Origin of the sequence: Nonomuraea terrae (genome assembly GCF_004348995.1) — a bacterium.
Taxonomy (GTDB): domain Bacteria; phylum Actinomycetota; class Actinomycetes; order Streptosporangiales; family Streptosporangiaceae; genus Nonomuraea; species Nonomuraea terrae.
Genome location: NZ_SMKQ01000010.1, coordinates 1 through 57,671 on the forward strand (window position 1 = coordinate 1; position 57,671 = coordinate 57,671).

The 57,671-nt window shown below is 71.7% G+C and carries 50 protein-coding genes and 1 pseudogene (1 of these 51 running past the window's edge); 23 read left to right on the plus strand and 28 right to left on the minus strand.

What is annotated here, in order from left to right; genetic code table 11:
- A partial coding sequence (locus E1286_RS05995; protein ID WP_132609519.1) for an ExeM/NucH family extracellular endonuclease occupies positions 1 to 1,681 on the plus strand: 1,681 nt, incomplete at its 5' end.
- 57 nt (positions 1,682 to 1,738) lie between these two features.
- Here E1286_RS05995 and E1286_RS06000 read toward each other — a convergent pair.
- The 3 genes from E1286_RS06000 to E1286_RS06010 are packed head-to-tail and all read right to left on the minus strand — an operon-like array spanning position 1,739 to position 3,832.
- Positions 1,739 to 2,584 carry an ABC transporter permease gene (locus E1286_RS06000; RefSeq protein WP_132609521.1) on the minus strand — a complete coding sequence of 282 codons (846 nt, stop codon included), beginning with the start codon at positions 2,582 to 2,584 and terminating at the stop codon, positions 1,739 to 1,741.
- Positions 2,544 to 3,380 carry an ABC transporter ATP-binding protein gene (locus E1286_RS06005; RefSeq protein ID WP_132609523.1) on the minus strand — a complete coding sequence of 279 codons (837 nt, stop codon included), beginning with the start codon at positions 3,378 to 3,380 and terminating at the stop codon, positions 2,544 to 2,546. The genes E1286_RS06000 and E1286_RS06005 overlap by 41 nt, the downstream gene beginning before the upstream one ends.
- Positions 3,377 to 3,832: a MarR family winged helix-turn-helix transcriptional regulator gene (locus E1286_RS06010; protein WP_132609525.1), complete on the minus strand. Its 456-nt coding sequence runs from the start codon at positions 3,830 to 3,832 to the stop codon at positions 3,377 to 3,379. Before E1286_RS06010 ends, E1286_RS06005 begins: the two co-directional genes overlap by 4 nt.
- A 193-nt stretch (positions 3,833 to 4,025) precedes the next feature.
- Here E1286_RS06010 and E1286_RS06015 point away from each other — a divergent pair, with 193 nt between their 5' ends.
- Positions 4,026 to 6,128, plus strand: a complete 2,103-nt coding sequence (locus tag E1286_RS06015) for a polyprenyl synthetase family protein (protein WP_165969602.1) — start codon at positions 4,026 to 4,028, stop codon at positions 6,126 to 6,128.
- On the opposite strand, the gene E1286_RS06020 is transcribed toward E1286_RS06015, so the two are convergent.
- Entirely contained in the window at positions 6,113 to 8,518 is a 2,406-nt protein-coding gene (locus E1286_RS06020) for an MMPL family transporter (RefSeq protein ID WP_132609529.1), read from the minus strand. The two genes, E1286_RS06015 and E1286_RS06020, sit on opposite strands and share 16 nt — an antisense overlap.
- An 84-nt stretch (positions 8,519 to 8,602) precedes the next feature.
- On the opposite strand from E1286_RS06020, the gene E1286_RS06025 reads away from it, so the two are divergent.
- The gene (locus E1286_RS06025) at positions 8,603 to 9,217 is read left to right on the plus strand and encodes a hypothetical protein (protein WP_132609531.1); all 615 of its coding nucleotides are present in this window, start codon (positions 8,603 to 8,605) and stop codon (positions 9,215 to 9,217) included.
- 128 nt (positions 9,218 to 9,345) lie between these two features.
- Positions 9,346 to 9,978 (plus strand): transmembrane-type terpene cyclase, encoded by a 633-nt coding sequence (locus tag E1286_RS06030; RefSeq protein ID WP_132609533.1) that lies wholly within the window; start codon positions 9,346 to 9,348, stop codon positions 9,976 to 9,978.
- Here E1286_RS06030 and E1286_RS06035 read toward each other — a convergent pair.
- From E1286_RS06035 to E1286_RS06060, 7 genes and pseudogenes are all read right to left on the minus strand, one after another.
- Complete coding sequence (locus E1286_RS06035) at positions 9,960 to 10,547, minus strand: hypothetical protein (protein ID WP_132609535.1); 588 nt, start codon at positions 10,545 to 10,547, stop codon at positions 9,960 to 9,962. The genes E1286_RS06030 and E1286_RS06035 overlap by 19 nt on opposite strands.
- Positions 10,544 to 11,044, minus strand: coding sequence for a hypothetical protein (locus tag E1286_RS06040; protein WP_132609537.1), 501 nt, complete (start codon positions 11,042 to 11,044; stop codon positions 10,544 to 10,546). The genes E1286_RS06035 and E1286_RS06040 overlap by 4 nt, the downstream gene beginning before the upstream one ends.
- A 19-nt stretch (positions 11,045 to 11,063) precedes the next feature.
- On the minus strand, positions 11,064 to 12,218 hold the full coding sequence (locus tag E1286_RS06045; protein ID WP_132609539.1) for an NAD(P)/FAD-dependent oxidoreductase: 1,155 nt from the start codon (positions 12,216 to 12,218) through the stop codon (positions 11,064 to 11,066).
- 31 nt (positions 12,219 to 12,249) lie between these two features.
- Positions 12,250 to 13,038: an amino acid ABC transporter ATP-binding protein gene (locus E1286_RS49040; protein WP_342776159.1), complete on the minus strand. Its 789-nt coding sequence runs from the start codon at positions 13,036 to 13,038 to the stop codon at positions 12,250 to 12,252.
- A 171-nt stretch (positions 13,039 to 13,209) separates the two neighbouring features.
- Positions 13,210 to 13,797: pseudogene (locus tag E1286_RS49930) on the minus strand (amino acid ABC transporter permease); the annotation flags it as partial.
- A 240-nt stretch (positions 13,798 to 14,037) separates the two neighbouring features.
- Positions 14,038 to 14,988, minus strand: coding sequence for an ABC transporter substrate-binding protein (locus E1286_RS06055; protein ID WP_132609543.1), 951 nt, complete (start codon positions 14,986 to 14,988; stop codon positions 14,038 to 14,040).
- On the minus strand, positions 14,985 to 16,421 hold the full coding sequence (locus E1286_RS06060; protein WP_132609545.1) for an MmgE/PrpD family protein: 1,437 nt from the start codon (positions 16,419 to 16,421) through the stop codon (positions 14,985 to 14,987). The genes E1286_RS06055 and E1286_RS06060 overlap by 4 nt, the downstream gene beginning before the upstream one ends.
- Before the next feature lie 153 nt (positions 16,422 to 16,574).
- Between E1286_RS06060 and E1286_RS06065 the strand changes: the two genes are divergently transcribed.
- Complete coding sequence (locus E1286_RS06065; protein WP_132609547.1) at positions 16,575 to 17,681, plus strand: TetR/AcrR family transcriptional regulator; 1,107 nt, start codon at positions 16,575 to 16,577, stop codon at positions 17,679 to 17,681.
- A 68-nt stretch (positions 17,682 to 17,749) separates the two neighbouring features.
- Entirely contained in the window at positions 17,750 to 19,330 is a 1,581-nt protein-coding gene (locus E1286_RS06070) for an N-acyl-D-amino-acid deacylase family protein (protein WP_132609549.1), read from the plus strand.
- Positions 19,331 to 19,337: 7 nt separating this feature from the next.
- Here the strand turns inward: E1286_RS06070 and E1286_RS06075 are convergent, their stop codons facing one another.
- From E1286_RS06075 to E1286_RS06085, 3 genes are read right to left on the minus strand one after another with little or no spacing between them, the layout of a single operon-like run.
- The gene (locus tag E1286_RS06075) at positions 19,338 to 21,290 is read right to left on the minus strand and encodes an ABC transporter ATP-binding protein (RefSeq protein ID WP_132609551.1); all 1,953 of its coding nucleotides are present in this window, start codon (positions 21,288 to 21,290) and stop codon (positions 19,338 to 19,340) included.
- A complete protein-coding gene (locus E1286_RS06080; protein ID WP_165969603.1) occupies positions 21,287 to 23,023 on the minus strand; it encodes an ABC transporter ATP-binding protein in 1,737 nt (578 codons plus the stop codon). Before E1286_RS06080 ends, E1286_RS06075 begins: the two co-directional genes overlap by 4 nt.
- Positions 23,023 to 23,619: a TetR/AcrR family transcriptional regulator gene (locus E1286_RS06085; RefSeq protein ID WP_223189581.1), complete on the minus strand. Its 597-nt coding sequence runs from the start codon at positions 23,617 to 23,619 to the stop codon at positions 23,023 to 23,025. Before E1286_RS06085 ends, E1286_RS06080 begins: the two co-directional genes overlap by 1 nt.
- 160 nt (positions 23,620 to 23,779) lie before the next feature.
- On the opposite strand from E1286_RS06085, the gene E1286_RS06090 reads away from it, so the two are divergent.
- Positions 23,780 to 24,016, plus strand: coding sequence for a hypothetical protein (locus E1286_RS06090; protein WP_132609555.1), 237 nt, complete (start codon positions 23,780 to 23,782; stop codon positions 24,014 to 24,016).
- A gap of 61 nt (positions 24,017 to 24,077) precedes the next feature.
- On the opposite strand, the gene E1286_RS06095 is transcribed toward E1286_RS06090, so the two are convergent.
- Genes E1286_RS06095 through E1286_RS06110 form a run of 4 tightly spaced genes read right to left on the minus strand, consistent with a single transcriptional unit; the run spans position 24,078 to position 29,408 of the window.
- Entirely contained in the window at positions 24,078 to 24,683 is a 606-nt protein-coding gene (locus tag E1286_RS06095; protein WP_223189583.1) for a GNAT family N-acetyltransferase, read from the minus strand.
- Positions 24,680 to 26,386, minus strand: coding sequence for a glycoside hydrolase family 9 protein (locus E1286_RS06100; RefSeq protein ID WP_132609557.1), 1,707 nt, complete (start codon positions 26,384 to 26,386; stop codon positions 24,680 to 24,682). The genes E1286_RS06095 and E1286_RS06100 overlap by 4 nt, the downstream gene beginning before the upstream one ends.
- Entirely contained in the window at positions 26,383 to 27,738 is a 1,356-nt protein-coding gene (locus E1286_RS06105) for a GH1 family beta-glucosidase (protein WP_132609559.1), read from the minus strand. The genes E1286_RS06100 and E1286_RS06105 overlap by 4 nt, the downstream gene beginning before the upstream one ends.
- A gap of 29 nt (positions 27,739 to 27,767) precedes the next feature.
- On the minus strand, positions 27,768 to 29,408 hold the full coding sequence (locus E1286_RS06110; protein WP_132609561.1) for a beta-N-acetylhexosaminidase: 1,641 nt from the start codon (positions 29,406 to 29,408) through the stop codon (positions 27,768 to 27,770).
- Positions 29,409 to 29,588: 180 nt separating this feature from the next.
- Between E1286_RS06110 and E1286_RS06115 the strand changes: the two genes are divergently transcribed.
- The 12 genes from E1286_RS06115 (at position 29,589) to E1286_RS06170 (ending at position 42,187) form a co-directional block, all read left to right on the plus strand.
- Complete coding sequence (locus E1286_RS06115) at positions 29,589 to 30,536, plus strand: ABC transporter permease (protein WP_246074490.1); 948 nt, start codon at positions 29,589 to 29,591, stop codon at positions 30,534 to 30,536.
- The gene (locus E1286_RS06120; protein ID WP_132609565.1) at positions 30,533 to 31,420 is read left to right on the plus strand and encodes a carbohydrate ABC transporter permease; all 888 of its coding nucleotides are present in this window, start codon (positions 30,533 to 30,535) and stop codon (positions 31,418 to 31,420) included. Before E1286_RS06115 ends, E1286_RS06120 begins: the two co-directional genes overlap by 4 nt.
- Before the next feature lie 25 nt (positions 31,421 to 31,445).
- The gene (locus E1286_RS06125) at positions 31,446 to 33,092 is read left to right on the plus strand and encodes a type 2 periplasmic-binding domain-containing protein (RefSeq protein ID WP_132609567.1); all 1,647 of its coding nucleotides are present in this window, start codon (positions 31,446 to 31,448) and stop codon (positions 33,090 to 33,092) included.
- 23 nt (positions 33,093 to 33,115) lie between these two features.
- Entirely contained in the window at positions 33,116 to 33,850 is a 735-nt protein-coding gene (locus E1286_RS06130; RefSeq protein ID WP_132609569.1) for a ThuA domain-containing protein, read from the plus strand.
- Positions 33,847 to 34,641 carry a sugar phosphate isomerase/epimerase family protein gene (locus E1286_RS06135; protein WP_132609571.1) on the plus strand — a complete coding sequence of 265 codons (795 nt, stop codon included), beginning with the start codon at positions 33,847 to 33,849 and terminating at the stop codon, positions 34,639 to 34,641. Before E1286_RS06130 ends, E1286_RS06135 begins: the two co-directional genes overlap by 4 nt.
- Positions 34,638 to 35,627 (plus strand): NAD-dependent epimerase/dehydratase family protein, encoded by a 990-nt coding sequence (locus E1286_RS06140; RefSeq protein ID WP_223189585.1) that lies wholly within the window; start codon positions 34,638 to 34,640, stop codon positions 35,625 to 35,627. The genes E1286_RS06135 and E1286_RS06140 overlap by 4 nt, the downstream gene beginning before the upstream one ends.
- A 76-nt stretch (positions 35,628 to 35,703) precedes the next feature.
- On the plus strand, positions 35,704 to 36,465 hold the full coding sequence (locus E1286_RS06145) for a GntR family transcriptional regulator (RefSeq protein WP_132609573.1): 762 nt from the start codon (positions 35,704 to 35,706) through the stop codon (positions 36,463 to 36,465).
- Between the two features lie 126 nt (positions 36,466 to 36,591).
- Positions 36,592 to 37,608 carry an SIS domain-containing protein gene (locus E1286_RS06150; protein ID WP_223189587.1) on the plus strand — a complete coding sequence of 339 codons (1,017 nt, stop codon included), beginning with the start codon at positions 36,592 to 36,594 and terminating at the stop codon, positions 37,606 to 37,608.
- The gene (locus tag E1286_RS06155; protein ID WP_132609577.1) at positions 37,608 to 38,504 is read left to right on the plus strand and encodes an N-acetylglucosamine kinase; all 897 of its coding nucleotides are present in this window, start codon (positions 37,608 to 37,610) and stop codon (positions 38,502 to 38,504) included. The genes E1286_RS06150 and E1286_RS06155 overlap by 1 nt, the downstream gene beginning before the upstream one ends.
- Positions 38,505 to 38,529: 25 nt before the next feature.
- Complete coding sequence (locus tag E1286_RS06160; RefSeq protein WP_132609579.1) at positions 38,530 to 39,444, plus strand: alcohol dehydrogenase catalytic domain-containing protein; 915 nt, start codon at positions 38,530 to 38,532, stop codon at positions 39,442 to 39,444.
- Positions 39,445 to 39,535: 91 nt separating this feature from the next.
- The gene (locus tag E1286_RS06165) at positions 39,536 to 40,819 is read left to right on the plus strand and encodes a cytochrome P450 (protein ID WP_246074491.1); all 1,284 of its coding nucleotides are present in this window, start codon (positions 39,536 to 39,538) and stop codon (positions 40,817 to 40,819) included.
- Between the two features lie 75 nt (positions 40,820 to 40,894).
- Positions 40,895 to 42,187, plus strand: a complete 1,293-nt coding sequence (locus tag E1286_RS06170; protein WP_246074493.1) for a DUF2252 domain-containing protein — start codon at positions 40,895 to 40,897, stop codon at positions 42,185 to 42,187.
- Position 42,188: 1 nt separating this feature from the next.
- On the opposite strand, the gene pucD is transcribed toward E1286_RS06170, so the two are convergent.
- The 6 genes from pucD to E1286_RS06200 are packed head-to-tail and all read right to left on the minus strand — an operon-like array spanning position 42,189 to position 49,283.
- Positions 42,189 to 44,462: a xanthine dehydrogenase subunit D gene (pucD, locus tag E1286_RS06175; RefSeq protein ID WP_425464738.1), complete on the minus strand. Its 2,274-nt coding sequence runs from the start codon at positions 44,460 to 44,462 to the stop codon at positions 42,189 to 42,191.
- A gap of 2 nt (positions 44,463 to 44,464) precedes the next feature.
- Complete coding sequence (locus E1286_RS06180; protein WP_132609583.1) at positions 44,465 to 44,929, minus strand: (2Fe-2S)-binding protein; 465 nt, start codon at positions 44,927 to 44,929, stop codon at positions 44,465 to 44,467.
- 4 nt (positions 44,930 to 44,933) lie between these two features.
- Complete coding sequence (locus E1286_RS06185; protein WP_246074494.1) at positions 44,934 to 45,788, minus strand: FAD binding domain-containing protein; 855 nt, start codon at positions 45,786 to 45,788, stop codon at positions 44,934 to 44,936.
- A complete protein-coding gene (locus E1286_RS06190) occupies positions 45,785 to 47,101 on the minus strand; it encodes an MFS transporter (protein WP_132609585.1) in 1,317 nt (438 codons plus the stop codon). Before E1286_RS06190 ends, E1286_RS06185 begins: the two co-directional genes overlap by 4 nt.
- A 5-nt stretch (positions 47,102 to 47,106) precedes the next feature.
- Positions 47,107 to 48,273, minus strand: coding sequence for a peptidase dimerization domain-containing protein (locus E1286_RS06195; RefSeq protein ID WP_132609587.1), 1,167 nt, complete (start codon positions 48,271 to 48,273; stop codon positions 47,107 to 47,109).
- Positions 48,270 to 49,283: an LLM class flavin-dependent oxidoreductase gene (locus E1286_RS06200; RefSeq protein WP_223189589.1), complete on the minus strand. Its 1,014-nt coding sequence runs from the start codon at positions 49,281 to 49,283 to the stop codon at positions 48,270 to 48,272. The genes E1286_RS06195 and E1286_RS06200 overlap by 4 nt, the downstream gene beginning before the upstream one ends.
- An 81-nt stretch (positions 49,284 to 49,364) precedes the next feature.
- Between E1286_RS06200 and E1286_RS06205 the strand changes: the two genes are divergently transcribed.
- Entirely contained in the window at positions 49,365 to 50,159 is a 795-nt protein-coding gene (locus E1286_RS06205) for a FadR/GntR family transcriptional regulator (RefSeq protein ID WP_132609589.1), read from the plus strand.
- A 37-nt stretch (positions 50,160 to 50,196) separates the two neighbouring features.
- Here E1286_RS06205 and E1286_RS06210 read toward each other — a convergent pair whose 3' ends face one another.
- From E1286_RS06210 to E1286_RS49050, 4 genes are all read right to left on the minus strand, one after another.
- Entirely contained in the window at positions 50,197 to 50,520 is a 324-nt protein-coding gene (locus E1286_RS06210) for a hypothetical protein (protein WP_132609591.1), read from the minus strand.
- A gap of 21 nt (positions 50,521 to 50,541) precedes the next feature.
- Positions 50,542 to 52,368 (minus strand): hypothetical protein, encoded by a 1,827-nt coding sequence (locus E1286_RS06215; RefSeq protein ID WP_132609593.1) that lies wholly within the window; start codon positions 52,366 to 52,368, stop codon positions 50,542 to 50,544.
- 184 nt (positions 52,369 to 52,552) lie between these two features.
- Complete coding sequence (locus E1286_RS06220; protein WP_132609595.1) at positions 52,553 to 53,602, minus strand: LLM class flavin-dependent oxidoreductase; 1,050 nt, start codon at positions 53,600 to 53,602, stop codon at positions 52,553 to 52,555.
- A gap of 291 nt (positions 53,603 to 53,893) precedes the next feature.
- Positions 53,894 to 54,085: a hypothetical protein gene (locus E1286_RS49050; protein ID WP_223189591.1), complete on the minus strand. Its 192-nt coding sequence runs from the start codon at positions 54,083 to 54,085 to the stop codon at positions 53,894 to 53,896.
- A 363-nt stretch (positions 54,086 to 54,448) separates the two neighbouring features.
- Here E1286_RS49050 and E1286_RS06230 point away from each other — a divergent pair, with 363 nt between their 5' ends.
- From E1286_RS06230 to mqo, 3 genes are all read left to right on the plus strand, one after another.
- Complete coding sequence (locus E1286_RS06230; protein WP_223189593.1) at positions 54,449 to 55,933, plus strand: SLC13 family permease; 1,485 nt, start codon at positions 54,449 to 54,451, stop codon at positions 55,931 to 55,933.
- Positions 55,934 to 55,962: 29 nt separating this feature from the next.
- A complete protein-coding gene (locus E1286_RS06235) occupies positions 55,963 to 57,177 on the plus strand; it encodes a glycerate kinase (RefSeq protein WP_223189595.1) in 1,215 nt (404 codons plus the stop codon).
- A 101-nt stretch (positions 57,178 to 57,278) separates the two neighbouring features.
- A protein-coding gene (gene mqo / locus E1286_RS06240) for a malate dehydrogenase (quinone) (protein ID WP_223189597.1) crosses the window boundary here: on the plus strand, positions 57,279 to 57,671 show its start. Its footprint extends 1,131 nt past the window's final position; only the first 393 of its 1,524 coding nucleotides appear in the window; it begins with the start codon at positions 57,279 to 57,281; its stop codon lies beyond the right edge, outside the window.

Consider the following 57,671-nt stretch of genomic DNA (forward strand, 5'->3'; position numbering starts at 1 on the left):
CTGCGAAGGCGGCGAGGAGCCGACCCCGAGCCCCACGCCCACGCCCACGCCCACGTGCGACACCCCGGCCACGCACACCATCGCGCAGGTGCAGGGCGCCGGCGACAACAGCCCGGTCGCCGGCCAGGACGTCCGCGTCGAGGGCGTCGTCACCGGCGACTTCCAGGCGAACGGCCAGCTCAGCGGCTTCTACCTGCAAAGCGCCGCACCGGACGGCGACCCGGCGACCTCCGAGGGCCTGTTCGTGTTCTCGTCCGCGCCGGTGAAGACCGGTGACCGGGTGCTCGTCTCCGGCAAGGCGATCGAGTTCAACGGCCTGACCGAGATCTCGCCCGCCACCGCGGTCGACGTCTGCGGCTCCGGCTCTGTCAGGCCGACCGTGCTGGACCTGCCGCTCGACAGGGGCGTCACGTTCGAGCGTTACGAGAACATGCTGGTCACGTTCAAGGACGACCTGGCCGCCTCGGAGATCTACAACCTCGGCCGGTTCGGCGAGATCCTGCTCGCCGAGGGCGGCCGGCTGTGGCAGCCGACCGACCGCGAGGGCGTCGACGCCGAGAAGGACTCGCGGCGCTCGATCCTGCTCGACGACGGCTCCGGCGTGCAGAACCCGGCGCGGCTGCCGTACCACTCCGAAGGGTCGGAGACCGTGCGGCTCGGCGACGAGGTCGAGGACCTGACCGGCGTGCTGACCTACGGCTTCGACGTCTACCGCGTCGAGCCCACCCGGCCGGTCGTCTTCGAGGCGGAGAACCCGCGCCCGGCCGCGCCCCGCAAGGTCGGCGGCGACGTGCGGGTGGCGAGCCTCAACACGCTCAACTGGTTCACCACGCTCGACTCGCGCGGCGCGACCACGGCCGCGGAGCGCGACCGCCAGCTCGCCAAGCTCGTCTCCACCATCCTCGCGCTCGACCCGGACGCCGCCGGCCTGATGGAGGTCGAGCGCAACGCCGACGTGGCGCTGAACGCCCTGGTCGAGGCGTTGAACGCCAAGGCCGGCGCGGGCACGTACAAGGGGATCACCCACCCGAACCCGGGCACCGACGCCATCCAGACCGCGCTGATCTACAAGCCGGCCAAGCTCACCCCGGTCGGCGCGGCGCGCTCGTCGTCCGACCCGATCTTCAACCGGCCGCCGCTGGTGCAGACGTTCCGCAAGGCGGACAGGAAGGGCGGCCAGAGCTTCACCATCCTGGTCAACCACTTCAAGTCGAAGGGCTGCACCGACGCCGACGGCCCCGCCACCGGCGCCGACGCCGACCAGGGCGACGGCCAGAGCTGCTACAACGCCAAGCGCGTCAAGCAGGCCGAGGCGGTGCTCGACCTGATCGACAACCTCAGGCTGAAGAACGCGCTCGTCGTCGGCGACATCAACGCCTACGGCGAGGAGGATCCGATCCACGCCTTCGAGCGCGGCGGGCTGACCAGCCTCAGCAAGGAGTTCGTCCCGGCGAAGGACCGCTACAGCTACGTCTTCGAGGGCCTGTCGGGCGAGCTGGACCACGTCCTGGCCGACAGGAAGCTGGCCAAGCGGGTGACCGGCGCGACGATCTGGCACATCAACGCCGACGAGGGCCGGTTCATGGACTACAACACCGAGTTCAACCCGCCGTACCTGTACGGGCCCGGCCCCTACCGTTCCTCCGACCACGACCCGCTGCTGATCGGGCTCGACCTCTGAAGGAGCCGCTGAAGGAGCCCGCGGGCCATGGTGACCGTCATGGCCCGCGGCCGCCGCTCAGCGGGCCAGCCGCCCGAGCAGCGCCGAGGCCGCCGTGATGCCCAGTGCCGCGGCCACGACCAGGACCGCGAAGTCCAGCGGCAGGTTGGCGGGGGTGCCGAGCAGCAGCCCGCGCAGCGCGTCCACCTCGTAGCTGAGCGGGTTGATCGCGCTGATGACCCGCAGCCAGTCCGGCATGGACGCGGTCGGGTAGAGCGCGTTGGAGGCGAAGAACAGCGGCATGGTGATGGCCTGCCCGATGCCCATCAGCCGGTCGCGGGTGCGGGCGATCCCGGCGATCGTCACCGACAGGCAGGCGAAGAACGCCGAGCCGAGCACCACCACCACGATCATGCCGAGCAGGCGCAGCGGGTTCCAGCTCAGGGTCACGCCCAGCAGCGCGGCGATGACCAGCACGACCATGGCCTGCACGATCGCCTTCACCCCGGCGGCGAACGCCTTGCCGGCCACCAGCGCGGCCCTCGGGGTCGGCGTGACCAGGAGCTTGGTCAGCACACCCGAGTCGCGTTCCCAGATGATGTGGATGCCGTAGAAGATGGCGATGAACATCGTCGACTGGGCGATGATCCCGGGCGCCAGATAGTCCCGGTACGGGATGCCGCCCGTCGGGATCACGTTGATGCGGTTGAACGTCTCCCCGAAGATCACCAGCCACAGGGCGGGCTGGATCGCGCGGGTGTACAGCTCGGTGCGGTCGTGACGGAGCTTCTGCAGCTCCACCACGCACATCGCGGCGACCCTGGCCGGGACGAGCCGCCAGGCCGGCCGGGAGCGCGGCGGGGTGAGCAGCAGCCCTCGGCCCTCAGCCGACGCGGGAGGCGGTGCGGCGGGTGCGGCGGACATCGCGGAACTCCCCTCCTTCGTCGAGGCCGCTGCCGGCGACGTCGCGGAAGACGTCCTCCAGCGTCGGGGACGAGCCGTCGCCACGGCGGTCGCGCAGCTCGTCGGTGAGCTGCCCCGGCGTGCCGAGCGCGCGCACCTGCCCCTTGTGCATGAGCGCGACCCGGTCGCAGTACTGGTCGGCCTCGTCCATGTAGTGCGTGGTGACCAGGACGGTCATCCCGCTGGCGGCGCGCACCGCCATGATCTGCTCCCACACGCCGGTGCGGGCGATGGGGTCGAGCCCGATCGTCGGCTCGTCCAGGATCAGCAGGCGCGGCGAGCTGACCAGCGCCTGAGCCAGCTCCAGCCGGCGGATCATGCCACCGGAGTACGTGCCGGCCATGCGGTCGGCGGCCTCGGCCAGCCCGACCGCCTCCAGCGCCTCGGCGACGCGGGGGGCGCGCTCCTTGCGCGGTACGTCGAAGACGCGTGCGAACAGCGCGACGTTCTCGCGGCCGGTCAGGTTGCCGTCCGCCGACAGCTGCTGGGGCACGTAGCCGAGCAGGCGGCGCACCGCCATCCGGTTGGCGGCCACGTCATGCCCGAAGACCCGGACCATGCCGGCCGGGACGGGCAGCAGCGTGGTCACGCAGCGGATCGCGGTGGTCTTGCCGGCGCCGTTGGGCCCCAGCAGGCCGAACACCTCGCCGGACGCGACCGTCAGGTCGAGCCCGTCGACGGCCTTGGAGCCGCCGAACGCGTAGGTCAGCCCGGTGCACGTGACCGCGTCCGCCGTCGGCGGCGTGTCGTCCGTCACGCTGAAGTCACCTCCTCCTGCAGGCCGTCGGCGAGCCTGCGCAGTGCCGGGAGCGCGGCCACCAGCGCCGCGCGGTCGTCTTCGCCGAGCCGGTCCACGAGCTCGCGGAAAACCGCCGTACGCCGCTCGCGCCAGGCCAGCAGCCGCGCCTCGCCCTCCGGCGTGGGCAGCAGCCGGGCCGAGCGGCGATCGTCGCTGCGCGTCTCGCGGCGCAGCAGCCCGGCGTCGGTGAGCTGGTTGACCAGCGTGGAGACCGAGTTGCCGGCCAGGTAGAGCTCCTTGGCCGCGGCCGAGACGCTGACCCCGGGGTTGTCGGCGACCAGCCGCAGCAGCTCCACCTGGGCGCCGCGCAACCGCGGCCCGGCCAGCTCCTGACGCAGCCTGCGCCGGATCAGCCGGTTGATCCCGGCCATGACGCCGGCCAGGGCGTCGGGCAGATCCGCCATGTTCATGCCAAAATATTAGCTCTGCTTACGACATATCCGGAAGGCACTCCCGACGACGGCCACGATTCCGCAGCTCACGCGGGCCGAGGAGGTGGACGTACGAACCCTCCCGATCCGGTGGCCGCTCGGCGCCGGATCCATCATCATGACAATCCGCGATCACCCGATCGCCTACCGTCGCCGACAAGGAGCCGCCGCAGTGACGCCTGAGCCGACTACCGAGGTGGAGAGCGGGCCCGTCGAGGTGGACCGCGGTCACGAGGAGTGGCGCATCGCCGCCTGTCTGCGCGACGAGCGCGGCGAGGAACACCGGGTGATGCTCACCTTCCTCGCTCACCGCGCCGCCCACGCGTGCTGCTGGTCGGTGAGCGTCCCCGGTCGTGCGGCTTATCGGGCACGGACGTGGAGCGACGGCGGCGCGGTGGAGCTGGTTCGCCTCGACGCCGCCACGGGGTGGGACCCCCACGTCGGCGAGGCGATCAGGGAGGCGTGCTCCGGCCGGCGGCCGATCGCCCCGGACCTGCCGCTGCCCGGCCGGGCGGCCGTGGCGGCGGATCGGCTGGAGCTCGACTTCGGCGGCGTCGCCGAGCTGTCCGCGCCGGCCGAGGGCGGTCACCACGTCGTCGTGCGCGGCGACGACGAGACCTGGGAGCTGCGGCTGCGCGCGCTCAAGCCGGCCGTGCGGGGCGCGGGCCCGGACGTGGAGCTGGTGCCCCGGCTGGCGGCGGAGGCCACGTGGCGCCGGCCCGGGCAGGCGTCCGTGCCGATGACCGGCCTGGCCCTGTACCAGCGCGCCGCCGATGCGGCCGACGACCGCCGGACGTGGATCGCCCTGCACCTGGACAACGGCTGGGACGTGGTGGCCGCGCGAACCCCCCGGCGGCCCGCCTCCGTGGTGCTGGTCGCGCCGGACGGCTCCCGTCACGAGGCCCCCGCTCACCTGGAGCCGGGCGAGCGCTGGACGTCGGCCCGGACCCTGAACGCGTATCCGACCGTCTGGCGGATCGAGGCCCCCGGCCTGTCGCTCCGGGTCGCCGCCTGCTTCCCCGAGCAGGAACGGCAGACCGTCTTCCGGCTGGGCGCCGTCCTGGAGGCCGCCGCGTCCGCCGAGGGCGAGCTGCACGGCGAGCCCGTACGCGGCGACGGCCGGCTGGAGGTCCTCCCGGTCAACCGGATCACCGACTTCGAAGACCACATGGAACGCCTGCGTGAGCTCACCCACGCCGAGGTCGTACGCCTGTATCCCGACGCGCCCGACCCAGCGGCGATCACCGCGCTGGCCGGGCTCGCCCCCGCCTCCGGCTGGCCCGTCGAGGTCGTCACCGAGCCGCTGCACCGCGCGCTGGTGGCGCCGGTCCGGCACCTGGCCGACGCCATGGGCAAGGGCTGGCGCAGCTACGCCGCGGTCGCCGCGATGGAGATGCAGGGCGTCAGCAGCGAGCCGTACCGTGCGCTGCTGGCGCTCGCCGAGCTGATGCACACGGCCAGCCTCATGGTCGACGACGTGGAGGACAACGCGCCGGTGCGCCGCGGGCGGCCCGCCGTGCACCTGGTGTTCGGCCAGGCCACCGCCATCAACACCGGGACGCACGCGTACCTCGTCTTCGACCAGGTCGTACGCCACCTGCTGCCGGACGATCCGGACCGGCGGCTCCGCCTCTACCAGGCCTACCTCGACGGCATGCGCCGCAACCACGCCGGCCAGGCGCTCGACATCCTCGGCCACCACGACGCCATGGACGCCGCCGTCGCCACGGGAGACGCGGCCACCGTGCTGGAGCGGGTGCGGACCACACACCGCCTCAAGACCGGCGGAATGGTACGCGGCGTCGGCGAGTTCGGCGCGATCCTCGCCGGCGCCGAAGGCGAGCTGCTGGAGCGGATCAGCGCGTACTTCGAGGCCGTGGGGTTGGCGTACCAGATCACCGACGACGTCGCGGACCTGCGCGCCGTGCTGGCCGTTCCGGGCGATCCGGGCTCCCGCGTGGCCAGGCTGCCCGGCGAGGACATCAGGGAGGGCAAGGTCACCTATCCCCTGGCCCTGGCGGTCGCCCGGCTGCCCCGGCCCCGCCTGCGGGAGATCTGGGGGATCGTCCGCGCGGGGAACGCCGATCCCGCCGCCGCGGTGGCGGTCGCCGGAGCCCTGGACGGCTGCGGCGCCGTCGCGGCCGCCCTGGAGGACGCCCGCCGCGCCGTGGACGAGGCCTGGGCACCCCTCCAGGCGCTCCTGCCCGGCAACCACCACACCGTCATGATCCGCGCGCTCGGCCTCTACGCCGCCCGGCGTCACCTGGACGAGTGACCGGCGGCCGGCAGGAGGCGGGCGAGCGAGGCGGGCAGCCACCAGTTGCGGGCGCCGAGGATCCGCATCAGCGCGGGGACGAGCGCCAGCCGGATGACGGTCGCGTCGAGGACGATCGCGACGGCGACGGTGAGCCCGAGCTGCACCAGGTGGTGGCGGTCGGCGGTGAGCAGCGCGGCGAAGGTGACGACCATGACGGCGGCGGCCACGGTGATGGGGCGGGCGGTGTGGCGCAGGCCGTGGACGACGGCGGCCTCGTTGTCGCCGTGGGCGTGGTAGTGCTCGGCGATGCGGTGGATGAGGAAGATCTCGTAGTCGATCGACAGGCCGAACACCAGCGTGAACGCCAGCAGCGGGATCAGCGTGTTGACCTCGTCGCCGACCAGGTGCGGCAGGTGGCGGGTGGCCAGGGTGAGCAGGCCGAACGCGGCGGTGACGGCCAGCGCGTTCATCAGGACGGCCTTGAGCGGCAGCAGGACGCTGCGGAAGGTCACCAGGAGGAAGAGCAGCGAGCAGCCCAGCACCAGCGGGATCACCGTGCCGAGCTGAACGGTGGTCTCCTCCATGAGGTCGGAGAAGATCACGTTGGGCCCCGTCACGTGAGCCCGCTGGCCGGGCGGCAGCGACGCGGGGACGAACTGCCGGGTGATCTGCCGGGCCAGCTCCGTGGTGGCCTGCTCGTCGATGTGCGTACGGATGAGGACGAGCACGACGGTCGTGTCGCGGCCGTTGTCGGAGGGCAGGACGAGCGCCACCCCGGGATCCCGCTGGAGGGCCATGACGAGGGCGGCGGTGTCGACCGGCGGCGTGCCCGCCGGATGCGGCAGCACGACGGCCAGCGCCGAGGAGACCCGGTCGGCCTCCATGTGTGCGAGGCCCCGCCCGAAGTCGGTCTCCGCGATCGAGGGCCGGTCCAGGTCGAAGCCCAGCCGCAGCCCCGTCACCGGCGCCGCCGCCCCGAGCAGCACCCCCGCACAGACCAGCGTGTACGCGACCGGGTGCCGCATGAGATGCCGCGCCCACCGCCCCCACCCGTCCTCCGAACCGTGCCCGTCCACCGCGTCGAGGTCGGCGCGGCCGTCCAGCATGCCGGGACCGCCCGCCGCGGCAGGGTGGTCGCGGCCGCCCGGTCCGCCGGCGCCGACCGTCGCATCGGAGTGCTTGCGGCGGTGCAGTCCTCCCGGACCGGCCACCGCGGCGAGGCGGTGGCGGCGATGCAGCCCACCCGAGCGAGTCGTCGCGGCGGGGCGGTGGCGGCGCAACAGACCGCCGGAGCCGGTCGTCGCGACTGAGCGGTGGCGACGGTGCAGCCAGCGGTCGGCGGCCACGACGGCGGCGGGGAGCAGCGTCACGGCCACCGCCGCGGCGATCACCGCTGCCAGGCTCACCCCCGCCGCCATGGTGCGGATCAGCGGGGTGCGCACCACCATCAGCGCCGCCGCCGTCAGCGCGACGCCGAGCGCGCACCAGCCCGCGGTGCGTCCCGCCGTGCTCACGGCGAGGGCGGCGGCCTCGGGCCGATCGTGGCCCGCGGCCCTGGACTGGCGGTAGCGCAGGAGGATCAGCAGCGCGTAATCGAGGCCGAGCCCCAGCCCGACGGTGGCCGCCACGGCCAGCATGAACGTGTTGACGCCCGCACCGAGCGCGCTCGCCGCCGCCAGCGCGCCGAGGGCGGTGACCGGGACCGTGCCGGCGACCAGGAGCACCGTCACGGCGGCGCCGGCCGACCGCAGCCCGGCCAGCAGCGCCAGCAGGGCCAGGGGGACGGCGAACAGCTCGGCGCGTCGCAGGTCGGCCAGGTCGGTGCGCTTGACCTCGGCCACCATGGCGCTCTCCCCCACCAGGTGGACGCGTACGCGCCCGCCGGACGCCCGGCTCGCGGCGTCACCGGCGGCGCGCAGCAGCACGGGCGCCGCCTCCTGACGTGCCCGGGGGTCGCCGTTCACGCCCACGGTCGCGTACGCGCGCCGCCGGTCCTGGCCCGGCACAGGTGGCAGCAGGTCGACACCGCCCACCATCGGCTGGGCCGCCACCGCCCGCGCGGCGTCGCTCATGGCGCGCTGGTACGGCTCGTCGGCGTCGGAGAGCGTGGTGGAGGCGAAGACCATCATCATCTGCTCGGCGCCCAGCCGGGGGAAGCCCCGCTCCAGCATCCGCGCCCCCGCGGTGGAGTCGGACCCCTCGACCCGGACGTCGGGCGCGGTGGCCCGCTCGACCAGACCCGGGACCAGGACGAAGGACCCTGCCACGAGCACCAGCCACGCCGCGAGGACCGCGCGGTGACGGCGCGCCGCCGCGTGGCCGAGCCGCCACCAGACGGACGGGCGGCGCGGCCCTCCGGGCAGGACGGGCGGGGACCCGCCGGCGGACGCGCGTGAGGACACCGCCATGGTGGCCGCCTCCTGGTGACTGTCGGGGAAAGCGTGTTACAAAGAGTAGTCAATGAATGACTGCATGTAACACAAGGAGGCTTCATGATCCACCAGCTGCGTCTCGGCCGGGCCCGCAGGATCGCCATCGCCGTCGTGGCCGCCGGTTGCGCGGCGCCGCTCCTGGCGGCCACGGGCTCGGCCCGGACGGCGACACCCGCGGCGGCCCAGACCAGGTCGGCGGCGGCCGCCGCCCCCACCGACGTGCTGACCTGCTCCGTGCGCACGGCCCCCAACAATCCCGTCGCCTTCACGCCGCCCCTGCGCGACGCCACGCCGCAGCTCACCAAGGGCAAGGGGGTCATCCTCCTGGAGAACTGCTCCTCGCCCAACGGCAAGGCGCCCAACATCGCCTCCGGCCGGATGGAGCTGAGCGGTCAGGCCACCGCCAGCTGCCGCAGCCTCGCCGACCTGCGCGCCAGCGGCACCGTCACCTGGCGCGACGCCCAGGGCAAGGTCCTGTCCACCTCCACGCTCGCCGCCGAGCACAAGGGCAGCGCCACGCTCGCCGACAGCCTGCTCAAGGGCACGGTCACCGCCGGCCGGTTCAACGGCCAGAGCTTCAGCGGCACCGCCACCATGACCTCCGACCTGCGCGACTGCACGACTCCCGCCGGCTTCACCACGCTGACCGGCTCGGGCAAGCTCACCTTCGCCTGAGCGGCCCACGAGGGGTGCGGGCATGGCCGCACCCCTCGTGCGGGAGCCCCCGGCGTTGAGTCAATTTCGCTTTACGCTACGTTTGTGCCGCTTTGGGGGGAATGGCGGCGGGGGAAACGGAGGCGGCCATGGTGCTGCTCCTGGCGATGGTGAGCGGTCTGGCCTGGACCGTGGTCTATGTGCAGTGCATCCGGGTGGGCCTGCGCGAGCGCACGTACGCGATGCCGCTGGCCGCGTTGGCGCTCAACTTCGCCTGGGAGTCCATGTACGGGGTGCACGGGCTCGTCGCCGGTGCCGACCCGCAGACGGTCGTCAACCTCGTCTGGGCGCTGCTGGACGTCGGCATCATCGTCACGTTCTGCCGCTTCGGCCGGGCCGAGTTCCCGGGGCTGGGCCGCGGGATGTTCGCCGGCCTGGCCGTGCTGACCTTCGCCGCCTCCTACGTCGTGCAGTGGCTGTTCGTCGCCGAGTTCGGCTGGCAGGACGCGGCGGTGTACGCCGCGTTCCTGCAGAACCTGCTCATGTCCGCGCTGTTCATCGCGATGTTCTGGGCGCGGCCCGGGACACGCGGCCAGTCCCCGCTGATCGCCGTGGCGAAGTGGATCGGCACGCTGGCGCCCACACTCCTGTTCGGGGTGGTCTTCGGCTCGTCGTTCGCCCTCGGCCTCGGCCTGCTCTGCACCGTCCTCGACCTGCTCTATGCCGGCCTGCTCCGGCACGCCCGTTCGACGAGCCGGCGCCTTCAGAGCGGGATGTCGTAGAGCCTCCGTGTGGCGTCGAGGTACTGCTCGTCCATGAGCCGTCCCGAGACGCGGCCCGCCAGGACCAGCCAGTTCTCCAGCCACAGCCCGAGGCTGCCCGTGGCGGTGGCCGAGACTCCGGCGGTGAACACGTCGGCCAGATTCCGGCCGCTCGGCACGAGGCCGTCGGCGTACTCGTGGAAGGGCCAGCCGGGGTCGGCGATGCGGACCGGGCTGTGCTGCCCGGCCGTGACGCCGTCCGAGTAGTACAGATCGTGTACGCCCAGGCCGCCGGCGTCCCACACCACCTGCACGAATCTGCGGCCGCCCAGCAGGTCGGTGCGCAGGCGCGGCCCCGCGATGGTGATGGCGTGCGTCCAGCCGGGGGCGTGCGCGCCGAGCCAGACGGCCTCCCTGAACGCGAACGGCTCGTACTCCCGCATCGCCTCGCCGAGCCCGCAGGCGACGGCCCGCTCCGGGTCGGCGCCCAGGAGGCGGGCGATCTCGTCGTGGTCGTCGCCCTCGATCCAGGTGCCGGCGAACATCTCGCCGAACCCGCGCACTTCCAGCAGGGCCCACTGGCCGGTCATGAGGCCACCCGGCACAGGGTGCGCCGTTCGGCGAGCCAGGCGCGGTCGACGAAGCGGCCGGTGAGCCGGCCGACGGCGACCAGGTGGGGGTCGAGGTCGCTCTCGTCCCCCTGGTCGTCGTTGAGGTACAGGTCGTCGAGCCCCTCCTCACCGTAGACGCCCGGCACGCCGTAGAACTCGTCCAGCTCACGCGCGTAGCAGAAGTCGAAGACCCGCCGGTCCAGCGCGCCGAAGTCGGCCCCGTCCCAGGAGAGCGCCAGCGCGAACGTCCAGCCGGGCGCGTGCGGGCCCACCCACAGGATGGGCGTGGGTGAGCCCACGCCCATCCAGCGCAGCGCGGTGGCCAGGTCGCACTCGAGCGTCGTGGTGGCGTCGACGCGGAGCTCGGCGGCGATCGCGTCGCGGTCGTCGCCCTCGATCCACGCGGCCTGGAAGTCGTTCCGCAGGCCTGCGGCGGTCAGCAGCTCCCACTGACTCTCTTCGGGTAACAAAGGCATTGATCGGATATATCAGGATTCAGTCGTCGGTGTAGCCGTACGGGGGTGTGATGAGTCTGCCTTCGGCGAAGCGGTTCGGGGTGAAGGCGGAGACGTCCACTGTCTGCGGCTCGCCCAGGGCCATCTCGGCGAGGGCGCGGCCGACCGCCGGGCAGATCTTGAAGCCCATGCCGGAGAAGCCCGCCGCGACGATCAGGCCGTCGATACCGGCGACCGGGCCCAGCAGCGGCCGCGCGTCGGGCGACATGTCGTAGATGCCGGTCACACCGCGGGCGATGCCGGCCTCGGCGAGCGCCGGGACCCGGTGCGCGGCCCGCTCGACCATCGCCATCACGCTCGGCTCGCCGGGGTTCTGGGGGAAGTCGTCGGGGTCGATCCCGTCGCGCGGGCCGACGAACTCGCCCAGCAGCAGACCGCCGCCCTCAGGGCGGAAATAGGTGCCGGTGACCGAGTCGATGCACGCCGTACGGGCGAGCGGTCCGTCCGGACCGTCCCGCATGACGACGACCTCGTGGTACTCGGCCTCGATCGGCAGGTCCACGCCCAGCGCGGCGACCAGCGGCCTGGTCCACACCCCGGTCGCCAGGATGACGAGGTCGGCCGTCAGCTCGCCCTCGTCCGTGAGCACGCCGCGCACCCGGCCCCCGTCGTGGAGCAGGCCGCGGACGGGCGTGTTGGGCCGGTAGGCGACGCCCAGCTCCCGCGCCCGCGACAGGAAGTCGCCCGCCACGACGGCGCCGTCGCCGTAACCGGCGCGCGGCTCGTAGGCGGCGGCCACCACGTCGCCGGCATGCCACCCGGGCTCCAGCTCCCGCAGGTCGTCGGCCGTGATGACCTCGGCCTCCGCGCCGCACGCCCGCTGCATCTCGACGTTCTTGCGCAGCAGGTCGGCCTCGCCGGGGCTCACGATCCGCACGAATTCGCACGCGCGGAAGACCGGGGGCCGCCCGACCCGCTCCGGCCAGTCGCGGAAGTAGGCGAGGCTGTCGACCGCCAGTCGCACTTCCGGCTCGAACGTGTAGTGCATCCGGACGAGCGCGGACGAGCGGCTGCTCATCCCCTCGCCGGCGCGGCGCGCGTCCACGACGGTGACGGAACGCGCGCCCCGTTCGGCGAGATGGAACGCGGTGGACGCTCCCATGACGCCGGCGCCGACGATGATGACCTCGGGCACTGCTGACGACCTCCAATGACCAGAAAAAGGATTACGCGAGGACCTTGGACAGGAACGCCCTGGTGCGCTCCTCCTTCGGGTCCACCAGGCATTCGGCGGGCGGACCGGACTCGATGATCACGCCGCCGTCGAGCATGGCGACGTTGTCGGCGACCTCCTTGGCGAACCCGATCTCGTGGGTGGCCACGATCATGGTCATGCCGCGCGTGGCCAGGTCCTTCATGACGTCGAGCACCTCGCCCACCAGCTCGGGGTCGAGTGCCGAGGTCGGCTCGTCGAACAACATCAGGTGCGGCTTCATCGCCAGGGCACGCGCGATGGCCACCCGCTGCTGCTGGCCTCCGGACAGCTGCCCCGGGTAGGCGTCGAGCTTGTCGCGCAGGCCGACCCTGGTCAGCAGCTGCTCGGCCTCCGCCTCGGCCTGCTCGCGGGACAGGCCGAGCACGCGCCGCGGGCCGAGCATGACGTTCTCGATGGCGGTCATGTGCGGGAACAGGTTGAAGCGCTGGAACACCATGCCGATGCGCACCCGCTGCCGGCACAGCTCGCGCTCGGTCAGCTCGTGCAGCCGGCCGTCGTGCTCGCGCAGCCCGACGCGCGCGCCGTCCACCTCCAGCACGCCGGAGTCGATCCGCTCCAGGGCGTTGACGCAGCGCAGCAGGGTCGACTTGCCGCTGCCGGACGGCCCGAGCAGGACGAGCGTCTGCCGCGGGTGGACGGCGATGTCGACGCCCTTGAGCACGTCGGTGGCGCCGAACCACTTCCACACCTGCTCGGCCCGCACCATCGGCTCGCCGTCGGGGCGGGCGGGCTCCGGCATGTCCTCGGCGGGCGCCGCGACCGACCTGGCCTTCGCCCGGTTCGCCGCCCGGCGGGCCATGCGCCGCTCCGCGGCGGCGGTGTGCCGGCTGCCGAATCCACGGCCGAAGTACCGTTCGACGTAGTGCTGGCCGACCGTCAGAAAGGAGGTCAGCAGCAGGTACCACAACGACGCCACGACAAGCAGCGGCATGATCTTGAAGTTCTGCTGGTAGATCTGCTGGACGCTGGTCATCAGGTCCAGCCCGGAGATGACCGACACCAGCGAGGTCATCTTGAGCATCGAGATGACCTCGTTGCCGAGCATCGGGATCAGCACCCGCATGGCCTGCGGCAGGATGACGAACCTCATGCGCTTGCCCGAGGGCATGCCGAGCGACTGGGCCGCCTCGCGCTGCCCCGAGTCGACCGAGATGATCGCCGCGCGTACGAGCTCGGCGCAGTAGGCCGCCTCGTTCGTGGCCAGCGCCAGCACGGCCGCGGTCGCCGCCCCGATGACCGCGCTCGTGGGCACGGATCCGAAGACGACGCCGGTCAGCGGGATCCCGAGGAAGAGGTTCGGGTAGAGCGCGCCCAGGAACCCCCAGAAGATGATCTGGACCAGCAGCGGCGTGCCGCGGAAGAACCAGATGTAGCCCCAGGCGACCGCCGACAGCACCGGGTTGGCCGACAGCCGCATCAGCGCGAGCAGCACGCCGCCGACGAGGCCGGCGACCATCGCGATGACGGTCAGCTCGATCGTGACGGCGAGGCCGTGCATGATCGAGGGCGCGAACAGGTACTGCCGGATCGTCGCCAGGTCGAGGTTGGGGTTGTGCCACAACGACCAGCCGAGCGCGAACAGCAGGTACGCGACCAGTGCCGCCGCGACCCAGCGGCCGTACCGGCGGACCGGCACCACGGCGAGGCGGTCCGGCCGCGCGCGGGTGCGGGGGGAGGTGGTGTCGGCGGGTGCCACGGAGCTCACAGCGCCTTTCTTCTCTCGCGGCCGTCAGCGGCCCTACTCGGTCCCCTGGTTGATCTCGGCCTTGGTCAGCGCGATGTCCTCGACGCCGTACTTGGCGAGGATCTTCAGGTACGTCCCTTCGTCCATCAGCGCCTGCAGGGCCTGCTGCAGCGCCGTCCTGAGCTCGCCGTCGGACTTCGCGACGCCGATGCCCTCGATGCCGCCGCCGAACTGCTCGGTGACCGACGGCGCGTTGACCAGCTCGAACGCGTTTCCGTTGTCGAAGGTCTTGGCCGCGTACGCGGCGGCTGAGGTGGCCTGCACGCGCGCGACCGCCTTGCCGCTCTTGATCGACAGGAACGCCTCGCTGTCACCGGGGAAGCGCAGCACCGTGACGCCGGGCTTGCCCTCGGACTCGAAGCGCTTGCTCAGCTTGTCGAGCGAGGCCTCCTCCGAGGTGGAGCTCTGCACCGCGACGGTCTTGCCGGACAGGTCGGCGACGTCCTTCAGGCCCTCGGGGTTGCCCTTGGCGACGAGCATCGAGTAGCCGTCCTCGGCGTAGTCGACGAAGTCCAGCGACTGCCGCCGCTTGGGGGTGTCGAAGAGCCCCGCCATGACGATGTCGGCCTTGCCCGCCTGGATCGCGGGGATCATGCCGTCGAAGGACATGTGGTCGAACGAGGCGCGTACGCCGAGCTTGGCGCCCAGTGCCTGGGAGAGGTCGTAGTCGATGCCGGTGGGCTGCTGCCCGCCGGCGGTCGTGTACATCTCCCACGGCGGATACGGGATGTTCGTCGCCACCCGGATCACGCCGGCCGACTTGATCCGCTCCGGCAGCAGGTCGTGCAGGGCGCTGTCGGCCGCCACAGAGGGCTCGGCCGCCGCGGTGCTGCTCGCCTGTCCGGCGGCGGAGGCGGTGGTGGTCGTCGGCGGTTCGGAGGTCAGGGCGCACGCGCCGAGCGAGAGGATCGCGATCACAGTTGTCAGGAACGGTGCCGCCTTCATGCAGGTGCTCCTTGCTCACTAGGCACCGGGATCAGGCAGGACGCCAGGTCCCGTACGAGGACGGAGCTGTCGTCGGCGGAGGCCACGTTCGCCAGGGCATCCAGCAGCCGTGGGATCGACGAGGACTCCAGGTGGCCGGAGGCCAGCCAGGTGAACTTGTCGTGCATCTCCTCGCGGGTCCACCCGGGCTCCGGGTAGAGGACGTGGTCGACGCGGCCCGACGACAGGACGGTGCCGTCGGTGAGCGTGACGGTGACCACGGCGGAGTCGCTGCCCTCCGGGTCGTTGACCTCCGAGAGGTAGTAGCGGCGGGTCATCTCCTCCGACACCGCGACCTCGATGCGCTCGCACAGCGCGACGATCTCGGCCGAGCCGAGGCGGGAGTCGGCCACCTGCTCGGGCCCGACGCGGCCGTCGACCAGCATCGCGGCCACCGGCCAGGCCAGGTTGAACTGCGCCTCCTCGGTCGTCGTGGGAAGGCGGGTGCCCAGGCGGGCGGCGTCGGGGTAGGTCTCGATGACGACGCGGTCGATGTCCGCGGCGGGCAGCGGGTGCCGGGTGCGCAACTCCTCGATCGCGAGCAGCGCCGGGTGCGTCCAGGCGCAGCTGGAGAACCGCTTCCAGGTGATGCCGTGCGGCAGGTAGTAGTCACGTCCGAGGTCCTCGACGAACGGGCGGAACTGCTCGGAGTCGACGCCGGGCATGATCCCGGTGAACCCGCGCCGCGCCAGGTCGGCGGAGAGCAGGCCGGTCAGCGCGCCGAACCCGACGCCGTGCTTGACCATGCCCGGTGTGTCGATGGCGCGCATCATCGGCAGGTCGGGCGAGTCGTACTCCGCGATGCCGAGCGCGTGGCGGGTGGTCGCCTCGTCGAGCCCGTGGACGTGGCAGGCCATCGCGGCGCAGGCCACGGCGCCCCATGACCCGCAGGCCCGGTAGGTGCGCTCCGCGGAGTGGATCGTGCTCTGCTCGTGGTTGACGCAGCGGCCGGCACGGAAGGCGACCTCGTACCCGACCACGATCGCGGTGATCAGCTCGCGGCCGGTGAGGCGCCGTTCCTCGGCGAGGGCGAGCGCGGTGGGGATGACCTGGGCGCCGGGGTGGCCCCAGGTGTAGATGCCGCAGTCGTCGATGTCCACGGCGTTCGCCGCGACCGCGTTGGCGAACGCGGCGCCCGGGGCGGCGAGCCGGTCGCCGGTGACGATCGACGTCGCCGGGCCGGACGGCCACCAGGCGTGCGCGAGGTCGGCGGCGGCGCGGGCGGATCTGGCCGTCCGGCCGGCGAGCATGGCGGCGAGCGTGTCGGTCAGGCACATGACGGCCCGCTCGATCACCTCGGCGGGCAACTGGTCCCACGTGAGGCGGGTGATGAACTCCGCCGCCGGGGAGCCGCCGCTCAGCCAGGCCGTCCCGGCATCACTGTCCGTGCGCACGGGCGCCCTCTCCCCGGTGAGAACGGCGAAACAGGTTCGTCATTTATTTCACCGATGTTTCTAGAGGTATATCTTTGATGCGGAGAACAATCCCATTCGCCAAGATGTCCTGTCAAGGAATGATTTACCTTGCATTTACCGAGAGTCGGAGACGTGAACATACCTGCAGAAGCAAGTAAGGGCCGACCGGCTCAGGACGCCGGCCGCGAAGAGGCCGCACTGGCGCTGTTCTGGACCGTCGTCCACGCCCCTGACGGCGCCACCTCGTTCTGTCGCAGGTGCGCGGCGCAGCGTACGTTCCACCGGATCTCGCGGCGGCGGGCGTACGCGTGCGACAGCTGCGGCGCGCACGTCTACCCGGCCTCGGCCACGCCCTTCGCGGGCTCGCCGGTGCCGCTCGCGGCCTGGCTGGACGCCGTCGTGACCGTCATGGAATCACCCGGCAAGGCCCGGCCGAAGCAGGTGGCCAGGGCGCTCGGCGTCGACTACCGGCGCGCCTGGCGGATGACACGGCGCATCGACGAGATCGTCCAGGCCGGGGGCGACGACGCGGAGATGCTGCGCCGGCTCGCCGGCCGCTGGACGGACCAGGGCCACAGCCGCGCCGAGCGCACCCCCGACCCGGGCAGCCCGGAGGACCGCATCCGCATCGCGGCCTGCCGCATCATGGCCGAGCGCGGCATCGAGGCGACGCGCATCTCCGACATCGCCCGCGAGGCGGGCGTCTCGAACGCGAGCATCCACTATTACTTCAGGAGCAAGGACGAGGCGCTGCTGGCGGCGTTCCGCTGGGCGGGCGACCAGCTGCACGCGACCCTGCAGCACCTGCGCGACGAACGCCTGGGCACCGTCGAACGGGTCCGCCGCCTGCTGGAGCTGAGCATCCCGAGCGACCAGGGCACCTTCGAGGAGTACCTGCTGTGGCTGGAGGTGTGGGGGCGGGTCAGGCGCCATCCCGCCTTTCTCGACGAGTGCGTCCGCATGTCGAGACGCTGGGCGGACGCGGTGCTGGAGGTGTTCGGCCGCGGCGTCGAGGACGGGACGCTCACGCCGGTCGCCCCGCTGCCCGAGGTGTGCGAGCGGTACGTCGCCATCTCCGAGAGCCTGGCCCTGCGCACCACCCTCGGCTACAGCGACATGTCGGCGCCGACGGCCCGCCGCGTGCTCGCCCGCTTCACCGCCGAGCAACTCGGCGTGCCGGTCCGCCGGCTTTTCCCCGACCGTACTTGGCTCAACGGTCATTCGCCGGACGGCGAATGACACGGCGATTGACAGCGATTCTCGGACGTGGCGACAATCCCTGATCGCCGCCAGCGGAAGGAAACCCCATGCCCGTTCCCGCCGACACCGTCGTCCTCGACGCCTCCGTGCTCACCATGGATCCCGCACGCCCGCACGCGGCGGCGCTGGCCATGAACGACGGCGTGATCAGCCACGTCGGCGGCCGGGACGAGATCGTCCAGCGTATCGGCCCGGACACCGAGGTCATCGAGGCAGGCGGGCGGATCGCCGCTCCCGGATTCGTCGACATCCACACGCACACCGATCTCGACCTTTTCCGGGATCCGGAATACCTGCTTTTCAAGAACTATTTGATGCAGGGGATCACGACCGTTCTCGCGGGCAATTGCGGAATGGCGCAGAGGGAGCCCGGAGATCTCCTTTCCCGGCTGGATCAGCGGCCTCCCGCGGTGAATTTCGGCACCCTCGTGGGCCACGGGTTCGTCCGCACCTCCTGCGGAATTCCGGCCGATCAGGAAATCCTCTCCGGCGAGCAGGTCGAGGCCATGAAGGGCGTGATCGGCAAGGCGATGGCCGACGGCGCGTTCGGCATGTCGACGGGGCTCGAATACATTCCGGGGCTCTCGTCCCGTACCGAGGAGCTGATCGCGTGCGCCACGGTCGTGGCGGAGCACGGCGGCTTCTACGCCAGCCACATGCGCAGCGAGGGCGACCACCTGCTCGCCGCGGTCGAGGAGGCGATCAGGATCGGCCGCGACTCGGGCGCGCGGGTCCAGCTCTCCCACCTCAAGTCGGACGGCGCCTGCAACTGGTGGAAGACCGAGGCGGTGATCAGCGCGATCGAGGCGGCGCGGGCCGACGGCATCGACGTGGCCGGCGACCAGTACCCGTACCCCTACTTCGGGTGGAACCCGTCCATCTTCATCCCCGGCGAGCACCTCGCGGCGGGCAAGGCGACCTTGATCGGCACGTACCTGCGCGACCCCGACCGCCGCGGGCGGATGAAGGCCGGGATCGTCGACCGGATCACCCGCTACCACGGCGGCGACGGCGACCTGGTGGTGGTGTTCGACTGGACCGACGGCCAGGGACGCAACTGGCGCGGTATGTCGCTGGCGGAGATCCTCACCGAGCGCGGCGCCGCCCCGACCCCCGAGGCGGTGGCGGAACTGATCCTGGAGATGCTGCCCGACGAAAGCGACGACGCCGTCATGGGCACGGACGTGAGCAGCAGCGACGACGCCGTCCGCCGCTACCTGTCCCTGCCGTACGTCGCGGTCTGCACCGACGGGTTCAACCAGCCGTGGCTGGCCCCGTGCCACCCGCGCAGCTACGGCGCCTTCCCGAAGGTCCTCGGCGAGTACGTACGGGAGAAGCGCGCCCTGCCCCTGGAGGACGCCCTGCGTAAGATGACCTCCGTGCCCGCGGCCCTGATCGGCCTGCCCGACCGCGGGATCCTGCGGCCGGGCATGCGCGCCGACGTCGTCGTGTTCGACGAGGGGACCGTCGGCGAGCACGCGACGTTCGACGCGCCCGCCGCGCCCGGCGGCATCGAGGTCGTGCTCGTCAACGGGGTGGTGGCCGTCGACCGCCGCACGGCGGACGGCGACGGCTTCCGGCTCGCCGCCGGGACGGACGGCCCCGGCATGGTGCTGCGGCGACCCTGACGGGCGGCTACTCCACCTCCGTCACCGCCTCGGCGAACTGGGCGGAGTACAACCGGGCGTAGGCGCCGTCCGCCGCCAGCAGCGACTCGTGCGTGCCCTGCTCGACGATGCGGCCGTTCTCCATGACCAGGATCATGCTGGCGTCGCGGATGGTGGACAGCCGGTGGGCGATCACGAAGCTCGTGCGCCCCTCGCGCAGCGAGCTCATCGCCCGCTGGATGAGCACCTCCGTCCGGGTGTCGACCGAACTGGTCGCCTCGTCCAGGATCAGGATCGCCGGCTCGGACAGGAACGCCCGGGCGATCGTGATGAGCTGCTTCTCGCCCGAGCTGACCGTCGCGCCCTCCTCGTCGATCACGGTGTCGTAGCCGTCGGGCAGCGTGTGGGCGACGCGGTCCACGTGGGCCGCCGCCGCGGCGGCCTCGACCCGCTCGCGGGTGGCGCCCTCGGCGCCGTAGGCGATGTTCTCCGCGATCGTGCCGCCGAACAGCCAGGTGTCCTGCAGCACCATGCCGATGTTGGCGCGCAGCTCCTCCCGCGACATCTCGGCGATGTCGACGCCGTCGAGCGTGATGCGCCCGCCGGTCACCTCGTAGAAGCGCATGATCAGGTTGACCAGCGTCGTCTTGCCGGCCCCGGTGGGGCCGACGATGGCGACGGTCTGGCCGGGCTCCACGGTGAGCGACAGGTTCTCGATCAGCGGCCGGTCCTCCGTGTAGCGGAACGAGACGTTCTCGAACGCCACCCGGCCCCTGACCCGCTCCGGCCGCGCCGGCTCGGCGGGCTCGGGAGACTGCTCCGGGGCGTCCAGCAGCTCGAAGACCCGCTCGGCCGAGGCGACGCCCGACTGCACCAGGCTCGCCATGCCGGCCACCTGGGTCAGCGGCTGGCTGAACTGCCGGGAGTACTGGATGAACGCCTGCACGTCGCCCAGCGAGATCGAGCCCGAGGCGACCTTGAGCCCGCCCACCACGGCGACCAGCACGTAGTTGAGGTTGCCGATGAACATCATCGCCGGCTGGATGGTGCCGGAGATGAACATGGCGCGGAAGCTCGAGTCGAACAGCGCCCGGTTGTGCTCGGCGAAGGTGTCGGCCGCCTCCTGCTGCCGGCCGAACACCTTGACCAGCGTGTGGCCGCCGTACATCTCCTCGATGTGGCCGTTGAGCTTGCCCGTCGACGCCCACTGCTTGATGAACTGCGGCTGCGACCGCTTGCCGATGGCGGCGGTCACGACGATCGACACCGGCACGGTGACCAGCGCGATGAGCGCCAGCACCGGCGAGATCCAGAACATCATCACCAGCACCGCCACGACCGTCAGCACCGACGTGATGAGCTGACTCAGCGTCTGCTGCAACGTCTGGGCGATGTTGTCGGTGTCGTTGGTGGCGCGGCTGAGGATCTCGCCGCGCGGCTGGCCGTCGAAGTAGCTCAGCGGCAGCCGCGCCAGCTTGGCCTCGATCCGCTCGCGCAGCCGGGACGCCGCCCGCTGCACGACGACCGTGGTCAGCCGGAACTGCGCGATGCCGAGCGCCGCCGCCACCAGGTAGATCGCCAGCACCCAGGCCAGCACCTGGGCCAGCTCCGTGAAGTCGATGCCCTGGCCGGGCACGACGTCCATCGCGGCGACCATGTCGGCGAACGTGGCGTCGCCGCCGGCGCGCAGCCCCGCCACGGCCTGCTCCTTGGTGACCCCGGCGGGCAGCTGGGCGCCGATGATGCCGGAGAAGATCACGTCGGTGGCGTAGCCCAGGATCTTGGGGCCGGTGACGGTCAGCGCGACGCTGGCCGTGCCGAGCACCAGCACGACGATCAGCATCGCGCGCTCGGGGCGCAGCAGGTCGAGCAGCTTGCGCAGCGTGCCGCCGAAGTCGTGCGGCTTCTCCACGGGCGCGCCCATCATCCTGCCCGGGCCCGGCCCGACCGGGGGACGGCGCTCGGTAGCCTGCGCGCTCATGCCGCGGCCTCCTGTTCGGTGAGCTGGGACAGCACGATCTCCCGATAGGTCGGGCACGTGGTCATGAGCTCGGCGTGGGTGCCGCTGCCGACCACGCGGCCCTCGTCGAGCACGAGGATGCGGTCGGCGTCGCGGATGGTGTTGACCCGCTGGGCCACGATGACGATCGTGGCGTCGGCGATGTCCTCGGCCAGCGCGGCGCGCAGCCGGGCGTCGGTGGCGTAGTCGAGGGCGGAGAAGGAGTCGTCGAACAGGTAGATCTCGGGCCGATGCACCAGCGCCCTGGCGATGGCCAGACGCTGGCGCTGACCGCCGGAGACGTTCGTGCCGCCCTGGGAGATCGGCTCCTCCAGGCCGCCGGGCATCGCCTCGACGAACTCGCGCGCCTGGGCGATCTCCAGGGCCCGCCAGAGCTCGTCGTCGGTCGCGTCCGGCCGGCCGTAGCGCAGGTTGGAGGCGACGGTGCCGGAGAAGAGGTAGGGCTGCTGCGGCACCAGGCCGACCGCGCGGGAGAGCACCCCGGGGTCGAGCTCGCGTACGTCGACGCCGTCGACCAGCACCTCGCCGGCGGTCGCGTCGAACAGCCGCGGGATGAGGTTGAGCAGCGTCGTCTTGCCGCTGCCCGTGCTGCCGATGATCGCTGTCGTCCGGCCGGGCCGCGCGGTGAAGGTCACGTCACTCAGGACCGGCTCCTCGGCGCCCGGATAGCGGAAGCCCACCGAACGCAGCTCCAGCTCGCCGATGCGGCGTTCCGGGGTGACGGGCTTCACGGGCAGGATCACGGTCGGCTCGGTGTCGAGCACCTCCCGGATGCGCTCGGCGCAGACCTCGGCGCGGGGGATCATCATGAACATGAACATCGCCATCATCACCGACATGAGGATCTGCATCAGGTAGGAGATGACGGCGGTCAGCGCGCCCACCTCCATGGTCCCGTCGGCGATGCGGTGGCCGCCGAACCACACGACGGCGACGCTGGAGACGTTCACCACCAGCATGACCGTGGGGAACATCAGCGCCATCAGCCGCCCGACCTTCAGCGACACGTCGGTCAGCTGCTCGTTGGCCACGGCGAACCGCTCGCGCTCGTGCCGGTCGCGGACGAACGCCCTGATGACCCGGATGCCGGTGATCTGCTCGCGCAGCACCTGGTTGATCCGGTCGATGCGCTCCTGCATCGTGCGGAAGTGGGGGCGCATCCGCATCACGATCGCGCCCACGATGACGATCATCACGGGCAGCACGACGAGCAGCAGCGACGACAGCGCCGCGTCCTGGCGCAGCGCGAGCACGATGCCGCCGACGCACATGATCGGCGCCGCCACCATCAGCGTGAACGTCATCAGCACGAGCAGCTGGATCTGCTGCACGTCGTTGGTGGTGCGAGTGATCAGCGACGGCGCCCCGAACTTGTTGACCTCCTGGGCGGAGAAGTCCTGCACCCGGTGGAAGATCGCGGCGCGCAGGTCACTGCCGAGCGCCATCGAGGTGCGGGCGCCGTAGTAGACGGCCACGACCGAGCAGATGATCTGGACGAGCGTCACACCGAGCATCACCAGCCCGACGCGGACGATGTAACCGGTGTCGCCGGTGACGACGCCGTGGTCGATGATGTCGGCGTTGAGCGTGGGGAGATAGAGCGTGGCCAGCGTCTGCACGAACTGGAAGAGGACGACGAGCGTGATCTCTTTCCCGTACGGTCTCAACTGGCCCCGCAGGAGGCGGAGCAGCATCAGGGGGAGCTTTCTGTGAAGGGGGCGGGGGCGGGCCGCACGAGCAGCCCGTCGAGCAGGACGGAGACGATCTCCTCGTCGTCCATGTCGCCGAAGTCGCCGCCTTCGCCGAAACCGCGGTGCACGCTCACGGCGACCAGCATGAGCAGCAGCTGCGCCGCGGCCTCGGGAGAGCGGCGCATGCGGTCGCGGTCGGGGGCGACCACGGCGGCGACCGCGCCGGCGATGCGGCGACGGGAGTCCATCAACCACTCGAGGAACCCTGGGTCGGCGGCGATCGCATCTTTGGGCAGACCCATGAGGGTGGTGTTGTCGGTCATCCGGGCTCGCAGCACCGCGGCGGCCTCGCGCAGCCGTACGCGAACGTCGAGCTCGGCGGGGATGGCGGCCAGGGCCTCTTCGGCGGGCCCCGGGTCGAAGGCGTGCATCAGCGTGGCCCGCAGCAGCGAGGCCTTGTCGGGGAAGACGCCGAAGATCGTGCCCTCGGCGACGCCGGCGGCCTCGGCGATCTGACGGGTGCTCACGGCGGTGCCGTGCTCGCGCAGGAGGGGAAGCGTGGCGCTGATGAGCGCGGCCCGCCGGTCTTCCGGCGCCATGGCCGGCACTCTACGCCTTTTACCCATGTCGGGCAGCCTACTGAGCGAGCACTCACTCGTTCAAATGGTTTTCCACGACCGTGAGGGAAAGGCGGCTGTCACCTCCCATGGACAGCCCAACTTTCTCTAGTTACTTTGAGTAGTAGATCAAATGCGAAGCGTGACCGACCTTGGAGGGTTCACCATGCGCCGCGTCTCCCGTCCGCTGATCGTCGCCGCTCTGGCAGGCGGTCTCCTCGCCCTGTCCGCGCCGGCCGCGTCCGCCAACCCCGACGACCACCACCCCTACCGCGGAGGCCTCCACTCAGGACTCGACGCCGGCTTCGGCGCGGCCGCGGGCCCCGGCCTCGGCACCGGCCTGGCCGGCGGCCTCACCGGCGGCCTCGGCCTCCGCTAGGAACCGACCACGACCCCGCGGCCTCCCCCCGGGGTCGGGGCGTTCTCCTCGGGGCGGCGGCTCAGCCGCGCAGGTCCATCGTCATCGTGGAGCCCCATGGAGCGCGCCGCGCCTCCTGGAAGCCCATGGCCAGGTAGAAGGCGAAGGCCCGGGGGTTGCCGCTGCCGACGCCCAGGTGCAGGCCGGGCACGCCCCGGGCGCGCAGGGCCTCGATCAGGGTCATCATGAGGCGGCGTCCCTGCCCCGCGCCCTGGCCCCGGGGCAGGAGGTCGATGTGCAGATGAGCGGGGTGGGCGTGGAGCATGTCGGCAGGGGTGCGCGGCGGATCGTGCAGGTGGGCGACGCGCCGCCAGTCCTGTGTGCCGTCGCCCGGGTCGGCGGCGAGCCGCCGGGGATACCGGGCACGCAACCCCGGCCACCACGCCTCCTCCAGCCACTGCTCGAAGGCCGCCGTGTCGGCGGTGGCGACGACGTAACCCAGCAGCCCCTGGTCGTCGTACGCGACCCAGGTGAGCCCGGGATCCGCGATCGGGTACGGCCCGGCGTAGACGTGCCCGAGCAGCTCGGGGTCCCGGTACAACGGGGTGGCGTCCCGCCCGGAGTCGCCCGTCTCCAGGCACACGCGGTACATCCCGGCCAGGTCGAACGGCTCGAAGGGACGTATCACCGCATCACCGAGACCGCCAGCAGGAACCAGGCGCTGTGCGGAATCCACTGCTCGGCCCACCTCCACGACTCGCCGCCGGCACGGTGCTCCGGCGGCATGAACGCGATGTCGTGCTCGTCGTCGACACCGCTGGTGATCCCGTTCAGGATGCCACCGGGAACGTTCTGGAAGGCCGTGGAGTACTCCACGTTGTTCCTGCCCCGCCCCTGGAGCATGGACGCGTCGAACGGGTTGAGCCCGGTGATCCACTGCACCTGGTCCTCGGCCAGCCTGTGCAGCCGGTCGCGCAGGCCGGGCGGGCAGCCGGGCAGCCCGGCGGCGAGCAGCGCGGCGTACGCGGTCGAGCTGATGCCCGCGTTCTCTCCCTGCCACCAGTAGCCGGTCTCGTTGTCGTGCGGGTAGAAGAAGCTCGTCCTGGGCGATGCGCCGAGCGGCTGGGTGTACTGGCGGGGATAGCCGAAGGGGTTGTGCACCTCGTCGGTCATGGTGACCGCGTCGCGCAGCAGGGTGAGGGCCAGGTCGCGGGCCCGTCCCGCCTCCGGGGACGCCTGGAGCACCTCGGCGAAGCGCATGAGCGCCACCGCCGGCAGCCCGGGCTCTGCCGCGTGGAAGAACGGCCGGTCCTCCACGTCGCCCCGCAGGTAGCCGAACCCCCGCCCGGAGTCGGTGTACCGGGCGGCCAGCGAGGCGGCCCGGCGCTCGGCCGCCGCCGCGAACACCGGCAGGTGTTCCGCGCCGAAGCCGTGCTCGGCGGCGTGGGCCAGTTCGGTGGCGGCCATCAGGGCGCAGTAGTCGTCGATGACGGACTCGTGGCCGTCGTAGAGGTAGTCGGCGTTGTGCCGTTCCAGGTGCGTGAAGCCCCGGTGGGCGGCCGCGAAGTAGTCCTCCGGCGCGAAGTCGCCGTGGTCGTCCTGGACGGCGGCCCTGGCCAGGGCGGCGATGGCCATGCCGCCGCCCTGGCGGTAGGCGGCCTGCCAGCGGGTGGTGCGCACGCTGTTCTGCAGCGGCGCGTTGATCACCCGTTCTTCGAGCTTCTTGGTGAGGGCGTCGAAGACGGCCGTGTAGAAGTACCCCTCCTCGGACTGGAAGCGCACCAGGAAGTCCGCGCCGTAAAGCCCTTCGTCGCGCATCCTGGCGCCGAGCGCGCGGGACAGCTCCGGGTGCGTCCCGCGCAGGTGGTCGCGGGCGGCCAGGAAGGCCCACGCGCACAGGGGGGTCTGCTGGGGGTTCATCATCCGGGTGTAGTTGAGGTGGCTGAGGAACTTGCTGTGGTCGCCGGAGGCGTCGAGCCAGCCGCCGCCGGCGTCGACCGTGCGCCCGGAGTCGTCGAGGTGGAAGCGGGCGTGCCGGTCCTTGCGGTCGATCTCGCCGCTGGAGCGCACGGCCTTGAAGTAGTACAGGACGTCGGAGAGCGTCTGGTGGTGGACGCGGCGCTCGGCCACCTCGAACGGCGCCGAGCGGACGCCGTCGACCTCCACGTGATAGGTGCCCGCTGCCCGCACGTGGTCGAAGTCCAACCGGGCGAACCGGCCGAGCGACCACCCGTCGACCCGGTGGAGCGGGCCGGGGGCCAGTTCGGTCCTGGCGCCGTCGGCGGCGACCAGGCACGCCGACCGGATCTCGGCGGGTCCGCGGGCGAGCACCACGGCCTTCTTCGACCCGGCCGTGTTGTAGCCGAGGTGGCTCGTCAGGACGCTGATCACCGTGGCGCCTTCTCGGCCGCGATGCGCTCGGCGTAGTAGCGCGCCGAGCGCTTCGGGATGCGTTGCTGCGTCGCGTAGTCCACCCGGACGATGCCGAACCTGCGGTCGTAGCCGTAGGCCCACTCGAAGTTGTCCAGCAGCGACCAGGCGAAATAGCCCCGCAGGTCGACGCCCCGCGCTCGGGCCGCGAGCGCGGCGTCGATGTGGGTGCGCAGGTAGCGCTCACGATCGGCGTCGTCCACGTAGCCGTGCTCGTCGGCCACGTCGGGATAGGCGGCGCCGTTCTCCGTGATGTACCAGACGGTTCCCGGATAGTCGCGCTCCAGGCGCAGCAGCAGATCGGTGAGCGTCTCCGGGGTGACCTCCCAGTCCATCGCGGTGCGCTCGACGTCGCGCGCGACCGTGGCGGACGCCGGCCAGCCGTTGTCCCCGGTCGGCGCGGCGCGTACGACCCGGGAGGTGTAGTAGTTGACCCCGAGTACGTCGACCGGCTGGCCGATCAGCTCCAGGTCGCCGTCCCGCACGGGGAGCGGGCACCCCAGCTCGGCCAGCTTGCCCGCGATGTCGTCGGGGTAGCGTCCGCGCAGCAGCGGGTCGAGGTAGAGCCGGTTGCTCATGCCGTCGTCCCAGCGGGCCGCGGCCAGGTCGGCGGGCGAGTCACTGGCGGGGATCTTGTGCGACAGGTTGAGCGTGATGCCGACCTCCAGCCCGTCGGCGCGGCCGGCGGCGGCCGCCCGGTCGCGGATGACCTTCGTGGCCAGCCCGTGCCCGAGCAGCAGGTGGTGGACGGCGGCCATGCCGGCGCGGGCGTCCTTGCGGCCGGGCGCGTGCTCACCGTACACGTAGCCGAGCATGGCCGAGCACCACGGCTCGTTCATGGTGGTCCACTGATCGACCCGGTCGCCGAGCGCGTCGTAGGCGATCGCGGCGTAGTCGGCGAACCGATGGGCGGTGTCACGGGCCGGCCAGCCGCCGGCGTCCTCCAGCTCCTGGGGCAGGTCCCAGTGGTACAGGGTGATCCACGGCAGGATGCCGGCCGCGAGCAGCTCGTCCACCAGGCGGTCGTAGAAGGCGATCCCCTCCCGGTTGCCCGGGCCCTTTCCGCCGGGCTGAATGCGCGGCCAGGCCAGCGAGAACCGGTAGACGTCCACCCCCAGTTCCTTCATGAGCGCGACGTCCTGTGGCATGCGGTGGTAGTGGTCGCACGCGACCGCGCCGGTGTCGCCCGCGAACACGGCGCCCGGGGTGGCGCAGAAGGTGTCCCAGATGGACGGGGTGCGCCCGTCCTCGTCCACGGCCCCCTCGATCTGGTACGACGAGGTGGCCACGCCCCAGAGGAACTTCTGTGTCATCGGTTGTGCACTCCTAGATCGGTGATGGGTCACGGCTCGCGAGAGATCGACTCGACCCACTTCTTGGTCTCCTCGATCCGCCCGGGGCCGGAGCGCCGCCAGACACCCGTGCCACCGGTCTGCCAGGGCCGGGGCCCGCCGAGCGGACGATATTCCACGCCGAGGGCGTCCAGCCGGGCCAGATGCGTCCGCAGGCGGCTCTCGAACTCGTCGAGGTGGTCGATGCCGCCGCGCCACAGCACCTCGGCGAGGGCGCACGCGCGGGGGAAGGCCAGGTAGTCGAGGTGCCGCTGGTGGGGCACCCACTCGCTCCACACCTGCCACTGGCCGCCGAGCACCCGAGAGCGCCGCTCGTCCGGCCATCCGGGCGGAGCCGGGGTGAAGGCGGCCACGTCGGCCAGGGTGATCGCACCGCCCTCGGAACGCCGCTCCTCCGGCAGGTCCGACTGGTCGAAGTTGAAGTAGGTGGGGAACAGCGGGGCGCGGACCACGTCATGGGTCCGCGCGGCGCGCTCGGCCACCTCGTGGCCGCGCCAGGCCATGACGATCGTGTCGGGCAGCACGCCGCCGGTGACGAAGGCCTCGTCCCACACCACCATGCGCGCCCCGCGACCGGCGAGGAAACGGCCGAGCTCGCGCAGGAAGTGGCCGTGCATCTGGCGCGGCTCGGTGTAACCGTGCGCCGCCATCTCCGCCGCGATCGCCGGGTCCTCCGCCCACCAGCTCATGTCGCACTCGTCCCCGCCGAGATGGACGTACGGCGCGCCCGTCGCGTCGAGGAGCTCGCCGAGCACGTCCCGCAGGAAGGACACGACCGGCTCCGTCGGGCTGATCGACGAGCGGCCCGCCCAGACGGTGTCCAGGACGGCCTGTTCCTCTCCCGGGCGGCCGAGCTCGGGGTAGGCCGCGCGCAACGCGGACGTGTGCCCGGGCAGGTCGATCTCCGGCACCAGAACGATGCCGTGGGAACGCGCATAGGCCGAGATCTCCGCGAGGTCCTCGAGGGTGTAGTAGCCGCCGTGCGGGGTTCCGTCCGGCACGCCGTCGGGGCCGAGCCGGGTGGAGGGCCGCCAGGCGCCGACCTCGTGCAGGCGCGGGTGGAGGCGGCTCTCGACCCGCCAGCCCTGGTCGTCGGACAGATGCAGGTGCAGCCGGTTGTAGCGGTGGGCGGCCAGCAGATCGACGTAGCGCAGCACAGTGCTCTTCGGGAAGAAGTGCCGGGCCACGTCGAGCATCGCGCCGCGCCAGCCGTACGCAGGCGCGTCGGTGACCCCGCCGCACGGCACGGTCCAGCCGCCTGGCGGCGCGCCCGCGCTGCGCCAGATCTCCACCGGAAGAAGCTGGCGCAGCGTGGTCAGGGCGCCGGACACGCCTTCGAGATCGCTCGCCTCGACGGTGACCCCTCGCTCGGCGATCCGCAGGGTGTAGCCGCCGGTCGGCGTCCCCTCACCGACACGTACGGCGAACCGTGTGGTCTCAGTGGTATTGCCTGGCTCGCCTCCGGCCGTGGACGGACCTGGTCGAAGACCGGCCAGGAACCGGCGGGCGAGCGACGCCACCTCCTGCGGACCCTCCACCGTGAGCGGCATTTCCGCAGTTAAACGGCATATTCCGGGGTGCGGATCGACCGTCGCCGGGCGCGGGAGCAAGGAGGACCAGCCATTCACCACATGTTCACCCCATCAAACGAAAGACCTACTAATAACGGGCGAAGGTACTGGTTGTCTTACCTTGGTGCAAGTGGTATCTTCCCGGTACTTCACTGGTATTTCGCCCTGGTCGGGGACGTTTTCCGCGGTAGCCCGGCCCATGAAGAGGTGATCATGGCGGTCAATCAGACCCTGCCTCGAGTGAACCCACCACCCGAGAACAAGCTCCCCGCCCAGCGGAAAATGCCCTTCCTGAGCCGGCTCTGGCGCGACTCACCGCTGCTTGTCATGGTCGCGCCCGCCGTGATCATCCTGCTGCTCTTCACCTACATCCCGTTGCTGGGCAGCGTGATCGCGTTCATGGACTACGTCCCCTTCCTGGGCTTCACCGGGTCGGAGTGGGTGGGCTGGTCCAACTTCAGCTCGCTCTTCTCCGACTCGGCGTTCTGGAACGCGCTGTGGAACACCGCGCAGATCACCTTCCTGCAGATCGTGCTCTTCTTCCCGGTGCCGATCGTGCTGGCGGTCCTGCTGAACACGGTCGCGATGCCGCTGGCCAAGCGGTTCGTGCAGTCGGTGATCTACCTGCCGCACTTCCTGTCGTGGGTGATCATCGTCGCGCTGTTCCAGCAGATCCTCGGCGGGAACGGCGTGCTGAACCGCTTCCTGATCACGCACGGGATGACGCCGCTCGAGATCATGTCCAACCCCGACACCTTCAAGCTGCTGCTCACCACGCAGGCCATCTGGAAGGACGCCGGCTGGGGGACGATCATCTTCCTGGCCGCCATCGCGGCCATCAACCCCGGCCTCTACGAGGCCGCCACCATCGACGGCGCGGGCGCCTGGCAGCGCTTCTGGCACGTCACGCTGCCCGGGATGCGGCCGATCATCGTGCTGATGCTGATCCTGCGGCTCGGCGACGCCCTGACCGTCGGCTTCGAGCAGATCCTGCTCCAGCGGGACGCGGTCGGCCCCGGAGCGGCCGAGGTGCTGGACACCTTCACCTACTTCAACGGGGTGGTCGACGGGAGCTGGGGCACCGCGACCGCCGCCGGCCTGTTCAAGGGCGTCGTCAGCCTCCTGCTCGTGCTCGCCGCCAACAAACTCGCCCACCGGCTCGGAGAGGAGGGTGTCTACCGGCGATGAACTCCCGTCCCGTATGGCTGGGCAAGCCCAAGCCGATCGCCGTCGCCCTGAAGGCCCTCGCGCTCGTGCTCATCTGCGCGGTGGTCATCTTCCCCTTCCTCGTCGTGATCTCCACCAGTCTGGCGACCAAGCAGCAGATCGACGCCAACGGCGGCTACGTCATCTGGCCCACAGAGATCTCGTTCGAGGCCTACAAACAGATTTTCAACGGCACGCAGGTCTCGCGGTCGATCATGATCAGCGTGGGCGTGACGGTGGTCGGCACCGTCTTCAGTCTCGCCTGCACCGTGCTGGCGGCCTACGGCCTGAGCCGCAGGCAGTCGCTCTTCCAGCGCGGTCTGCTGTCGTTCGTGCTCTTTACGCTGCTGTTCGCGCCCGGCATGATCCCCGTCTATCTGATGGTCAAGCAGCTGGGCATGCTCAACACGTACTGGTCGCTGATCATCCCCACCGCGGTGAGCGCATTCAACATCGTCATCGTCCGCGGTTTCATTCAGGCGATACCGCACGAGCTGTTCGACGCGGCGCGCATGGACGGGGCGGGCGAATGGCGCATTCTCCGGTCCGTCGTGCTGCCGAATTCCAAAGCGGTCGTCGCGGTCGTGGGCCTTTTCATCGCGGTCGGCTACTGGAACAACTATTTCGGCCCGCTGCTGTATTTGAACGACACGGAGATGTGGCCCCTCCAGCTCGTCATGCGCACGTTCGTGCTGGAGAACAACGTCACCACCAATGCGCAGGCCATTCCCGGATACGTGGCACCCCCCGCACAGTCCGTGCAGATGGCGCTCGTGGCGATCGCCACGCTGCCCATCCTGTGCGTCTATCCCTTCCTGACCAAGCACATGTCCAAGGGAATGCTCACCGGGGCCATCAAGGGTTAACGGATCACCGTAAAGGAAGAACATCATGGCTAGCAGAATCCCCGGCGAGGGGCTCACCCGCAGATCGCTTCTGCGGAACGCGGGTCTGGCCGCGGCGCTCGTGCCCGTCAGCGGAGTGCTCGCCGCGTGCGGCTCCGGCTCTTCGGGCGGGAGCACGGGCGGCAGCCCGGCCGGCAACGGCCAGACGGCGCCGATGCCCACGTACGTGCCGCCGAACAAGCCCAAGCCGCTGTACGAGGGCAACGCCCAGGGCGTCATGGACGTCTACGAGTCCTTCCCCATGGACGGCCCGAGGACGGTGACCGGGACGATCGGCGACGGCGGTGACTTCAACGTCATGATCATGACGTATGGCCAGCCGGCCCCGCCGCTGAACGAGAACGTCTACTGGCAGCTGCTGAACAAGGAGCTCAACCTCAACGTCAAGCCGCTGCAGGTGCCCTTCGCCGACTTCCAGACGAAGTTCCCCGCGCTGGTCGCCGGCGACGACCTGCCGGAGTTCGTCTCCGTGCCGATCTTCCAGAACATCTCCCGCCTGCCGCAGCTCGCCGAGGCGCAGTTCACCGACCTGAGCGAGTTCCTGTCCGGCGACGCCGTGAAGAAGTACCCGAACCTGGCGGGCATCCAGGAGGCGGGCTGGCTCAACGGCTACCTCAACGGCCGGATCTACGGCGTCCCCCGCTCCGACCCCATCTTCACCACGCAGATCTACACCAAGACGGACGTGATCGAGGCGGCCGGCGCCAACCCGAAGCCGAAGAACCTCCAGGAGTTCCGCGACCTGGCCAAGGCGGTCACCGACCCCAAGGCAGGGGTGTACGCCTTCGGCGGCAACATCGCCGACTTCCTGATGATGATGTTCGGCGTCCCCAACAAGTGGACGCGCAAGAGCGACGGCACGTTCGTCTCCGCGTACGAGCACGAGGCGTTCGTCCCGGCCATCGCCGAGCTGGCCGCGCTGTACAAGAGCGGCGTCTTCCACCCGGACACTGCCACCCTGATCGACAACAAGACGCAGCGGGACGCGCTCTTCCGGTCCGGCAAGCTCGCCATGGTGCACGACGGCAACCGGGCGTTCGGCATCGTCGCCGACGACAGGAACCTCGTCTTCGACATCATGCTGCCGTTCGGCAAGGACGGCGGAGACGCCGTGCACTGGACCGGCAACGGCGCCTACGCGATCACGATGATCAAGAAGACGACCGACAAGAAGAGGATCGACATGTTCCTCAAGGTCCTCGACTACATCGCGGCCCCGTTCGGCTCCAGGGAGTCGTTCGTGATCAACTACGGCGTCGAGGGCGAGGACTACACGGTCAAGGACGGCGTGGCCGTGCTGACCACCCGCGGGCAGCGCGAGCAGGACCTCGGCCTGGCCTACATCGCGGGCGGCCCCCAGGTGCTGTGCAACCCGCAGGGCGCGCCGGGCGTGGACAAGCTGAACTACGACTGGCAGCAGAAGGTCGTCTCGACCCTGCTGGACAACCCGGCCGCGCACCTGTACTCGCAGACCTTCAACACCAAGGGCGCCGCCCTGGAGAAGCAGATGCAGGACGCGATCGTCGCGGTGTTCCTCGGCCGCGAGCCCGCCTCCAGCCTGACCTCCGCGGTCCAGAAGTGGAAGGCCGGCGGCGGCGACCAGATGGCCAGGGAGTACGCCGAGGCCCGCTGACTCGCGGAAAGGAGCCATCCGGAATGAAACTCAGGAACGGGCCCTCGGCGCTGGTCGTCGTCGAGGGCACCGACCTCCACCACGACCTGCTCGGCGCGGCGCTGGCCCTGCAGGAGATCGTGATCGAGGGCGGGCTGCCCGCGGCCCGCGCCGTCGGCCTCGACCGGTTCGTCGACCCGATGCCGGCCACGGCCGAGGCGGACGTCTACGTGCTGTACCGCTCGTCGGTCACCTTCGACCCCGCGCAGCAGGAGGCGCTGTCGGCCCTCGTGGCCGCGGGCAAGGGGCTCGTCGCGGTGCACGCGAGCAACCTGTTCGGCTTCGGTCCGGGCGGACTGGACGCCGACCGGGCGGCGTACGAGCTGGTCGGGTCGCGCTACGTCTCCCACGGCGACGCGGGGTCGGAGGGCCGGATCGAGGTGTCGGTGCGTGAGGGCCACCCTGTGACCCGATACCTGGACGACTTCGCCATCGACGACGAGTACTACGTGCTGGAGTACGCGCCGGACGTCCAGGTGCTGGCGGAGCGCCGCGCGGGAGAGGGCACCGAGCCGGTCGCCTACGTGCGCGAGCACGGCGCGGGCCGGGTCTGCTACACCTCCCTCGGCCACGACGCGCGGGCCTGGGGCAACCCCTGGTTCCGCCAGCTCGTACGGCAGGCCAGCCTGTGGGCGGCGGGCGTCGGCGACGACGTCATCGGCTCCTGGTCCACCCGCTGGCCGCTGGGCAACGCACGCTTCATCGGGGGCGCGGCATGAGCGATCAGATCGTGCCGCCGGTCGCCGCCCAGCTCTGGTCGCTGCACGAGGACGCCGCCAAGGATCTGCTCGGCGTGCTGGAACGCGTCGCGGAGATCGGCTACACCGCGGTCGAGCCCATCAGCCTGTACGGCCACGCGCCGTCGGCCGTGCGGGCCGCCCTGGACCGGCTGGGCCTCGGCGTGTGCAGCATGCACGTCCCGTTCCCGTCCGGCGAGGACGCCCCGGCCATCCTGGACGCCTGCCAGGAGCTGGGCGTCGAGACGCTGGTGTGGAGCCTGGAGCCGGAGGAGTTCGGCACGCTCGACGGCGTGCTGGCGGGGGCCCGGCGGATCAACCGCGCGGCGGCCAACGCGGCGGCGCGCGGCATGCGAATCGCCTACCACAACCACTTCGCCGAGTTCGTCAACGTCTTCGGCGGCCGCCGGGCCTACGACATCCTGCTCGCCGAGCTGGATCCCGCGGTGGTCGTCGAGCTGGACACGTACTGGGTGGCCGTGGCGGGGCTGGACCCCGTGCCGGTGGCCTCCGGGCTCGGCGACCGGCTGGAGTTCACACACCTCAAGGACGGTCCCGCCACCGGCATGGACGACTACATGGTGCCCTTCGGCGAGGGCACGGTCGACGTGGCGGCCGTCGCGCGGGCCAACCCGGCGGTCAGGTGGTCCATCGTCGAGGCCGACCGCTCCCACCAGGACATGTACGGGCTGCTGCGCGCCTGCTACGACTTCCTCGTCGGCGCCGGCCTCGCGACCGGCCGCCGGCCCGTGCACACCGGGGGTGCGTCGTGAGCGGGCCCCGGGTGCTCATGCTCGGGGGCACAGGGGTGATCAGCGCCGCGTGCGCGCGCCGGTTCGTCTCCGACGGCTTCGACGTCACCGTCCTGACCAGGGGGCGCACCACCCTGCGGCCGCTGCCGGAGGGCGTGCGCCGGCTGACCGCCGACGTGCACGACGACGCGTCCATGCGCGCCGCGCTGGGGGACGAGACCTTCGACGCGGTCGTCAACTTCGTCGGCTACGTCCCCGCCGACATCACCGCGGACGTGGCCAGGTACGCCGGCCGCACCGGACAGTACGTGTTCATCTCGACCGGCTCGGTGTACGCCCGTCCGGTGCCGGACCTGCCGGTCACGGAGTCGTCGGCCCGGCGCGCGGGGAACTTCGACTACCCGGCGCAGAAGCTGCGCTGCGAGGAGGAACTCGAGCGGGCCTTCCGCTACGAGGGGTTCCCCGCGACGATCGTGCGGGCGGCGCACGTCTACGACGAGACGGTGTTCCCCACGCTGGCCGGCTGGACGGTGATCGACCGCTGGCGGCGGGGCAGGCCGGCAGTCGTGCACGGGGACGGCACCTCGTTGTGGAACCTCACCCACGCGAGCGACTTCGCCGTGGGGCTGGCCGGTGTCGTCGCCCGCCGCGCCGCCGTGGGAGAAAGCGTGCACATCACCTCCGACGAGCCGCTCACCTGGGACGGAATTCACCACTGCCTGGCCAGGGCCGCCGGCGTGGAGCCGAGGATCGTGCACCGGTCCAGCTCGGACATCGGCCGGGAAATCGCCTGGATGGGCACCGTTCTGCAGGAGGATTTCCGGCACTCGATGTTTTATGACAATTCCAAAATCAAGCGGCTCGTCCCGGGTTTCTCGGCGCAGGTGCCATTCGAGAGGGGAGCCCGGGAGATTCTCCGATGGTTCGACGCGGATCCGTCCCGGCAGCAGGTCGACGCGGAGCTGGACGCGGCCTTCGACCGTCTTGCCGGAGATTGTGATGGATAATGGTATCCGGCACGGGTCCAGGGCGAGAATGCCGCTAGGTTCGTCGAGGAAACAGCAGCTGGGGACAGGGAAAGACATGGACGCGGTGAACACGTCGCCTCAGAGGCCTCTCATCGCGCCGGAGAATCCCGAGCCCTTGTGGGCGCAGGCGGCCGAGCTGATCGAGCGTCAGGTGCGCGAGGGCGCCCTTCCCGCCGGCAGCCGGTTGCCCGCCGAGCGGGAGCTGTGCAACCAGCTCGGCATCAGCCGGGTGACGCTCCGCCGCGCCCTGCAGCACCTGGTCGAGCGCGGTGTCATGCGGTCCTCGCACGGTCGCGGGTGGTACGTCGCCGCCCGTTCCGATCGCGAGTGGCCCAACTCCCTGGAGTCCTTCACCGAGACGGCCCGCCGCAAGGGCCTGGCGCCGACGTCGCGGGTGCTGCGCGCCGAGATCAAGCAGGCGTCGCTGGACGAGGCGGACGAGTTCGGCGTGGCGGCCGGGGCCGACCTCTTCCTGCTGGAGCGGGTGCGCATGCTCGACGGCGTGCCGATCGCGGTCGACTCCTCCCGCGTCGCGGCCAATCTCGTGCCCGGGCTCTCCTCCGTCGACTTCACCCGCGCGTCGCTGCTGGAGGAGCTGGCGGCGGCAGGCGCGGAACCGGTCGTGGCCGAGTCCACCATCGAGGCCAGGGGCTGCCCGGAGGATCTCGCCGAGCCGCTGGAGCTCAAGCCGGGCGATCCCGCCCTGATCATGACCCAGACCATGATGGACGCCGCGGACCGCGTCGTGCTGGTCTCGACCATCACCTACCGCGGCGACCGCTACCGGCTGCGCACGTCGTTCGTGCGCGGTTCCTGACGCCGGCCGCCTCCCACCACCACCCGCGGTCTCCTATGGCCTTCTCTGGTATTATGTGGTCTTAAGGTTGATTTAAGTGATTTCTTGCTGGTACGCCCCCGAGAGGAAACCCACACTATGACCGGGGTGAGAATCCCCTACCTGGAAGGACGAGCGCGCCAGCCGGCAGCGCTGGAGCGGATCGCGGCCAGGGTCGCGGCTCAGCTCCCCGCGCTCGGCGGAGTGCTCGCCCCGGCCGAACGGCCGGTGTTCGTCGGCATCGGGGCCAGCTACGCGGCCCTGACCCTGCCGGTCGGACTCCTCGCCGAAGGCGGGATCCTCGCCCGCAGGGAGCTGGCCGGCGAACTGGGCCCCGGTCTCGCCCTCACCGACGCCGACCTGATGCTCGCCGTCTCACAGTCGGGACGTAGCACGGAGACCCTCGAGTCCCTGTCCCTGATGCCGGACGGCCGCCGGGCAGCGGTGGTGAACGTCGTGCCCTCGCTGCTCAGCCAGGCCGTCGACCACTGCGTCGACCTCGGCAACGAGCCCGACAGCTACGCCTCCACCATCGGCTACACCGGCACCCTCGTCGCGCTCGCCATGATCGCTCGCACGCTGCTCGGGGCGGCGGCGGCCGAGGCCGCCCGCGAATGGGACGGGATCGGCGCCGTGCTGGAGCGGCACGAGTCGGCACTGGCTCCGGTGGTGGACGAGGTGGCCCGCCGGGCCGCCGGCGTGGGGGCCGCCGACGTCGTCTCCTCCGGGGCCTTCCGCGCCGTCTCCGAGTCCGGCGCGCTGCTGCTGCGCGAGGTGTGCCGGGTGCCCGCCTCCGCGCTGGTCACCCGTAACTACCTGCACGGCGAGATGGAGTCGGCCGGGGACACCCTGCACGTCATCATCGGCGACGGCCGGGAGCTGGGGCTGGCCGGGAGCCTGGCCGCCGCCCGTCACCACACCCTCTGCGTGACCTCGGCCGACCTCTCCCCCACCGAGCACCTGCACGTGGTGCCGATCCCGGCCGCGGCTTCCCTCCCCGTACGCGTGGTCCTCGCCGCCGCCGTGCTGCAGCGCCTGGCGGGCTCGCTGGCGCAGGCGCGCGGGGTGGAGATCGAGGACTTCGTCTTCCACAACAGCGACACCAAGATCGAGGAACCGGTCTGATGAACCGGGTCGTGGTCGGCGTCGACGTCGGCGGCACGAAGACGCGGATGCGGCTGCTCGACCTGGCCGCCGGCGAGATCGTCGCCGACCGTACGGTGCCGAGCGCCGGCTGGCAGACCCGGTCGATGCCAGCCGCCGCCACCTGGCTGGCCGAGCGGGTGACTGCTCTGCCCCGCCCGGGCGACGAGGTGGTGCGGGTGGTGGCCGGGGCGCACGGTTGCGAGACGCCCGAGCAGTGCGACCAGCTGGGACACGAGCTGGAGTCCCTCGGACTGCCGGCCTCGGTGGTCAACGACGCCCAGCTGCTCGTCCCCGCGGCGGGGCTGAGCGCGGGGATCGGGCTGGTCGTGGGCACCGGCTCGATCGCCGTGGGCAGGCACCGCGAGACCGGGGCCCATCTGTCGGCCGGCGGCTGGGGGTGGGTGCTCGGCGACGAGGGCTCCGGCTCGGCGCTCGTACGCGACGCGGCCCGCGCGGTTCTCGCCCGAGCCGACGACGGCGCGCCGCTGGAAGCGCTCGGCCGGGCCCTGCTGCGCTCCTACGGCGTGTCCGGCCTGCCCGAGCTGGCCGCCGCGATGAGCTGGGACGGCGGGGTGGAGACGTGGGCCGAGCACGCGCCCGCGGTCTTCGCCGCCGCGTCCGAGGGCTCCGAGCCGGCGGCCGACGTCATCCGCAGGGGCGGCGCGGCACTGGCGGACCTGGCGGCTCGGCTGGCCCGGCGAGGCGCGGAGACCGACGCCGTGGTCGCGGCGGGCGGCGTGATCGTCGGCCAGCCGTCGCTGTTCGAGGCGTTCGAGGAGGAGCTGGCGTCCCTGCTGCCGGGGGTGACCGCGACGTTGCTGCGTGAGCCGCCGGTCGCCGGGGCGGTCGAGCTGGCCCGCCGCCTGGTGGCCTGAGCCCCGCATGAGTTGAGGAGGACGCGTGAGATACGCGCAAGTGGTCTCGGCCGGTCACTCGGAGATCGTCGAGGCCGCCGACACGCCGCCGGGGGCCGGTGAGGTACGGGTACGGACCCTGGCCTCCGGGATCTGCTCCTCGGAGGCGCCCGCGTGGGCCCGCCACGAGGGCGCGCCCGTGCGGCTGGGACACGAGCTGACCGGCGAGATCGAGGCGGTCGGGCCCGGGGTGTACGGCTGGTCGGCGGGCGACCGGGTGACCGGCTTCGCCTCGCCGGCCTTCGCCGACGTGGTGAACACCCCCGCCGCGGCACTGCTGCCGGTGCCGGCCAACGTGCCGGCCGTTGCGGCCCTCGGGGAGCCGCTCGCCTGCGTCGTCGAGGCGCTGTCCCGCTGCCCGATCGTCGCCGGGCAGCGGGTCGCCGTGGTCGGGCTCGGCTTCATGGGGCTCATCGCGGTGCAGGCGGCGGCCGAGGCGGGACCCGTCCGGCTGGTCGGCGTCGATCCGCTGCCCAACGTCCGGGACCTGGCCCTGGCGCTGGGGGCCGGGGAGGTGTGCACGCCGGAGGAGGCGGCCGGGCTCGCCGGGGGCTTCGACGTGGTCGTCGAGTTCACCGGCAAGGCCGCCGGCCTCAAGCTGGCGGGCGACCTGGTGACCCGGCACGGCACGCTCTGCGTGGCCGGCTACCACCACGACGGCCCCCGGGAGCTGGACGTCGAGCTGTGGTATCGCGGAGTGACCATCGTCAACGGGTTCAGCGGAGAGCGCCGGCGGACCATGGCGGCGCTGCGCGAGGGGCTGCGGCTGATGGCCGACCGCCGGCTCACCCTGGAACCGTTGATCAGCCACACCGTGTCTCTCGACGACGTGGACCGCGGCTTCGGCTACCTCGCCGACCGGCCGGCGGGCTTCGTCAAGTGCGTCGTCACGCCGGAGTGAGCGCAAAACATGCACGACATGCATGTTTGCCCAATGTGCACGATTGGGTAGTGTGGTCGGCGACCGATGGCCTGTGGAAGAGGATGTGGCGATGACGGCTTCCGACGAGCAGCGCACGACGACCGAATCCCCCACCGCGATGCGGCGGCTGTTGCCGGCGGACATGGTGGAGCGAGGCGGATGTCCGTTCGATCCGCCGGCCGGGTTGCGGGAGCGGCGCGGCGAGGGGGCGGTGCAGCCGCTGAAGCTGGCCAACGGCGCTTCGACCTGGCTGGTCACCGGCCTGGAGGAGGCCAGGGCGGTGCTGAGCGACCTGCGTTTCAGCTCCGACCGCGTGCGCCACCCCGACGCCACCCAGCTGCAGGCCCACGAGGTCGAGCAGCTGGCCGCCGGTGGCGGTGCGGCGCCGAAGGTGGAGAGCCGTACCGACGGGATGTTCGTCTTCATGGACCCGCCGGAGCACACGCGCCTGCGGCGCCTGCTGACCGGCCAGTTCACCGTCCGGCGGATGAAGGCGCTGGAGTCGCACATCCGCGAGATCGCCGTGGAGCACATCGAGGCGATGCGGGCGGCGGGCACCGAGGCGGACCTCGTGCCCGCGTACGCGCTGCCGATCCCCTCGCTGGTGATCTGCGAGATGCTCGGGGTCGACTACGCCGACCGCGCCCGGTTCCAGGAGAACACCCGCATCTCGCTCGACTCCACCAGCGGCGACGACGAGCGGGCGCGTGCCGGCCTCGAGCTGTACGGCTTCATCCAGGAGCTGGTGGCGGCCAAGCGGGCCGAGCCGGCCGACGACATGCTGTCCGGGCTCATCCACGACGCCGACCCGCCGCTGACCGACTCGCAGCTGGTCGACATGGCGCTCGTGCTGCTCGGCGCCGGCCACGAGACCACGGCCAACATGCTGGGCCTGGGCATGTTCGCGCTCCTGGAGCACCCCGACCAGCTCGCCGCGCTGCGCGACGACCCGGCCCTGCTCGACAACGCGATCGAGGAGCTGCTGCGCTACCTGTCCATCATCCAGATGGGCGTCAGCCGGGTGGCCACCGAGACCGTCACGGTCGGCGGCGTGGAGATCCCCGCGGGCTCCACCGTGATCATCGCGACGCCCGAGGTCAACCGCGATCCCCGCCACTGGAGCGAGCCGGACCGGCTGGACGTGCGCCGGCCCCGCGCCTCCCACCTGGCCTTCGGGCACGGCGTGCACCAGTGCATCGGCCAGCAGCTGGCCCGGGTGGAGATGCAGGTCGGCCTGGGGGAGCTGGTGACCCGGATGCCGGACCTGCGCCTGGCCGTCCCGGCCGAGCAGGTGCCGCTGCGCAACGAGATGCTGATCTTCGGAGTCCACTCCCTGCCGGTCACCTGGACGTGACGGAACGTGCCGGCGGGCGCCTGAACGACAGGCGCCCGTCAGGACAAAACGGACGTTCCGGTATAAGGGACTTTCGTGGCTCGTTCCCAACACCTTCTCGATGTGCTCATGGCGGAGTTCGGGCCGTCCATCGAGCGTGACCCCGCGGCGTTCCGGCGCAAGTTCCGCAAGATGGCGGCCTCGCCGTTCGCGTTCTACCGCGGCAGCGCGTGCGTGTTCTACGCCGACCTGACCGGCGCGTTCGCCGACGACGCGTACCTGGACGCGCAGACCGGCCGGGTGTGGATCCACGGCGACCTGCACGCCGAGAACTTCGGCACGTACATGAACGCCACCGGCGAGCTGGTCTTCAACGTCAACGACTTCGACGAGGCCTACGTCGGGCCGTACATCTGGGACCTCAAGCGGCTGGTGGCCAGCCTGGCGCTGATCGGCTACGCCAAGGCGCTGTCCGACGACGCGATCACCGCCCTGGTACGCGAGTTCGCCGAGGCGTACCTGGCCGAGCTGGCGGGCATCGTGCACGGCGGCGACGACGCGATCGGCTCGCTCACGCTGGCGACCACCACCGGCGTGCTCCACCACGTGCTGCAGCGGGCGCGGCTCAACACCCGGGTCGCGCTGCTCGACCTGGAGACGACGATCGAGAACTTCGATCGCCGCTTCGGCGTGATGGAGGGCCGTTTCCCGGTCGACGAGGCCACCCGGCGCCTGGTCGAGGCGGCCTTCGACGGCTACCTCGGCACGCTGCCGCAGGTCTCCGGCATCGAGTACGAGATCAAGGACATCGCGCTGCGCACCGGGGTGGGGATCGGCTCGGCGGGGCTGCCGTCGTACAACCTGCTGCTGGAGGGCCACACGCAGGCGCTGGAGAACGACGTCATCCTGTACATGAAGCAGGCCCAGACGCCCGCGGTCGCGCGGCACATCGACGACGAGCGGGTGCGGTCGTACTTCCGCCACCAGGGCCACCGCACGGCCGAGTCGCAGCGTGCGCTGCAGGCCTACGCCGACCCGTGGCTCGGCTACACCGAGCTGAACGGCGTGGGCCAGCTCGTCGCCGAGGTCTCGCCGTACGCGGCGGACCTGGACTGGGACGACGTCAACGAGCCGGAGGAGTTCGCCTCCGTGGTGCGCCACCTCGGCGTCGCGGCGGCCCGCATGCACGCGGTCGCCGACGACGAGTCCGCCCACGACCTCGTCGACTTCTCCACCGAGGACGCCATCGCCGCGGTCATCGGCGACGACCGGGCCGGGTTCGTCCAGGCCCTGGTGGACTTCGCCCACGCCTACGGCGCCCGCGCCCGGGCCGACCACCAGCTGTTCGTCGATCTGTTCCGCAACGGCCGGCTGATGCCCGGGCTGTAGGTCAGGCGTCCAGGACGGCGGTCGCGACGGCCTCCGGCGTCATCGGGATCCGGTCGAGCGCGGCAGCGGCGGCGGGCCCCACGGCGTCCCTGATGGCCGCGGCGATCGCGGCCGGCGCCGACAGCAGCGGCGGCTCCCCCACCCCGGTCAGCCCGTACGGCGAGTCCGGCCGCGGCAGTTCGAGGATGTCGAGCACGGTCGGCGGCATGTCCATCGTGGTCGGGATCAGGTAGTCGGTGAACGACGGGTTGAGGATCCGGCCGTCCCGGAGCCTGATCTCCTCCATCACGGCCAGCCCGAGCCCCTGCGCGATGCCGCCGTGCATCTGGCCCTCGACCGCCACTGGGTTGATCGCCCTGCCGACGTCCTGGGCGCAGGCGATCTCCACCACGCGCACCGATCCGAGCTCCGGGTCCACGTCCACGACGGCCCGGTGCGCGGCGAAGGCGTAGGCCACGTGGGCGTCGCCCTGCCCGGTCTCCGGGTCGAGCGCCTCGGTGAACCGGTGGCGGAAGACGGCCGTCTCGTCCACGTCGCCCTCTGCCAGCAACTCCGCGAGCGTGATGGACCGGGCGGACGACGTCACCGCGCCGCCGCCGATGGTCAGCGCGCCGGCGGGCTCGCCGAGCAGCGCGGCCGCGCGTTCCAGCAGCCGGGCGCGGACAGCCAGGCACGCGGCGCGCACGGCGCCGCCGGACATCCAGGTCTGCCGCGAGGCCGACGAGGTGCCGGCGTCGCCGACCTCCGTGTCGGCGGGCAGGATCGTGACGCGCGCGACCTCCAGCTCGGTCCGCGCGATCTGCGCCTGCACGGTGACGAGCCCCTGGCCGACCTCGGCGGCGGCGGTGTGCACCTCGGCGACCGCCTCGCCCTCGTGGGCGAACAGGCGCACCCGGGCGGTGCCGTAGTCGTCGTACCCGGCGGACTTGCAGATGTTCTTCACCGACAGCCCGTAGCCGACGCCGCGTACGAGCCGGTCGGCGCGCGTGGAGTTGGAGGTGCCGCCCGGCAGCAGCCGGGGATCGTCCGCGGCGGGCGGCGGCAGGGGTCTGTCCGCGACCCGGCGCAGCAGCTCGGCCACGGGGGCGGGCCCCTCGACGCGCTGCCCGGTCGCCATCGTCGAGCCGGTGCTCACGGCGTTGCGCAGCCGCAGCTCGACCGGGTCCATGCCGAGCGCGGCGGCCAGCTTGTCCATCTGCGACTCGTGCCCGAAGCAGACCTGGACGGCGCCGAAGCCGCGCATCGCCCCGGCGGGCGGGTTGTTGGTGTAGACGGAGCGGCAGTCGATCTCGACGGCCGGCACCTCGTACGGTCCGGTCGCGAAGCAGGCCGCGTTCCCGGTCACGGCGGCCGACGTGGAGGCGTACGCGCCGCCGTCGAGCAGGATGTCGGCCTTGACGTAGAGCAGCCTCCCGTCGCGGGTGGCGCCGTGCTCGTAGCGCATGCGGGCCGGATGGCGGTGCACGTGACCGGCGAACGACTCCTCACGCCCGTAGCTCATCTTCACCGGCCGGCCCAGCCGCAGCGCCAGCAGGCAGGCGTGGGCCTGGACGCTGAGGTCCTCCCTGCCGCCGAACGCGCCTCCCACGCCGGAGAGCGTGAGCCGTACGTGCTCCTTCGGCAGGGCGAGGCAGCCGGCGAGCTGGTCCTGGTCGATGTGCAGCCACTGCGTCGAGCAGTAGAGCTCGACGCCCTCCTCGGCGGGCACGGCCAGGCAGGACTCGGGGCCGAGGAACGCCTGGTCCTGCATGCCGACCTCGTACTCGCCGGTCACCACCACGTCGGCCCGCGCCAGGGCGCCGCGGCGGATGCGCAGGTGGCGCACGAGGTTACCGCCTTCGTGCAGGGCGGGGCTTTCCAGCGCGCGCTCGGGGTCGGTCAGCGCGGGCAGGGGCTCGTACGCGACCTCGACGAGCCCGGCGGCGCGGCGGGCCAGCTCGGGGGTGTCGGCCGCGACCACCGCGACGGGCTCGCCGACGTAGCGGACGACGTCCTCCGCCAGCACCGGCTGGTCGCGCTTCTCCAGCCCGTACCGGTTGACGCCGGGCACGTCGGCGGCGGTGAGCCCGGCGTGCACGCCGGGCAGCGCGAGCGCCGCGGACGCGTCCACGGACACGACGCGCGCGTGCGGGTGCGGGCTGCGGACGGTCGCGCCCCACGCCATCGCGTCGTGCCACAGATCGGAGGAGTACGCGAAGTCGCCGCGCACCTTCGCGTCCGCGTCGGGGCGGCGGGCCGAGGCGCCCACACCGTCGGCCGTGAGGGGCTGCGTCATGGTCATCGCGACCGCCCCGCGGCCAGGCGTACGGCGTCGAAGATCTTCTCGTAGCCGGTGCAGCGGCATAGGTTCCCGGCCAGGGCCTCGCGGATCTGCGGCTCGTCCGGGTCGTCGCACCGGGCGAGCAGATCGTGCACGGCCACCAGCAGGCCGGGGGTGCAGAACCCGCACTGCACGGCGCCCGCCTCGACGAACGCCTCCTGCACCGGATGCAGCTCGTCCCCGTCGGCCAGCCCCTCCACGGTCACCACCTCGCAGCCCTGCGCCTGCCCGGCGGCCACCAGGCAGGCGCACACCGGCGTCCCGTCGAGGTAGACCGTGCACGAGCCGCATTCGCCCTGCTCGCAGGCGTTCTTGGAGCCGGGCAGCCCCACCCGCTCGCGCAGCAGGAAGAGCAGGCTCTCGCCGGCCTCCACATCGTCGAGGCTCCTGGGAGCCCCGTTCACCCGTAGATCGACCCTCACCTGTTCAGCTCCTCCACAGTTCCTGCCAGGCCCACGTCAGCGTGCGCCGGGCGAGCACGGCGACGGCGTGCCGGCGGTAGCCGGCGCTGCCGCGCAGGTCGTCGATGGGCGAAGTGGCCCCCGCCACGAGCCCGCCGAATCGGGCGAGCACCGGCGCGGGCAGCTCGCCGCCGGTCCAGTCCAGCTCGGCGGCGGCGAATTCCTCGGCCTCGGCCGCGGCGACCGGCGTCGGGGCCGCCGAGCCGGCCGAGCAGCCGACGCGGCGGTGTTCCGGATCGAGCGTGAGCGCCACGGACGCGACGGCGATCACCATGGCGTTGCGCGGCCCGAGCTTGGCGAACTGCTGCGGGCCCGCGGCCACCGGCAGCCGCACCGACGTCACGATCTCGTCCGTCTCCAGCACCGAGCGCCCGGGGCCGGTGAAGAACTCCCTGGCCGGGACCGCGCGCGTGCCCCGCGATGAGGCGACCTCGACCGACGCCCGGGCGGCCAGCAGCGGCGGCAGCGCGTCGCCGGCGGGCGAGGCGGTGCCGAGGTTGCCGCCCACGGTCGCCCGGTTGCGGATCTGCGCGGAGCCGATCGTCCGCGCGGCCCGCGCCAGGCCCGGCAGCTCGCCGCCGAGCTCCTCGACGATCCGCGTGTACGGCACGCCCGCGCCGAGCCTGACCGTGTCGCCGTCGCGCGACCACTCCCGCAGCTCGGCCACCCGCGAGATGTCGATCAGCCTGGACTCCTGGCGGTGCCCGAAGTTGAGCCCGACCATGACGTCCGTGCCGCCGGCGATCAGCGTGGCGTCGGGGTGGGCGGCCTTGAGCTCGATGGCGTGCCGCAGGTCCGCGGCGGAGAGGAACTGCGTCACGCCGGCGCCCCCTCCGCCGCCGGTTCGACGGCGGCCCGCTCGGTCAGGAACAGCGCGGCCACCGTCCCGACGACGCCGGCCGCGGTCATGTAGAGGGCGATGGCGGTCCAGGAGCCGGTGCCGTCGTACAGCCAGGTGGCGATGATCGGTGCCAGGCCGCTGCCGAACACCGTGCCGAGCGTGTAGCCGACCGACATGCCGGTGTAGCGCACGGCCGGCGGGAAGACGTGGGCGAAGAACGCCGGCATGGTGCCGTAGTTGGCGGCGTACGGGATGAACAGCACCACGAAGCCGAGCAGCATCAGCCCGAACGAGCCGCTCCCGAAGAGGGAGAACCACACGTACGGCAGCGCCGCCATCGCCACGATGCTGACCCAGAAGATGCGTTTGCGGTCCACCCGGTCCGACAACCAGCCGAAGAACGGGATGGCGACGATGGTGAACACGTTGATCAGCAGCACGAGCTGCAGGATCATGTCGCGGTCCATGCCGAGCTGCTTCTCGCCGTAACTGAGGGAGTAGACGGTCGCGATGTAGAACGTGACGCCGGCCGGGATGTAGGCCAGGCACATCAGCAGCACCCGCGGCCAGTGCTTCGACAGCACCTCGGCGAGGGGGGCCTTGCGCACCTCGCCGCTCGCCTTGACCCGCTCGAAGTCGGGGCTCTCGGCCAGCTTGAGCCGGATGAGCAGGCCCAGCCCGACCAGGACCGCGCTCAGCAGGAACGGCACCCGCCAGCCCCAGGCCATGAAGGACTCGTCGGACATCTGCGAGGTGAGCAGGAACGCCAGGTTGGCGAGCAGCATGCCCCAGCCGGCGCCGGTGTTGACCAGCGCGCCGAAGAAGCCGCGCCTGCCGGGGCCGGCGTGCTCGACGCTCATCAGCACCGCGCCGCCGTACTCGCCGCCCAGCGACATGCCCTGCAGTACGCGCAGCAGCACCAGCAGGATCGGCGCGGCCACGCCGATCGTCTCGTACGTCGGCAACAGGCCGATGCAGAGCGTGGCGCCGCCCATCAGGGTGAGCGTGACGACCAGCATGGACTTGCGGCCGAGCCGGTCACCGAAGTGCCCGAACAGCGCGCCGCCGATGGGCCTGGCCACGAACGCCAGGGCGAACGTCGACAGCGACAGCAGGGTGCCGACCAGGGCGTCGTAGCTGGGGAAGAAGAGCTGGTCGAACACCAGCGCGGCGGCGGTGCCGTAGATGAAGAACTCGTACCACTCGATCGTGGTCCCGGCCAGGCTGGCCAGGACGACCCGGGTGGAGCTGGACCGTGGTGCGGCGTGTGCGGCTTTGGCGGGTTGCGGCATGGTGGTTACTTCCTCAGGAAGCGGGTGACGGTGTCACGAAGCACGGCGGCTTCGTCGCGTACGGCGGACAGCCGTACGAAGTCGTCGCCGAGGAGGTCGCCCTCGGCGGGTACCCCGAACATGACGGTGGGGATGCCGCGCTCTGACGGCCCGCCCGCGTCGAAAGAACCCCCGTAGACGCCGTGCCGGGGCTCGCCGAGGCGCTCCCTGATCGCGGCGTCGAGCGCGCCCAGCACCTCGCGGCGCTCGGGCGGCAGATAGGCCGGCAGCATCGTGACGCCCGGCCTGACCTCGCAGCCCTCCAGTCCCTCCAGCGCCGCGGCGATCTCCGCGGCGGCCTCCGCCGGATCGGTCCCCGGCAGCAGCCGCCGGTCCACGACGATCCGCCCGGAGGCGGGCAGCGTGTGCGGGGCCAGCGGCTCATAGCCGACCAGGTACGGCACGACCTGCTCGCGGCCGAGCGCGGGATGCTCGGCGCGGGCCCGTACGACCGCGTCGAGCTCACGCAGCCGCACGACCGCGTCCGCGACGACGTCGATGACCCTGCCCCCGTCCGGCGGGTTCGACGAGTGCGCGGCCGTGCCGTGGACGTCGACGATCACGTCGACCCTGCCCCGGTTGCCGATCGACACCTCGAACCCGGTGCAGAACAGCTGGATGACCAGGTCGGGGCGGTACGGGAGGGCGTCGAGGATGGCGCGGGAGCAGTCGTGGCTGCTGCGCCCCTCGTTGTTGACGCACAGCAGCAGCGTGCCGTGCAGCTCGACCCGCTCGGAGACGATCCACCGGGCCAGGTCCAGCAGGCACGCCTGGTGCGCCTTGTTCTGCGAGACGCCCTGGCCGAACAGGCACGGCTCGTCCACGCCCAGCTCCATGGGTGTGCGGACGCGGCCGGACCACGGGTCGGCCATGAGGTTGTGGTGCTGGGTCGGCGTGTACGCCATGAGCGCCAGCGTGGGCCCGTCGCCGGCGCCGAACCGCACGGCGAACTGGTTGGCCGGCAGGTCGATGACATCCGTCGCACCCGTCGCCAGGAACGCCGGCCGCAGGTGGTCCTGGACGTAGCGCACCAGCGTCGGGTCGTCGGGCTCGATGAGCGTCCGCGCGCCCAGCGGCACGGCGGACGGCACGCGCGCCAGGGCGGCCAGCGTGTCGACCAGGTACTCGCTCATCGGAGCTCCCGCAGCCGCGGCAGCACGTCGTCGCCGAAGCTCTCGATCAGCTCGCTCGGCAGCGTGTAGTTGCCGACGTGGCGCAGGTAGAAGCCGGTCGCGCCCAGCTCGACCGCCCGCTTCGCGCGCTCCACGATGTCGTCCACGGTGCCGAACAGGCAGAACGTCCGGGCGAACTTGACCGCCATCTCGTCGGTGACCCACTTGGAGGCGTGCCGGATGGCCAGCTTCCAGTCCTCGGCGTGCACCATGTCGGGGTAGACCTCGGGCACGTGCGGCGGCGGCGCCAGCTCGATGCCGGCGATGCGCAGGAAGTCCTGGCCGCCGATGGTCGCCATGTGCAGGCAGATCGGCTTGAGCACGGCCGCGTCGCGTTCGAGGTCGTCGGTGACCTTGCAGAACGCGCCGACCGTGAACTCGAAGGGCCGATCCGACCCGTCCAGGCCCTTGCGCACGGCCTTCGTGGTCTGGTCGAGCGTCTCGGGCGAGATGCCGGCCAGGGTGACCACGCCGTCGGCGATCTCCCCGGCCAGCTCCAGCGTGCGCGGGCCGCTGGCGGCGATGTGCACGGGCACGGCGCCGCCGGCGTCACGCAGGCGCAGCCGCCGTTCGCCGTACTCCCACTCGCCGCCGCCCTGCAGCGCGCGGATCTGCTCGATGGCCGCCCGCAGCTCTGCCCGCTTGGACGGGCGGATGCCCATGGGCTTCACCGAGCTGTCGCCGCTGCCCACGCCGAGGATGACGCGCCCCGGAGCCAGCTCCGCCACCGTGTTGATGGCCGAGGCGACCACGGTCGGGTGGCGGGTGACGACGTTCGTCACCGCGGTGGCCAGCTCGATGCGCTCGGTCCGGGTGGCGGCCACGGCCATGACCGCGTACACGTCGCGCCAGAGCAGTTGCGAGTCGGCGATCCAGGCGACGTCGAACCCGTACCGCTCGGCGCGGCGCACCTCTTCGGCGATCTGGTCCGCTCTGGTCGCCGGGGGGAAACGGACACCTACTTTGATCAAGGAGATCACCTTCTTCGGTATTAATCCGGACAAGCTAGTCTGCTGTCTGACATCAGTCAACGGGTGTGGCAGAATGTCCCGGTGAATACGGAGCAGACGCGTGCCCCCGTCCGGTACGAGCCGCTCGCTCGCACGCCCCTCCCGGACGTCATCGCCGAGCAGTTGCTGGCCGAGATCGACTCCGGCGCCCTCCGGCCGGGTGACCGGCTGCCTTCCGAGCCCGAGCTGGCCCGGCAGCTGCAGGTCGGCCGCAGCTCGCTGCGCGAGGCCATCCGCAAGCTGCACACGCTGGGCGTGGTCGAGGTCGTCCGGGGGCGCGGCACGTACGTCCGGCACCGCACGGAGCCTGAGCCGACCCCGCAGTTCGTCAACTGGAGCGCCGACCAGGGGCCGGCCGTCGCCGAGTTGCTGGAGGTCCGCATCGGGCTGGAGCTGGCCGCGGCGGGGCTGGCCTGCGTACGCGCCACCCAGGCCGACATCGACGAGCTGGCGGCGCGCTGCCGCGAACACGAGGCCGCCCGGCGCAAGGGTGATCTGGCCGTGCTCGTGCGCACCGACGAGCAGGTCCACGAGGGCCTGATCCGGGCCGCGCACAACGACCTGCTGCTGCAGGTCTATCTGGCGCTGGTGCCGGAGATGGCGGAGTTCCGCGAGCACACGCTGGCGCTCCAGCGCGCCGACGAGCGCTTCGACCCGCACCACCGATCCATGCTGACCGCGCTGGTCGAACGCGACGCGGCGGGCGTGCGCAAGGCCGTGCTGCAGCACGTGGCGGCGCTCTACGGCGAGGTCAAGGCGGCGGGCACCGCGAAGACGGGCCGGCCGCCCGCGGGCCGGATGCTCGACTACGCCACGATCGTGGCGACCTTCAGCTGAAGGCCCCGCCCCCGTGAGGGGACGGAGCCCGATCGGGTCATCGCAGGGCGAAGGCCCGCTTGATCGTCTGCTCGACCGTGCCGCCGGAGCGGTCCCAGGCCGTGACCTTCAGCGACACGTGGCCGGTGCGGCCTCGGTGGTCGGTCTTGACGCGGTACGCGTCCTTGTGCCGGCTCACCTTCGCCTGCGTCCAGCTCGCGCCGTCGTCGTACGACACGTACGCCGTGGCCCCTGCCGCCCGTGCGGGGGCCGCGCCGTGGGGCGTCCTGACGGAGAACTCGAACGTGTGCTGACCGCGTGCCGGCACGCTGCCGTGCAGGTCCACGCCGAGGTCGTAGTCGATCGTGAGCAGCGGCAGCACCTCCCGACCGGCGGTGCGGGCCTAGGTGAACGTCCACGTCGTGGCCGTCTCGGTGGCGGTGCCCCACCAGGGCGCGGTCCGCCGGGCGCGCAGGTCGAGTCGGTAGGAGGCCCGTTCGGCGGGAAGCGCGAACGTCTGGTTGTACAGCTCCGCCCCCGACGCGATCACCTCGTCCCCGCGGGACAGCGCGAACGACGCCTCGTCGCCCAGAGCGTGGACGAAGCCGAAGTGGTCGGGGTCGGAGTCGCCGAACGCGGGCGCCGTGATCCGCAGCGCGTCGCCGGTGCGCTGCGCCGGCAGGCCGAACTCGGCGTACGCGCTGGACGGGTCGCGCGGCTGGCCGGGCCCGCCGGTCGCGAACCAGTGCTCGGCGACCCGCTGTCCCGCCCGGTAGGAGCGGTCACCGCTGATCAGCTCGGCCCCGTCGACGGACCGCTGGAACTTGGCCCGCACGACCATGTCACCGGGAGTCGCCCACTCCACCCGCCGCATCGCGCCGACGATCGGCGACGGCTTGAGCATGATGCCGCCGACGTCCGGCAGGAAGCTGGCGCGCGTGCCGTAGCCGGCCTCGTCCGTGGTGCCGTGGTAACTGGCGTCGATGCGGGCCATGGTCCGCGGTGACACCTCGTAACGCAGGTTCCTCGGCACGGCATCGTGCCAGCGCAGCACGTCGTACCAGTACGGGCTCACCGAGGTGCCCCGGAGGCGCACCCGGCCCGCCGCGCGCAGCGCCGCCGCGTCGTCGAAGCCGGTGGTGAAGGCGGGCGTGCGCAGGCCGCTGCCCCAGTAGGCCAGGGTGCCGGCCGGGTCGTGCGCCGCCACCACGACGACGGGGGCGCCGGCCGCGCCCGCGCTCTCGACGGTGGCGAGCATGTCGGCCCCGGGCCGGTAGGTGAGCAGCGCGAGCTTGCCGCGCAGGTCGAGACCGGTGAGGTCCTCGCGGGTGCCGGCGTCGTACACCTGAAGGTCGAGCCGCCCGTCGAAGGCCGGCCCGTAGTCCATGAGGACCAGCCGCACGTCCTCGCCCTTGGCGGTGCCCTTGAGGCTGCCCTTGAGGCTGCTCGTGACGGCGGCGAACGGCTGGTACAGGTCCCAGTGGTGGTACATCCGGAACAGGCCCGTCTCCGCCGCGGCGATAGGCGTCACGTAGGCGCGTTCGGTCGCGGCCGTCATCGTCCACGACGAGTGCAGGCCGGGCGCGTCCGTGTCGCCGTAGCGTACGTGGCCGATCGTGATCTTCGTGTGGTCGGCGTCCCTCTCCGCGGTGTCCAGGACGATGCGGGCGGCGGAGCGGGCGTCGAGCGGGATCGTCGCCGGGCCGGTGATCTCGACGTCGGCGGCGCCCGCGCTGGCGAGCACCCGGGTCCTGCGCGCGCCCGCCGGCACCGGCTGGGCGGACGGCGCGCTCCTCGCCGCCTGGCCGTAGCTGACGATCAGCGGCAGCGAGGCGCGGCCCGCGTCGTCGTAGCCGGCCTCGATGAGGGTGGTGACGTTGAACAGCTCCGTGTCCAGCCGGTTCGCGGCCAGCAGCGGGCGGGCCGTCTCCGGGATGACGTACAGGTCGCCGTCGCGCTCCACGGTCTTGAACGCGGGCTGCGTCCGGCCCGGGGACGGGCGCGGGGTCACGGCGCGGCGGCCGTCGGGGTAGGTCTGGACGTCGATGACGTCGCCGGTGATCAGCGTCAGCGCGTGCGCGGCCGGCGGCCCAGCTGGTGGGGCGCTCGACGGAACGCTCGGTGGGGCGGGCGGCGGGTCGCCGGCGGCTGCACTCGCGGGGACGGCCGGCCCGAAGGCGAGCACGGCCGCGGCGAGGACCGCTCCGAGGGCACGGTGGGGTGGGGGCATCCTGGGGCTTCCTTCGAGGGGTCCGCGCACGTCACGGGTCCGCGCACGTCACGGGTCCGCGCACGTCACGGGTCCGCGCGGTGATCACCATGCGCAGGACAACCTGTCAGGAAGCCGGCAGAGGAGCAAGAGATCTACGAGGCGCAGGTACGCCACGTCGTGTTTCCGCCGCCCATGATCACGATCAGCCGAACGCCGGCATGATCCGGTCGTGGATCAGCCTGAGCTGGGTGTCCACGTCGGCGACCTCGGGCAGCTCCCTGCCCATGAACTGCTTGACCAGGGTCGCGTCGGTGACGGCCAGGATCATGTGGTTGACGCCCGCGGGCTCGATCTCCCGTTTGATCTTCTCCACGCACTCCTCGGGCGTCCCGGCGATCGACAGGCGCTCGCCCAGTTCGGGCGGGGTGAGCTCGATCGCCCTGCCCAGATCTCCGGCCCCCAGGGCGTCCACGACGGGCTTCATGGCCGACGGCTCGACCCCGTTGCGTTCCAGCTGTTCCGCGGGCATCGAGGACGCGTACAGCCCGACCATGCTCCGCGCCGCCTCCTTCGCCACGGCGGAGTCGGGCCCGGTCGCGAAGACCACCCACGCGCCGATGTCCATGGAGGCCCAGTCCTTGCCCGCCCGCTCGGCGCCGATCCGGAAGTTGCGCACCGCGTAGTCGTACGCCTCGCGGGTGTAGCTGAGCGCGTGGTGGACGCCGTCGGACAGCTCGCCGGCCGCCTGGAAGGACTTCGGGCCGCGCATCGCGCCCAGCTTCACCGGCACCCGCTCCTGCACCGGGCGGGCGAAGGTGAACAGCCCGTCGTAGGTGAAGAACTCGCCCTCGTACGTGATCGCCCCTTCGTCGAGCAGCGTGCGTACGACGTGGGCGGCCTCCTTGACCCTGGACAGCGGCTTGGTGGTGGTCCAGTCGATGGCGTACTGCGCCAGCAACCCGAAGTTGCCGCTGGACAGCACGACCTCGGCGCGGCCGCCGCTGAGCTCGTCGAGGGTCGCCGTCGCCTGCGCGATCAGCGACGGCTCGCGCAGCACCACGGAGGAGACGCTGGGCCCGAACCTGATCCTGCCGGTCTGCAGCGACGCGGCGGCGAACAGCAGCCACAGATCCTTGTGCCAGGTCTCGTCGGCCGCGTAGCAGGCGTAGAAGCCCAGCTCGTCGGCCAGCCTGATCGAGGCGAGGGAGTCGCGCAGGGGGTAGTCGGGGAGCATCACGTAGCTGAACTTCATCGTTCCTCCTGGGGGTGCCCGCCCAACGCTATGACGTGCCATGTCAAAGGGCAATACATAGCCTGTCAATGGACATCGCGCCCTTCAGTGGACATTCCGGACGGAGGGGAGTCGCGCACGAGACAGGTCAAGACCGGGGTTCGCCGGGCCGGAATGAACATTAAAGATTTTTCATGTGCGACTCATCTCCACGCACCGCATTGAGCCCGACACTAAGACCATGAACATTCTGCGACGCATTGCAGTTCTGGGTGGGATCGTCGCATTCCCCTTGGGGATTGCCGCCATCAGTCACGCCTTGTCCGATACTTCGGGGCGGCCTGAGACGCCGGCGAGCGTCTCGCCGGCCAGCGTGCAGGTCAGCACCCAGCCGGCCACCCCCAGCGGCGCGCCCACGGGCACCCGCCCCTCGGCGAGCGAGACCCCGTCCGCCACGCCCAGCGCCGCCCCTTCCGGCACACCCGCGCCGGCCCGCGTGGCCACACCCTCCGCTTCCGCGGCGGACGAGGACGACGACCTCGACACCGAGACGGACACCGACACCGACGACGAGCGCGACTCCGAGCTCGACGACGACTGAGGCGGCCTGTCATCCCGGGCGTTTACGACGCTCCGGACAAAGAGGGGGAAATCCGCCGTCGCGACGGTGTCAAGTCGTTCGCGGATATCGGGCGGCCCGCATTTCACATCCTTTCTGTACGAGGGTGAGGCCGGCCGCCCATGCGGTTCCGAAGATGAAAGTTCTCTCATAGAGGGTTCATTTTCGCCTAACCACCCGTCCCCACCCTGGACACGGTCACCAAAACCGTGCGAGTCGATAGGGGTTCCGTGGCAGAGGCGAAAACTGTGGCAAGTTCCACCTCACCCGAGGAGCGATCCGGCGGTCCGGGCGGAAAGGACCGATCGGCGGCCAGAAGCACCTGGCGGCGCGTCCTGCTCGGCGGCGCCGCCGTCGCGGCCTGCGCCGCCATCTGGCTCGGCGCCACCGACCTGGCGATGGGCGGGCGCATCACCCTGGCGGTCTTCGTCGTGGCCACGCTGCTGTGGATGTTCACCTCGGTCGACGACACGTTCATCGCGCTGGGCGCGGGCCTCGTGCTGGTCGTCACCGGGGTCCTGGAGGTCGAGGTGCTCTTCGGCAGCCTCGGCGATCCGACGATCTGGCTGCTCATCTTCTCGTTCGTGATCGCGGCGGGGGTCTCCAGGTCGGGGCTCGCCACCCGGGCCGGCGCGTTCCTCGTCTCCGGCGCCAGGACGGTCCGTCAGCTCACCCACCTGACGACCGCCGCGCTGGTGATGACCGCGTTCGCGATCCCGGCGACCTCGGGGCGGGCGGCGCTGGCGCTGCCGATCTTCCTCGCGCTCGCGCGGGCGCTCGGGGATCGCCGCCGGGTCATCCTCGCGATGGCCCTGATCTTCCCCACCGTGATCCTGCTGTCCGCCGTCGCCACGCTGATCGGGGCGGGCGCCCACCTCATCACGGCCGAGATGCTGGCCCAGACCACGGGGCACCGGATCGACTTCGTGCAGTGGCTGGTGCTGGGCGTGCCGCTGGCGATCGTCTCCTCCCACCTCGCGGCCGAGCTGGTGCTGATGCTCACCACCCGCCGCGCGGACCGCAGGGAGCCGGTGCGCATCACCGCCGAGTCGATCGGCGAGGCCACGAAGACGTCGGTCACCGGGCGGATGAGCGAGGCCCAGACCCGCTCCGCCACGCTGCTCGCCGTGATCGTCGTCCTGTGGTGCAGCGAGCCCCTGCACGGCGTCTCCCCCGCGGTGGTCGCCTGTGTCGGCGCCCTCGTCACCGCCTCCCCCGGGCTCGGCACCATCCGGCTGAAAGACTCCTTCTCCACCGTTCCGTGGCCGATGTTGCTCTTCATGGCCGCCACGATGGCGATGGGCGTGGCGCTGACCACGTCAGGCGCGGCGGCGTGGATCACCGATCGCCTGTTCGGGCCCGGGCAGGGCCCGGCACTGCCGGCCTGGCTGTTCCTGGGCGTCGTCATCGCCCTGAGCACCGCGGCCCATCTGGTGCTGCAGTCCCGCTCGGCCCGCTCCAGCGTGCTCGTGCCGCTGGTGATCGCCGCCGCGTCGGGCACAGGCGTCTCGCCCGCCGCCGCCGCGTTCGCCTCCACCGCGGCCGCCGGCTTCTGCCAGACGCTCCCGTCGTCGGCCAAGCCGGTGGCGCTCTTCCACCAGGTCGACGGCGTCACCACCTACACCCCGCGCCATCTGCTGCGCGTGGCGGCCGTGCTGGCTCCGCTCTCGGCCGGGCTCGTCCTGCTCTTCTCTCTCATGGTGTGGCCGTACCTCGGCCTGCCGGTCCGCTGAATCCCTCCAGTGCGGTTCAAAGGAGAATCATGCTGCGCATCGTCGTCGCCCCGAGCGGTTTCAAGGAGTCACTTTCGGCCGAGGAGGTCGCGGAGGCCATCGCCGGCGGAGTACGCCGCGTCGTTCCCGACGCGGCGATCGACACGGTCCCGCTCATCGACGGCGGCGAGGGCACGGCCGAGTCCCTCGCCCGGACCACCGGCGGCCGTCTCGTGCCGCGCGTCACCACCGGGCCCACGGGAAAGCCGGTGCGCTCGCACTTCGCCATCACCGGCGGCTCCGGGCCGCGCACGGCCGTGGTCGAGATGGCGGCCACCGCCGGCTTACGCCTGGTGCCGGGCGACGAACGCGACCCGGGCCGTACGACCACGTACGGCGTGGGCGAGCTCATCACGGCGGCGCTCGACGCGGGGGCCCGCCGGATCCTCGTGGGTTGCGGCGACTCCGGCACCTCCGACGGCGGCGCGGGCGCCCTACAGGCGCTCGGGGCCAGGCTGCTCGACGCCGGCGGCGACGAGCTCCCGCGCGGTGGCGCCGCGCTGGCCCGGCTGCACCGCATCGACCCGACCGGGCTCGACCCGCGGCTGCCCGAGACCGAGATCCTCGTCGCCTGCAACCCCTTCAACGTGTTGTGCGGCGAGAGCGGGGTGGCCCGGGTGTTCGGGCCGCAGAAGGGCGCCACGCCCGAGCAGGTGGAGCTGCTCGACCAGGCATTGTCGCGATGGGCCGACGTTCTGGAACGTGACATGGGCGTGAAGGACATCGACATCCGCACGGGCCCCGGCACGGGCGCGTCGGGCGGCCTCGGGGCGGGCCTCGCGGCGCTCGGCGCCCGGCTGCTCCCCCGTTTCGACGTGCTCCTCGACTACGTCGATCTCGACCGGCTGCTGGCCCGTTGCGACCTGGTGTTCACCGCGGAGGGCGCGATCGACTTCCAGACCTCGCGCGGCAAGATCCCCGCCGAGGTGGCCCGGCGGGCCAAGCGCTACGACAAGCCGGTGCTCGCGCTGGCCGGCACCATCGGCGTGAACGCCCACCTGGCCTACGACTGCGGCATCGACGCCTTCACCAGCATCCTGCCCGCGCCGGTGGCGCTGGCCGAGGCGATGTCGCGCGGCGCGGAGTTCCTCAGCGACGGCGCCGAACGCGCCCTGCGGGTGCTGCTCCTCGGCACGTCACTGACCTTGGCCGCCCGCGAGCGCCTGGCGCACTGGCCGGGCCGGCGTGTGGCCCTCGACCTCTGACCTCGCCCGGGCCCGGCCGGCTCTCGATCGTGTCGCGTGCGCACGAGGCAACCTGTTATACAGGTCAGCGTCCTGTCATATAGGTTGCGAGGAGCCATCAGGTGACCGTACGAGGATCCGAGACCGGCTACGACGTGGTGCTGGTGGGCGGCGGGATCATGAGCGCCACCCTCGGCGTGCTGCTGCGCCGTGCGCAGCCGGACTGGTCGATCCTCGTGCTCGAACGGCTCGACGGCCTCGGCCTGGAGAGCTCGTCGGCCTGGAACAACGCCGGTACCGGCCACGCCGGGCTCTGCGAGTTCAACTACACGCCGCTCACCGGCGCCGGCTCGATCGACGTCGGCAGCGCCATCGCGGTCAACGAGCAGTTTCAGCTGTCGCGGCAGTTGTGGGCGCGGCTGGTCGAGGAGGGCACACTCGGCGACCCGGCGGGGTTCATCCGGTCGGTGCCCCACTTCGGCTTCGCCCACGGGGCGGCCGGGGTGGAGCACCTC

Bases quoted from the DNA above. Each gene is read 5' to 3' on its own strand.
- E1286_RS06000 (WP_132609521.1), bottom strand. From the start codon at position 2,584: ATGTCCGCCGCACCCGCCGCACCGCCTCCCGCGTCGGCTGAGGGCCGA.
- E1286_RS06010 (WP_132609525.1), bottom strand. From the start codon at position 3,832: ATGAACATGGCGGATCTGCCCGACGCCCTGGCCGGCGTCATGGCCGGG.
- E1286_RS06020 (WP_132609529.1), bottom strand. From the start codon at position 8,518: ATGGCGGTGTCCTCACGCGCGTCCGCCGGCGGGTCCCCGCCCGTCCTG.
- E1286_RS06025 (WP_132609531.1), top strand. From the start codon at position 8,603: ATGATCCACCAGCTGCGTCTCGGCCGGGCCCGCAGGATCGCCATCGCC.
- E1286_RS06030 (WP_132609533.1), top strand. From the start codon at position 9,346: ATGGTGCTGCTCCTGGCGATGGTGAGCGGTCTGGCCTGGACCGTGGTC.
- E1286_RS06035 (WP_132609535.1), bottom strand. From the start codon at position 10,547: ATGACCGGCCAGTGGGCCCTGCTGGAAGTGCGCGGGTTCGGCGAGATG.
- E1286_RS06040 (WP_132609537.1), bottom strand. From the start codon at position 11,044: ATGCCTTTGTTACCCGAAGAGAGTCAGTGGGAGCTGCTGACCGCCGCA.
- E1286_RS49040 (WP_342776159.1), bottom strand. From the start codon at position 13,038: ATGCCGGAGCCCGCCCGCCCCGACGGCGAGCCGATGGTGCGGGCCGAG.
- E1286_RS06055 (WP_132609543.1), bottom strand. From the start codon at position 14,988: ATGAAGGCGGCACCGTTCCTGACAACTGTGATCGCGATCCTCTCGCTC.
- E1286_RS06070 (WP_132609549.1), top strand. From the start codon at position 17,750: ATGCCCGTTCCCGCCGACACCGTCGTCCTCGACGCCTCCGTGCTCACC.
- E1286_RS06075 (WP_132609551.1), bottom strand. From the start codon at position 21,290: ATGAGCGCGCAGGCTACCGAGCGCCGTCCCCCGGTCGGGCCGGGCCCG.
- E1286_RS06080 (WP_165969603.1), bottom strand. From the start codon at position 23,023: ATGCTGCTCCGCCTCCTGCGGGGCCAGTTGAGACCGTACGGGAAAGAG.
- E1286_RS06085 (WP_223189581.1), bottom strand. From the start codon at position 23,619: ATGGCGCCGGAAGACCGGCGGGCCGCGCTCATCAGCGCCACGCTTCCC.
- E1286_RS06105 (WP_132609559.1), bottom strand. From the start codon at position 27,738: ATGACACAGAAGTTCCTCTGGGGCGTGGCCACCTCGTCGTACCAGATC.
- E1286_RS06120 (WP_132609565.1), top strand. From the start codon at position 30,533: ATGAACTCCCGTCCCGTATGGCTGGGCAAGCCCAAGCCGATCGCCGTC.
- E1286_RS06125 (WP_132609567.1), top strand. From the start codon at position 31,446: ATGGCTAGCAGAATCCCCGGCGAGGGGCTCACCCGCAGATCGCTTCTG.
- E1286_RS06130 (WP_132609569.1), top strand. From the start codon at position 33,116: ATGAAACTCAGGAACGGGCCCTCGGCGCTGGTCGTCGTCGAGGGCACC.
- E1286_RS06135 (WP_132609571.1), top strand. From the start codon at position 33,847: ATGAGCGATCAGATCGTGCCGCCGGTCGCCGCCCAGCTCTGGTCGCTG.
- E1286_RS06145 (WP_132609573.1), top strand. From the start codon at position 35,704: ATGGACGCGGTGAACACGTCGCCTCAGAGGCCTCTCATCGCGCCGGAG.
- E1286_RS06155 (WP_132609577.1), top strand. From the start codon at position 37,608: ATGAACCGGGTCGTGGTCGGCGTCGACGTCGGCGGCACGAAGACGCGG.
- E1286_RS06165 (WP_246074491.1), top strand. From the start codon at position 39,536: ATGACGGCTTCCGACGAGCAGCGCACGACGACCGAATCCCCCACCGCG.
- pucD (WP_425464738.1), bottom strand. From the start codon at position 44,462: ATGACGCAGCCCCTCACGGCCGACGGTGTGGGCGCCTCGGCCCGCCGC.
- E1286_RS06190 (WP_132609585.1), bottom strand. From the start codon at position 47,101: ATGCCGCAACCCGCCAAAGCCGCACACGCCGCACCACGGTCCAGCTCC.
- E1286_RS06195 (WP_132609587.1), bottom strand. From the start codon at position 48,273: ATGAGCGAGTACCTGGTCGACACGCTGGCCGCCCTGGCGCGCGTGCCG.
- E1286_RS06215 (WP_132609593.1), bottom strand. From the start codon at position 52,368: ATGCCCCCACCCCACCGTGCCCTCGGAGCGGTCCTCGCCGCGGCCGTG.
- E1286_RS06220 (WP_132609595.1), bottom strand. From the start codon at position 53,602: ATGAAGTTCAGCTACGTGATGCTCCCCGACTACCCCCTGCGCGACTCC.
- E1286_RS06235 (WP_223189595.1), top strand. From the start codon at position 55,963: ATGCTGCGCATCGTCGTCGCCCCGAGCGGTTTCAAGGAGTCACTTTCG.